The sequence below is a fragment of the Mycolicibacillus koreensis genome, assembly GCF_002104795.1.
GTDB classification, from domain to species: Bacteria; Actinomycetota; Actinomycetes; order Mycobacteriales; family Mycobacteriaceae; genus Mycobacterium; species Mycobacterium koreense.
Genome location: NZ_NCXO01000034.1, coordinates 1 through 48,238, shown reverse-complemented (window position 1 = coordinate 48,238; position 48,238 = coordinate 1). Strand labels below are relative to the sequence as shown.

Sequence of the window (48,238 nt, the reverse complement as noted above, 5' to 3'; positions counted from 1 at the left end):
CGGCGCACTCCGAGGCCCCGCCGCCCCCGCCGCCGACGACCGAGGCGCCGGTGACCACCACCGAGGCGCCGACGACCACGACGACCACTGAAGCGCCGACCACCACCACGACGACCACCACGACCACCGAAGCGCCGACCACCACCACGACCACACCGGCACCGACGACGACTACCCACGCGCCGACCACGACGACCCCGGCGACCACGCCGATGACCACCGAGTGGCTCACGGTGCCGTTCGTGCCGGTGCCGATCCCGGTGCAGGTGCCCGAGGGGCAGAACGCCCCACGGAACCCGTTCCTCAACCCCGGGGAGCCGGGCAGCCCCGGTCTGCCCGGCAACTCCGGCGGCGGTTTCGGCGTGCCCTGACCGGCCGCGGGCCGGGTGCCGGGATCGCGGTCCCGGCCAGCGGCCCCGGACACCGTCGACCAGCGACGTCGACAGCGACACGGATTGTTTATGAAATTGTGACTATTTGCCCAAATGCTCGTATGGTGTGTCCGTGGCTCGGCAAGCATTAGCCAGCGGACGGCTGAGGTCGTTCGTGTCGGTGGTGGCGGTCAGTGCAGCGACCGCTGCCTGCTTCACCGTCGGCGGCAACGCGCAGCCGATGACCACCGCCGAGGCCGCGGCACCGGTTGAGGACTCGCTGTGCTGTCCGCAGGTGATCTCCGCGGACCCGTCGGCTCCGACCGCGGCGTCCTTCGTCGGCCAGTCCGGACCGATCGCCCGGCCTGAGCAGGTGGCCTCCCGGTGGCGGGTGGTCGACCAAGCCGCGATCCCGCAGCAGTTGGGCCCCAGCATCGCTTCCGAGGCCGGCCTGCAGGTCAAAACGATCCTGGTCGCGCGCAACATCAGCGTGGTGTTCCCCGAGATCCACGAGATCGGCGGAGTGCGCGCCGACGCGCTGCGGTGGCACCCCAACGGGTTGGCCCTCGACGTCATGATCCCCAACCCCAGCAGCGCCGAGGGCATCGAACTGGGCAATGAGGTCGCCGCCTACGCGCTGCAGAACGCCGAGCGGTTCGGGCTCCAAGACGTGATCTGGCGGGGGATCTACTACACCCCGGAGGGGCCGCAGAGCTCGGGCTACGGGCACTTCGACCACGTGCACATCACGACCACCGGCGGGGGCTACCCGACCGGCGGCGAGGTCTACTTCCGCTGACCGCCCGTGCGCCGGGGCGCGGGTCCCGGAGCACCGGTTCAGCTTTGGCGGCTCCAGCCCTCGAACGGATTCCAGGATCGGCTGTCGGCGCGGACGTGCAGGTAATAGGCGTAATTAGCGGTCATCATCGCCAACACCCCCAACGCCGTCCCGATCCCGGTGGCCATCGAGTCGGGCAGGTCCAGCGCCGTACCTGCCACCCCGACCGCCACGGTGATGCCTAGCAGGGCCAACCCCTTGCGCCACATGCCCTTGACGAAGAAGTAGATCGGTCCGAACAGAAACGCCAAGAAGTTGCTGCTGATCCGCAGCCGGCGGGTGATCGGTAGGGCTTTGTAGGCTTCGCGGGCCGCCAGGGTCGTGGTCTGCAGCCCGTAGGCGTCGAAGAACTCGAACCGGGACCGCCAGGCATCGGGGACGTCGGTGGGAGTGGTCACCGCTGAAGGCTAGCGTGTAGCGGTTGCGGGTTTGTGCGGAGATTGGCACGCTGGCGGATCCGCTGTATAAGAACTGCGCCGAGGCACGTGCCGACGGTGCCGCGAACATGACCCGCGATCACCCAGGCTACCGGGACAAACTCGACCGGGACGGCGCCGGCATTGCTTGCGAGGCCTGAGGAGCCAATCGGGGCAGCGACGTTAGCGGTTCAGCCAGATGTGCGTGTCCGGGGAGGTGAGCTAGCTGTGCCCATACTCCCGGCACTGACTGAAATCGACACCGGAGCGGACACGCCCCCCGAAATGAGGGGCGGCGTGTCCATATGGACGTCGATCTCAGTCGGCACTGCCGCGTCAGGCGGCCAGGTCGGCCCTGGCGGGTCGCCATCCCAGCGACCGGGCGGGCTTACCGGGCCAAATCCGCAGGTAAACAATGGAGCCGATGACGGGAATCGAACCCGCGTATTCAGCTTGGGAAGCTGATGTTCTACCATTGAACTACATCGGCGCTGGTGCCCTCGAAGGCTAGCATCCGCCGAGATTGCGCTCCCACCGCAGGTCATCACCGTAGAAAATCCCTGGTCGACGCCGCGTGCCGCGGTGGTTACTCCGCTGCCGCTGGTCCCAAGAGGTCCCGAGAAGGCCAGCGGCTACGCTCATCGGGTGCTGCTCTCCGATCGTGATCTGCGCGCCGAAATCGCTGCCGGACGGTTGGGCATCGACCCGTTCGACGACACCTTGGTGCAGCCCTCCAGCATCGACGTGCGCCTCGACAGCCTGTTCCGGGTGTTCAACAACACCCGCTACACCCACATCGACCCCGCCCGCCAGCAAGACGATCTGACCAGCCTGGTCGAGACCGTCGAGGGGGAGCCGTTCGTCCTGCACCCGGGAGAGTTCGTCCTCGGTGCCACCCTGGAGTTGTTCACCCTGCCCGACGACCTCGCCGGGCGCCTCGAGGGCAAATCCTCCCTGGGGCGTCTGGGCCTGTTGACCCACTCCACCGCGGGGTTCATCGACCCCGGGTTCAGCGGGCACATCACCTTGGAGCTCTCCAACGTCGCCAACCTGCCGATCACGCTGTGGCCCGGGATGAAGATCGGCCAGCTGTGCCTGCTGCGGCTCACCAGCCCGGCCGAGCATCCCTACGGCAGCAGCCGGGTCGGCTCGAAATATCAGGGCCAGCGCGGCCCCACTCCGTCGCGCTCCTACCAGAACTTCGCCACCTGACGGGCACGACCGCGGACGGTCCGCCCGCCGCGTCGGACGTGAGATTCCTCCCAGCGCGCCACGCCGCGCCGGAAAAATCACATCCGCTGTTTGGCCAGTTCACAACGGTGCTTTGCCGACCTACATAGTTTCGGCTACGGATGCCGCGTAGGGTCGGTTTATCGGTTGCGGTGCTGTATTCAGAGCCGGGTGGCCTTCAGACGCCGTGGGCGCCGCGGTAGCGCGCGACCGGTCCATTGCGCGGAAAACATCATCGAGCTCGTTGCCGACGTTAGGGAGGGGTCGTGGACATCGCTTTAGGGGTGTCACTGGCCACTGCATCGACACCGGCCGTGCGAATGGTCGTGATCGAGGGGGAAACCGCCGACGGGGTGACCGTCGATCGTGACGAGTTCGACGTCGCCGCCGGTGAATCGGTGGCCGAGTGGGTGGTCGAGGCGATCGACGGCGCCCGCGTGGGAGCGGTGAACGCCGGCCACCGGCTGACATCGATCGGGGTGTCGTTCAACGATCCGATCGAGGCCGATCTGCTGCGCGACGCGTTGGCCCGCCACCAGGTCGACGACGTCATGGTCGTCTCGGCGTTCCTGGCGGCGGTCGCGCTGACCCAGAGCGTCGGCAGCGAGACCGGCCACGCCCGCACCGCCCTGCTGTTCGTGCAATCCGGAACCGCCACGTTGGCGACGGTCGAGTCCTCCGATGGCGCCATCGCCGATGTGCGACGCCACCGACTGGTCCATGAGGACTCCGAGGAGGACCTCGCCGAGGAGTTGGCGAACCTGGTCGCCAGCGTCGCCGAGGTGCCCGACCCGCCCGCCGGGGTGTTCGTCGTCGGTGCGGGTGTGATGACCCCGGCGGTCAAATCCCGATTGGAGTCGGCCACCAGCCTGCCGGTCAACGTTCCCGGCGAGCCGGCGCTGGCGCTGGGCCGCGGAGCCGCTCTGGCCAGCGCGCACGCCCCCCTGTTCGCGTCGTCGACACGGGCGATGGCCTGGGCTCAGGACTTCGGCACCGGCTCGCTGGACTCCGGGGCGATGCGGGCCTGGTTGGCCGCGCTGCCCAGCACGGTCGACTACGACGGAAACAGCGATAACCCGGCGCTGGCCTACAGCGCCGTGCCCGGCGCGGTCGAAGGCAAGGATCCCGAACACGTCGACACCGCCGCGGCCGCCGACGTGGGCTCCGGAGAATCCGAACGCATCGACTCGGCGATGCTCGACTTCCGCGCCATCGAGGAGGATCCGCGCGGGCGACTGCGGCTGTTGGTCGGCGGCGCCGGGGCCGTCGTTGCCGTGGCGATCACCGCACTGGTGATCTCGGTGGTGGTCGGCCTCGACACGCCGCGCTCGCCGGACACCCATCCCGGTGCGCGGGTGGTGCCCAGTGAGAAGGCGGCGCCACCGAAACCGCAGCAGCCTCCGCCGCCGAAAGCTCCGGCACCACCACCACCGGAGGCCCCGGCGCCGCAGGCACCGGCTCCGGCGCCGGAGAACATTCCCGCACCACAGACCCACGTGCCGCAGGCACCGGTGGTGCAGGCACCTGCGCCCGCCAATCCCGCGCCGGCCCCGCCGCCACCGGCAGCACCGCCACCGCCACCGCCGCCGCCGGTGATCGTGCCGCTGCCGATCCCGGGCCTGCCGGACATCGGCGGACCGCCCCGCAACCGCGGCGGTCGCGACCACGACGGCCCGCGGCGCGGCGGCGGCCACGACCACGACGACGACGGTTGGCGTCCACCCAAGATCCCGATCATCGGCGGTGGCGGTGGCGGTCATGGCCACGGCCACGGTCGCGGCGGCGGCAAGTGGGACATTCCCGGGATCCCGGGGCTGTGACCGCGGCCCCGGCCCACGCAACTGCCTGAAGTCGGCGGCCTGAATCCACTAGCCTGACCGGTGTGGATTTCACTGCGGCTTTTGTGGACCAGAACCGGGCCTTCGGCGAGGTCGTCCGCGGCGGTGACCCCGATGCCCCGGTGCCCACCTGCCCGGAGTGGACACTGACCCAACTGTTCCGCCACGTCGGGCGGGGCAACCTGTGGGCGGCCGCGATCGTCGCCGACCCCGCTGACACCCCGGTCGATCCCCGCTCGGTCGCCGGCGGCAAGCCGCCCTCTGACCCGGACGCAGCGATCGACTGGCTCCACGATGGGGCGCAGAAACTCATCGACGCGGTAGCGGCGACCGGACCCGACACCCCGGTGTGGACGTTTGTGGGCCCGCGGCCCGCCCGGTGGTGGATCCGCCGGCGCCTGCACGAAGTGATCGTGCACCGCGCCGACGCCGCCCTGGCGGTGACCGGGAAGCCCGGGATCGACGATGTTGCACCGGAGTTGAGCGCCGACGCCGTCACCGAATGGCTGGAATTGGCGGCCGGCCTGGCCGGCCGTGCGAAGGGCCCCGCCCCGCTTGACGACGGTCAGAGCGTGCATCTGCACGTCACCGACGCCGACCTCGGTTCGGCGGGGGAGTGGACGATCCGCGGCGGACCCGACGGGCTGAGCTGGTCGCATGAACACGGCAAGGGCAGCGTGGCACTGCGCGGCAGCGCCACCGACCTGCTGCTGGTGACACTGCGGCGCATCCCGGTCGCTGACAGCGGCATCGAGATGTTCGGTGACGCCGCGGTGTGGCAGCAGTGGCTGGACCGCACACCATTCTGAGGGCGCCACAGGGTAGTTTGCAGGACATGACGACATCGGAAATGGCCACCGTTCTGGCCTGGCACGACGCGCTGGCCGCCCAGGAGCTGACCACGCTGGAGTCGTTGTCCAGCGAAGGCATCGAGGTGGCCCAACCGCACGCTGCCGGGCAGGGGCATCGCGCCCTGCGGGAATGGGCGAAGTCGGTGGAGATCATCACCCAACTGGGGCGGATGTACATCCACGACGGGGTGGTGGTCACCGAACTGATCCCCGACGACCCCGATGCGCCGGTGCAGGCCGCAGCCTTCCAAGTGGTCGATGACCAGGTCACCTCGGTGTTCCGCCACCCCGACCTCGCATCGGCGTTGGAAGCGACCGGCCTCACCGAGGCTGACCGCACCGACTGATCCCCTAGGCTCACACCACATGCGCGGGATCATCCTGGCCGGCGGTTCGGGCACTCGCCTGTACCCCATCACCAACGGCGTCAGCAAGCAGCTACTGCCGGTGTATGACAAACCGCTGATCTACTATCCGCTGTCCACGTTGATCATGGCGGGTCTGCGCGACATCCAGGTGATCACCACCGGCCATGACGCTCCCGGTTTCCAACGGCTCCTCGGCGACGGCTCCGCGTTCGGTATCAATCTCAGCTACGCGGTCCAGGACGAACCCGACGGTCTGGCACAGGCTTTCGTCATCGGCGCCGACCACATCGGCACGGGTTCGGTGGCACTGGTTCTGGGCGACAACATTTTCTACGGTCCCGAATTGGGAACAAGCCTGAGTCGGTTCCAAAGCGTCTCGGGGGGAGCGATTTTCGCCTACCGGGTCGCCAATCCCTCCGCGTACGGCGTGGTGGAGTTCGATGCCGACCATCAACCGGTCTCGATCGAGGAGAAGCCACGGGTCCCCAAATCCCACTACGCGGTGCCTGGACTGTACTTCTACGACAACGATGTCATCGAGATCGCCCGTGGGTTGCGACCGTCGCCGCGCGGCGAGTACGAGATCACCGAGATCAACCAGACCTACCTCGACCAGGGCCGGCTGGCCGTCGAGGTGCTGGCACGCGGCACCGCATGGCTGGACACCGGAACCTTCGACTCCCTGCTCGACGCCAGCGACTACGTGCGCACCCTCGAACGGCGGCAGGGACTGAAAATCAGTGTGCCCGAGGAGGTGGCGTGGCGACAGGGCTTCATCGACGACGAGCAGCTCGCCGCCCGCGCCCACACCCTGCTGAAATCCGGTTACGGCAGTTACCTTCTGGACCTGCTCGAGCAGGGCCCGGACTTCGGGGCGATGCGCTGAAGTTGCCAGCCCGACGATTCGAGCTCAATCGTCGATGACGGCCTCGCCGCGCCGCCGCAGCTCCGCCAAGACTGCGCGCATGCCGTCGAGTTGGTCGACGGAATGCCCGACCCAGTCGGTGATCTCACCGATCACCTCCACGGGCTGGCGGGTGCGATAGGACAATGTCGGATTTCCCGGGTACTTCGCGTCGGTCACGTTGGGGTCATCTTCCAGAATGCCCTGAGGCTCGACGATGTAGATGCGTCCGCGCCCGGCGCCGAGTGCCATCTCCGCCGCCCACGTCGCCGCATCGAGTGTGCGGGTCACGTACACATGGTTCGAGATCCGCCCTTCCTCGAAGTTCGACCGGTGGCCCGCAACCAACAACTCACCGACCCTCAGGTCGGCCTTGGTGCCGTGCAGCAGTGCCCCGGATTCATGGGCCACAAAAGGTTTCGGCGCTTTCGCCATGATCGTTCCCCCCGTTCGTGTCAATGACCACCGCAGTGTGCCGCATAACGGGGGTCTTGCCGCAAGCCCCCGGTGTCGCCTTAGAATGAGAACGGGACGAACGCCAACAGTGGTCTCAACCGGGTACGAGCCGGGCGCGGGCGCCGTCCAGGGAGTGTTGCAGACGGTTGCGGTCGGCTCCCATGCCGACCAGTAGATCGACGGTCATCGGGCCCAGGATGTGGGTGAGCGCGTAATCGGTTGCCGCCGCGGTGTGCTGGGCGAAGGCGCCCACGATCTCCAGCAGCACGATCCCGTGCACCAGGCTCCACACCCGACCCGCCACGTCGACCGGGTCGTCGGCGCGTAGCTGTCCGGTCTCCAGCAGCCGGCTCACGGCGGTGACCAACTGCTCGAAGGTCGCGGCGGCGACCGGGGTGTCGGTGGTCACGGCGGTGGAGAGCTGGGGCGCGGCCAGTCCGAACATCAACCGGTAGCGCTGCGGACTGCGCAGCGCGAACTGTCGGTAGGCGTAGCCCATCACGAAGAAATCCGCGACCGGATCCTCGGTCGTCGGCGCAGCGGCCAGGGCGGCACCGAACTGTCGGAACGACTCGGCCACCAGGGCGTCGAGCAAACCGGTCATGCCACCGAAATGGGTGTAGACCGCCATCGTCGAGGCGCCGATCTCCGCGGAGAGCTTGCGCGCCTGCAGGGCCTCGGGGCCCTCGCGCTGTAGCAGGTCCATCCCGGCGTCGATGAGCCGCGCACGGGTGTCGGCGCCGGCGGAGGGGGAACGAGGCGAAGTGCGGGGCGAACTCACCCTTGCCATCCTGCCATAACGGTGTTATACCTGAAACATAACAACGTTATGCAACGGAGGGATCGATCATGAACAACCCTTATCTGGAGGGCGGCTTCGCCCCGATCGCCGAGGAGCACACGCTCACCGATCTGCCGGTCACCGGCGCCATCCCCGACTATCTCGACGGGCGTTACCTGCGCAATGGGCCCAACCCGATCGGCGAGGTCGATCCGGCCTTCTATCACTGGTTCATGGGTGACGGCATGGTGCACGGTGTGCGCCTGCGCGACGGCAAGGCCGAGTGGTATCGCAACCGGTATGTGCGCGGGCCCCTGGCCACCTCGGCCCTCGGGGAGCCGGCGCCGCGGGGTCGCCACGTCGGTCCGTCGGGGGTCGGTGCGAACACCAACGTCATCGGGCATGCCGGGCGCACCCTGGCCCTGATCGAGGGCGGCATCTCCTGCTACGAGCTCACCGACGAGTTGGAGACCGTCGGGCCGTGCGACTTCGACGGGACGCTCGCCGGCGGCTACACCGCCCACCCCAAGCGCGACCCGGACACCGGGGAGTTGCATGCGGTGTCGTATGCGTTCAACCGCGGCAACACCGTGCAGTACTCGGTGATCGGCACCGACGGGCGGGCGCGGCGCACGGTGGACATCGAGGTCACCGGTGCGCCGATGATGCACGATTTCTCGCTCACCGAAAACTATGTCGTCTTCTATGACCTGCCGGTCACCTTCAACGCCCAGCAGGTCGTCGAGGCGACGGTGCCGCGGGCGCTGCGCTGGCCGGCCCGGCTGGTGATGTCGGCGCTGATCGGGCGGGTGCGAATCCCCGACCCGATCACCGCCCGGTTGCCGATGCCCGGTCCGCAGGCCCTCGGCCTGCCGTACCGGTGGAACCCGGCGTATCCGGCGCGGGTCGGGGTGATGCCGCGCACCGGGGACAACACCGATGTCCGCTGGTTCGACGTCGAACCCTGCTACGTGTTCCATCCGATGAACGCCCACGACGACGGCGACACCATCGTGCTCGACGTGGTGCGCCACCCCAAGATGTTCGACACCAACCTGCAGGGACCCGCCGAGGGGCCGCCCACCCTGGAGCGGTGGACGATCGACCTCGCCGACGGCAAACTGCGGGAGTCGCGCATCGATGACCGGGCGCAAGAGTTCCCCCGGGTCGACGAGCGTCGCGTCGGCCGCCGGCACCGGTTCGGCTACGCCGTCGCCGTCGGTGACGGTGAACCGGAGGGGTTGCTGATCAAACACGACCTGATCGGCGACACCACAGCGAAACGGTCCTTCGGCGCCGCCAAGCAGCTGGGAGAGTTCGTGTTTCACCCCTCGGCGCCGGACGCCCCCGAGGACGACGGGGTGTTGATGGGGTTCGTCTACGACGCCGAGTCCGACCGCAGCGAGCTGGCGGTCCTCGACGCGCAGACCCTCGACACGGTGGCGTCGGTGCAGTTGCCGCACCGGGTGCCGGCGGGCTTCCACGGCAACTGGGTGCCGACGGGCCAGTAATCCAGCCCGCCGCCCGGCCGCCAGCCAGCCCAGCCCCGCCGACCCCGACCTTGTGTGGTTTCGTCCGGGACACGCCGCGAAAGGCGTACCAAAGCGCACAAGCCAATACGCACAAGGTAATACGCACAAGGTCGACCGGTGGCGAGCCGGCGGGCACTACCCGCCCGCCTGCCGAATGCCCTGGCGGGCTACTGGCGGTAGCTGGCCAGGAAGTTGCCGAGCCGCTCGATCGCGCGGTTGAGGTCGCGGCTCCACGGCAGCGTCACGATCCGCAGGTGATCCGGTGCCGGCCAGTTGAACCCGGTGCCCTGGGTGACCAGGATCTTCTCCGACATCAACAGGTCGAGCACCAGTTGCTCGTCGTCGGCGATGTCGTGGACTTCGGGGTCCAGCCGGGGAAACGCGTACAGCGCCCCGGCGGGTTTCACGCAGGACACCCCCGGGATCTTGTTCAGTGCGGACCACGCGGTGTCGCGCTGCTCCAGCAGTCGCCCGCCGGGCAGCACCAGGTCGTCGATGCTCTGGTAGCCGCCGAGGGCCACCTGGATGGCGTGCTGGGCCGGCACATTCGGGCACAGCCGCATGTTGGCCAGCAGATGGATACCCTCGATGAAGCTGGCGGCGTGCTCCTTGGGGCCGGTGATCGTCAGCCACCCTGCTCGGTACCCGGCCACCCGATACGCCTTCGACAGCCCGTTGAACGTCAAGCACAGCATGTCCGGGGCGAGAGCGGCGACGTTGATGTGCTCGGCGTCGTCGTAGAGGATCTTGTCGTAGATCTCGTCGGCGAGCAGCAGCAGTTGGTGTTTGCGCGCCAATGCCACCATCTGGGTGAGGATCTCGCGTGAGTACACCGCGCCGGTCGGGTTGTTGGGGTTGATGATCACCAGCGCCTTGGTGCGTTCGGTGATCCGCGACTCCAGGTCGGCGATGTCGGGCTGCCAGCCCTGCGTCTCGTCGCAGAGATAGTGCACCGGGGTGCCCCCGGCCAGTGACGTCGACGCGGTCCACAGCGGGTAGTCCGGGGCGGGGATCAACACCTGATCGCCGTTGTCCAGCAGCGCCTGCAGGGTCATCGTGATGAGTTCGGAGACCCCGTTGCCCAGGTAGACGTCGTCGACGTCCAACGGCGGGAAGCCGTCGACCAGTTCGTAGCGGGTGACCACGGCCCGCCGTGCCGACAGGATGCCCTGGGAGTCGGAGTAGCCCTGCGAGTACGGCAGGGCCTGGATCATGTCGCGCATGATCACGTCCGGCGCCTCGAACCCGAACGGCGCCGGGTTGCCGATGTTGAGCTTGAGGATGCGGTGGCCCTCGGCCTCCAGGCGGGCGGCGTGGTCATGCACCGGACCACGGATTTCGTAGAGGACATCCTGCAGCTTGCTCGACTGCGCGAACACGCGTTGTCGCTGCGGGAGCCCGGTCTGGCCAGGCCACTGGTGCGTTGTCACGTCCACTATCGTCCCACGGTTGTCCAGTGAAAATTTGCCCGGAGAGCAGTGGGGGCCGTGAATGCTCGGCAATCACGGCCCCCACTGGCGTCTCAGCGTTTGCCCGGCGGTTTCGCTCCGCGGGCGATGCCCAACCCCTTCACCGGCGGCTGGGGCTTCTCTTCTGCCTTGTCCGGGGCCTTGTCCGGGGCCTTGCCAGGGGCCTTGTCGGCGTCCTTGGCGGCCTCGGGGGTCGTCGCGGCGCCGCCGTCGTCGGCCTTGGGCGCCTCCGGTGCCTTCTCGGCCTTCTCCGCGGGTTTGGCCGCGGTCTTCTTCGCCCCCGGGCGCTTGGCGCCCCCGGCGATCCCGAGGCCCTTGACCGGCGCGGCCTTGGCGGTCTCACCGGATTCCGCCGGTGCGGACTCCGCCGCCTTGGCCGGTGCGGCCTTCTTGGCCCCCGGGCGCTTGGCGCCACCGGCGATGCCCAGGCCCTTGACCGGCGCGGCCGCCTTGGACTCCTCGGCGGGCTTGGCCTCCGCCGGGGCGGTCTCGGCGGTCGGCTTCTCCATCGTGGCGGTCGCGGTGGCGGCCGGAGCGGGCGCTTTCGGTGCCGCCTTGGCGGCGGCCTCGGCGGCCGCGCCCTTCGGCGGCAGCGTCAGCTTCTCCTTGTCCAGCGACCCCAGCAGCAGCTGGGCGATGTCGCGGATCTGCACCCCTTCACGCCCGGCGAGCTCCTGCCGGTCGTCGACACCGTCGCTGATCATCACCCGGCAGAACGGGCAGGCGGTCGCGATGGTCTCGGCGCCGGTGGCCAGCGCCTCGTCGACCCGCTCGTGGTTGACGCGCTTACCGATGTGCTCTTCCATCCACATCCGCGCACCACCGGCGCCGCAGCACAGCGCCCGGTCACGTGAGCGGGGCATCTCGATCAGATCCGCGCCGGAGGAGGTGACCACCTCACGCGGCGGGTCGTAGACCTTGTTGTGCCGGCCCAAAAAGCACGGGTCGTGGTAGGTGATCTTCTGGTTGATCGGCTTGACCGGGGTCAGCTTCTTGTCGCGCACCAACCGGTTGAGCACCTGGCTGTGGTGCAGCACTGTGTAGTTGGTGCCCAGCTGCGGGTACTCGCGGCCGATCGTGTTGAAGCAGTGCGGGCAGCTCGCGATGATCTTGCGGTCCACCGTCTCGACACCCTCGAACAGCTCGTTGAGGGTCTCGACGTTCTGCTGGGCGAGCTGCTGGAACAGGAACTCGTTGCCGGAGCGCCGCGCCGGGTCCCCGGTGCAGGTCTCTCCGGTGCCCAGCACCAGGAACTTCACCCCGGCCGCGGCGAGGAGTTCGGCGACGGCCTTGGTGGTCTTCTTGGCGCGGTCCTCATACGCCCCGGCGCAGCCGACCCAGAACAGGTACTCGAAGCCCTCGAAGCTCTCCACGTCCTGGCCGTAGACCGGGATGTCGAAGTCGAGTTCGTCGATCCAGCTGGTGCGTTCACTGGCGTTCTGGCCCCACGGGTTGCCCTTGGTCTCCAGGTTCTTGAACAGCACCCCGAGCTCGGAGGGGAACTCCGACTCCATCAGCACCTGGTAGCGGCGCATGTCGAGGATGTGGTCGACGTGCTCGATGTCCACCGGGCACTGTTCGACGCACGCCCCGCAGTTGGTGCAGCTCCACAGCACGTCGGGGTCGATGACCCCGCCCTGCTCCTCGGTGCCGACCAGCGGTCGGGTGGCCTGCTCGGGGCCCTGCCCGCCGATGCGCTCGAAGCCCTTCTCCGGCACGTGGTGACCCGGCACCGGTTGCGCGCCGGACAGGTCGACGTCCCCGGTGGGCATCTCCTTGTCGCCGAGCAGGTAGGGGGCCTTGGCCATCCAGTGGTCGCGCAGGTCCATGATCAGCAGCTTCGGGCTCAACGGCTTGCCGGTGTTCCACGCCGGGCACTGGGACTGGCAGCGGCCACACTCGGTGCAGGTGGCGAAGTCGAGCATGCCCTTCCAGGTGAAGTCCTCGATGGTGCCGCGGCCGAACGACGCGTCCTCCGGCGGGTCCTCGAAGTCGACCGGCTTGCCGTCGACCTCGATCGGCAGCAGCGGCCCCAGACCGTCGGGCAGACGCTTGAACGTGACGTTGATCGGCGCCAGGAAGATGTGCAGGTGCTTCGAGTGCAGCACGATCAGGAGGAACGCCAGCATCACCGCGATGTGGGCCAGCAGCGAGCCGGTCTCGATCCACTCGTAGGCGGTGTCACTCAGCCCCGACATTAGCTTGCCCATCAGCTGCGACAGGAACGCCCCGTTGCCGTAGGGCAGCGTGTCGTTGTGGACCGCCGCGCCGCGCAGGGGCAGGAAGGTCAGCACCACCAGGCCGATCATGATCAGGATCAGCCACGCGCCGCCGTTGTGCGAGCCGTAGAACCGCGACGACCGCCCCATCTCGCGGGGGTTGCGGATGGTGCGGATGATCATGAACACGACGATCGAGATCGTCACCGCGGTGATGAAGAAGTCCTGCAAAAAGCCCAGTGCGTCCCAATGCCCGATGATCGGGATCGCGAAATTCTCACTGAACAGCAGCCCGTAGGCCTCGATGTACACGGTGAGCAGCACGAAGAACGCCCACATGGTGAAGAAGTGCGCCAGGCCGGGGATCGACCACTTCAGCAGCTTGGACTGCCCGGCGACCTCGCGGATCTGGGTCCACACCCGGGTGGCGACCTCGGTGGTCCGCTCGTCGCCGGTTTTCTGGCCGGACATGACCAGCCGGTACAGCCACAGGATCCGGGAGGCGGCGAAGAAGCCCACCACCGCCGTTCCGCCCAGGCCCACCACCAGCCTGATCAGCATCTGCGTGTTCTCCACGGGGAGTCCTTCCCACAAGATAAGTTACTCGAGAGTAACTTAGCCGTAGTTACCGGTCAGTAACATTAGTTTTGTGCCAGCTCAATAGTGACATCATTGTGCTACGCGTCGCTGACGCAGGTTGCCCTAACTCCGGTTTTCACCCGCGGCGCCCCGCGTGTCGGGGGCCGGATCCGGCACCGGCAGCCGGTGACGGCATGCGCCGTTCATGAGCCGTTAGGACTGTCCGCCGGATTCGTCGCCGCCGCTGTCGGGCGGTGCCTCGCTGGTCGCCGGAGGCTCCGCACTGGTGGTCGGCGCCTTCGTCGTCGTCGGCTGCGCCGAGGTGGTGCGCTCGGTGGTCGTCGGCGCGTCGGTGGTCGTGGTGGTCGGCGCGGTCGTGGTCGTCTGCTCGCTGGTGGTGGTCTGCTCGGTGGTCGTCGTCGTGGGGGTTTCGCTCGACGTCGACTCCGTCGGGGCGGGTTCCTCGCTCGGCGGTGGCGGCGGGATCGTCGAGACGGTCGGCAGCCCGTCGTCACCGGTCACCGTCACCGTGACCGGGGCGGGCGGCTCCACCGGGGTGCTGACCCCGGGTTTGGGATCGGTAGATCCGCTGTCGGAGCTGACCAGGCTGTAGAGCAGACCGCCGCCGGCGAGCACCGCGAGCACGACCGCGCCGCCGAACAACACCGGTGGACGGCGATACCACGGCAACCCCGGTGCCGGGGCGTAGCCGGGGTCGGCCGGGGGCGGTGGCGGTGGCGGCGGGCTCTCGGTGTAACCGGAGGCGTCGAAGCGGTAGTCGTCGCCGGTGTACGGGGTGGGTTCGCTGGGGCCGACGGCGTCTTGGGACCAGGCCAGCTCGGGGCCGACCGACTCCGACGGCGGGCCGGGCACATACGAGGTGGCCGCGGAGGTCGCCTCGGTGCCGCCGGTGAACTCGCTGGCCGCCGGTGCCATCGCGGTGGCTCCGGCCGCGCCGAATGCCGCGGCCGCCCCGGTGGCCGCCGGTGGCTCGGTCCACAGACCGGTCGGGGCGTCGGGGCTGGTGGTGGCCGCCGGCGCAGCGGCCGTTCCGCCCTGGTCGGCGAGGATGCGGGCGCCGGCGGCGGCGCTCAACGCCGGCTGGGCCGGGGTGATGACCGGAACCCGCAGCCGCTGGGAGAGCTGGTCGGCGATGCCGGGCAGCTGCGCGCCGCCGCCGACCGCGGCGATGGCCGCCAGCCGCTGGGGCGGGATGCCGCTCTGCTGCACCGTGGTGGCGACCGCCTCGATGAACCCGGCCAGCGGGCCGTCGATGAGCGCGGTCAACTCCGCGCGGCTCAGCGGAACCGGGGCCGCCGGTGCCATCGGGGTGGTGATGGTGGTGGCGGTGGCCCGCGACAGCTGTTCCTTGGCGACCCGGCACTGTTCGCGCAGCCGGGCCATCGAGGTGACCGCGGCGGTGTCGCCGGCGTCGGGCACCAGGCTGAGCACGTGGTTGAGCACCGCGTTGTCGACCAGGTCGCCGGCGAAATCGGTGTAGCGGAACGTCTGGCCGACCGGGGTCAGGTTCCTGGCGGCATCGGCGACGGTGATGCTGGTGCCGCTGCCACCGAAGTCGCAGAGCAACACGATGCCCTCGCTGGGCATACCCGGTTCGGTGCGCAGCGCGGTCAGCGCGGCGATCGAATCCGGCACCAGCGGCGGAGTCGCCCCGTCGGGGGAGAGCCGCTGCTTGGCGGCCAGCGCCGCCGACAGCGACGAGAACGCCCCCGGATCCCAGTGGGCGGGGATCGCCACGGTCACCGGTGCTCCGTGGTCGACGCTGGCGGCGATCGCGTCGAGCGCCTCGGCGGTCAGCCCCTCCCCGCTGTAGGCCGCGCCGTCGGCGGCCACCAGCGGCACCGGGTCGCCGATCCGCTCGACGAACCCACGAAGCACGACCCCGGGGTCGCCGGGGTCGGTGGCCAGGTTCGGGTTTTCGCCGGGGATCCCGACTTCGGGTGGGCGGCGGTCGAACAGCGTCAACACACACCGCCGGATCACCGGGGGGCGGCCGCTACGGGCGGCGGCCAGGTTGGTCATGCCGATCGACAAACCCAGCGAGTCGCTCATTGTGCGCGTACCTCGTGTCTCGACTGGTTGGCTGGCGGGTGGTGCGCCTCAACGATAACCGGTGGGCGCGCGATCCCCGGGCCGCCCGCGCGGGCGTGGTTACGGCAGTGACGGAACGGTGATCTCGGTCGGCAGGTAGGGATTCGACGGGATCGTGATCGTCTCCGGCAGATGCGGCCGGTGATGCTCCTTGCTGGTCTCGGTCGCCGACGACGCGGGGGACTCGGCGGTGGACCCCGGCTCCTCTTCGGGTGCCTGGGTCCCGGGGGACTCCGAGGCCTCCGACGACGACGTGGTGGTCGTCGTGGTGGTCGCCGTGGTGGTTGTGGTGGTCGACGAGGAGGTGGTCGACGACGTCGGGGTGGCCGGCATGTCGGTGTCGGGCTGGGAGCTGAACAACACCACCAGACCCCACACGATCAGGCCGAGCAGGACCAGTACCAGCACCAGCCAGGCCATCAGAGGGCCGCGCTTGCGGTACCACGGAACGGGTTGATCGGCGTCGATACCGGTGTTGATGTACGCGGTCGGCTCGTCATAGCGGGACACGGCGACAGATTTTACCGGTCGATGCTGAGAACCCGGGGACGTTCTTACCCGCCCGGCGCCGCGGCGGGTTCCTGGGCGGGGCCCGGCGGCGGTCCGGTCGGGGATTCGGTGGACTCGGTGCCGGGTTCCTCCGCGGGACTCTCGGGCGGCTCGGTCCCCTCGGTCGGCGAGGTCGTAGCGGTCCCCTCGGACGGCGAGGTCGGCGAGGTCGTAGCGGTCGTCGAGGTCGAGGCTTCCGGTGTGGTGGTCTCGGTCGTGGTCGGTGCCGTGGTCCCGGTCGTCGTCGTGGTCGTCGTCGGTGTGGTGGTCTCGGTGGTCTCGGTGGTCGTGACCGGCGGCGGTGGAACCGGCACGATCGCCGGTGCGCTGGTCGTGGTGGTGGGGGTGGTCGGGCCCGACACCCCGGAGCGGCCGGTGACCAGCACGATCACCCCGTAGACGATGATCCCGATCAGCAGCGCGACCAGCAGACCCCAGATGACCAGCGCGGCCGGTTTGAGGTACCACGGCGCAGGCGATTCCGCGGTGTCGGTCTCGCCGTAGTGGATGTACTCGGTCGGTTCGTCACCCGCATCGTGCGGTGTTCCATGGCGCCCCACGACCCCCGATAGTAGGAGCCGTCGTGCCCCGGCCGGTCGGCGACGCGCCGCCCACTCAGAACTGGCGCATCACCTGGGTGGCGAACAGGTCGAGGTGGTCGAGGTCGGACATGTCGAGAACCTGCAGATAGATGCGCTGCACCCCGATCTCGACGGCCGCGCCGAGCTGGTCGACGATCTGGGCGGGGGTGCCGATCAGCGGCGTGTTGGAGCGCAGCTCATCGAGGTCGCGCCCGATCGCGTCGGCGCGGCGGGCCACCTCGGCGTCGTTGCGGCCGGCGCAGACGACGAACGCCGCCGAATACACCATCGAGTCGGGACTGCGCCCGACGGAGGCCACCGCGTCGGCCACCCGGCCGAACTGTGTCTCGATCGTTTCGATCGAGGCGAACGGCACGTTGAACTCGGCGGCGAAGGTGGCGGCCAGCATCGGGGTGCGCCGGGCGCCGAGCCCGCCGATGATGATCGGCGGGTGGGGGCGCTGCGCGGGTTTGGGCAGCGCCGGGGATTCCGACAAGGCGTAGTGGGTGCCGGCGTAGTCGAACAGGTCCCCGTCGGGGGCGGTCCACAGGCCGATGATCACCTCCAGCTGCTCGGTGAGCCGGGCGAAGCGCTCCGCGAGCGGCGGGAAGGGGATGGCGTAGGCGCGGTGCTCGGCCTCGAACCACCCGGCGCCGATACCGAAGTCCACCCGGCCGCCGCTCATCGCGTCGACCTGGGCCACCGTGACCGCCAGCGGGCCGGGGTGGCGGAACGTCGAAGAGGTCACCAGGGTGCCGAGCCGGATCGCGGTGGTCTCGCGGGCCAACGCCCCCAGCGTGACCCACGAGTCGGTCGGCCCGGGCAGTCCGTCACCGGCCATCGCCACGTAGTGGTCGGACCGGAAGAAACCGGAGAACCCGACTTGCTCGGCGGTCTGGGCCACCGCCAGTTGGTCGGTGTAGCTGGCGCCTTGCTGCGGCTCGACGAATACCCGGAAGTCCATGCGCGTCACACTATGCGGTACCGAGCGGGCGGGCACTCAAAAGGTGTCGACGCGCTCGATGCTGACGAACATCCCGTGGGCGGTGCTGATATTGGTGAACCGGGTGCCTTCGAAGCGGGCGTCGATGGTCCAGCCCTGCGCGACGTAGCGGCGGTAGTCGAGGGTGACCGTCGGGATGGCCCCCAGGTTGCCCAGCACCCACTCCACGTCGCCGCCGGAGGTGACGCGTACCCCGTTGGCGTGCTCGCCGTCGCGCATCGGGGAGTCGGTGAACGCCGCCTCGCAACTGACGCTGTCGGTCGAGATCTGGCAGCGGGTCTTGCCCGATTTCGTCGCGATGAACACCAGTCCGGAGTCGTCGGCGGGAAGCTCGGTGGACCCCGGTGGCGTGCCCGGCCCGCTCGGCCCCGGTGCGCTAGGAGTGGTGGAGGACGGCGGTGCCGGGGTGCCCGGTGTGGGGGAGTGCGCCGGCGGGCGTGTGGTGGAGGGACGCGCGGTGGAGGGAAAGGTCGGCTCCGGCGGTCCGGCGCCGGGCCCGGCCACCGGGCGGCCCTCGATGGTGTTGGTGCACCCGGCGATCAGCGCAACGCCGAGCAGGGCGAACAGTCTGCTCGTGTTCACGTGCCGTCGACCTCCGCTCCCGTTGCCCGGCACAGCATAGGGCACCGCAGTGTCGGTGAGGTCAGGAGAAATCACGAAACGCCAGGGTGAACCCGGCGACTGCGACCACCGCCGCCGCGGCGTAACCGATCAGCGACCACCATCCGAGGTGGGCGTATTTGGTGATCGCCACCATCGCGAGCGCGGCGAAAACCAGCAGCATCCCGTACAGGGGTGGGCGGGAGGCATACCGGTTGCGAGTAGGGCCGGTCATTCGCAATGCTCCGATTCCAGTGGCGCGGGCAGTGGTTCGTTGGCTGCGATCATCACCCGCTTGCGCACCAAAAACCAGCCCCCCGTCATCGCGGGGATGCCGACGAGCGCTGCGGTACGGATCCAGACGCCGTATTCGGGGTCGAACATCATCAGCACCACGACCCCGATCAAAAACACCAGCGTCACATACCCACTGTAGGGGGCAAAGGGCATTCGGAACGACGGTCGTTGCAGTACACCGGTTTTCGTTAGTTGGTGGAACTTGATCTGGCAGGCCACGATCGTCGTCCACGCCGCGATCACCCCGAGGGCGGCGATGTTGAGCACGATCTCAAAGGCGTGCTCGGGAACCACCGCGTTCAACCCCACCCCGAACAGGCCGATCCCGGCGGTGAGCAGGATCCCCCCGTAGGGCACACCGTTTTTCGACATCACCGCAGTGAAACGGGGCCCGCTGCCGTTGACCGCCATCGAACGCAGGATCCGGCCGGTGGAGTACAGCCCGGCGTTCAGGCTCGACAGTGCGGCGGTGAGAACCACCAGGTTCATCAGGCCGCCGGCACCGTCGAAACCCACTTTGGCGAAGAACGTGACGAACGGGCTCTCGTGCGGACGGTAGGCGGTGTAGGGCAGCAGAAGCGCCAGCAGTGACACCGATCCGACGTAGAAGATCGCGATTCGGGCGATCACCGAGTTGATCGCCCGGGGCATGACCTTCTCCGGTTCGGCGGTCTCCCCGGCCGCGGTGCCCACCAACTCCACCGCCGCGTAGGCGAACACCACCCCGGAGGTGACCAGCACCAGCGGCAACAGTCCGGTGGGGAACAGTCCCCCGTTGGCGTGCCACAGACTCAACCCGGTCTCATGGCCGTCGACCTCGTAGCGGCCGGCCAAGAACACGGTGCCCACAACCAGGAACGTCAGCAGGGCGATGACCTTGATCAGTGCCGCCCAGAACTCCAGTTCACCGAAGAGCTTCACCGAGATCAGGTTCATCCCGACCACCGCCACCAGCGCGAGCAACGCCAGCAGCCACTGGGGCACCACATGGAAAAGCCGCCAGTAGTGGAAGTAGGTGGCGATCGCGGTGATGTCGACGATGCCGGTCATCGCCCAGTTCACGAAGTACATCCAGCCGGCGACGAAGGCGACCTTCTCGCCGAAGAACTCCCGGGCGTAGGACACGAACGATCCCGACGACGGCCGGTGCAGCACCAGTTCGCCGAGCGCGCGCAGGATCAAGAACACGAAGACACCGCAGATGCCGTAGATCAGAAACAGGCTCGGGCCCGCCGAGGCCAGGCGCCCGCCGGCGCCGAGGAACAGCCCGGTGCCGATCGCCCCGCCGATGGCGATCATCTGCAACTGCCGGGGACGCAGCCCCTTGTGGTAGCCGGCGTCTTCGCGGCGGAGCCGGTCTTCGGCCGAGGGGCTGGCTGACGGCTGAGACAAAACGGCGTCCTTGCGGTGGTTGCGGGTGGGGCGGATGCGGGGCGCGGATCGGGCGTAGCTGCTCGCTAGATACTAAGGCGACGGCCCCGCTGCGGAGCCCGCGGAGTCGCTCGGGTGTCACTCGGGTGTCGAAAGCGTGCAGTCGCCGTCCTGATGGCGGGCCAAGGCGGCGGCCACGTCGTCGCAGGCGTCGCGAATCAGTGCCAGCCGCTCCGGTCCGAGGGCCTCGACGAACAGGGTGCGGACCCGCTCCGCGTTGGCCGGCGCGGCGGCGGTGATCGCGGCCCGGCCGGTGTCGGTCAAGACAATGTCCGGATAGCGCCGGTCGCCGGAGTCCCGGCGGACCAGGCCCCGGCGCTCCATCCTGCTCAGGTGATGGGAGAGCCGGCTTTTCTCCCACTGGGTGGCCTCACCCAACGCGAACATCCGCATCCGGTCCCCGGGGGCCTCGGAGAGGTTGACCAGAACCTCGAAGTCCGCCGCCGACAGCCCGAACTCGCGCTGCAGGTGTTGAGACAGGTGGCGCTCGAGGCGGTGTTCGGTCTCGATGAAGCTGCGCCACGCTTGTTGCTGCTCGACGCTGAGTCGTTTGCGGTCCGGCATGGCCACCATCCTTACGGTTGACACGTCAACTCAGTATGGCATAGCGTTGCAGTATCAGGTTGATACATCAACTCAATTTGGAGGAGCCGTGATGACCCATCAGAAGCTGATCACCGTCGTCGGAGCCACCGGGTCGCAGGGCGGTGGGCTGGCGCGCGCGATCCTCGCCGACCCCGAGCGGACCTTCGCCCTGCGGGCGATGACCCGCACCGTCGACTCGCCCGCAGCACAGGAACTCGCCCGGTCCGGGGCCACCGTCGTGCCGGCCGACCTCGATGACGAGGACAGCGTGCGCCGCGCCTTCGACGGCGCCCACGGCGTCTTCGTCATGACCAACTACTGGGCGCCGATCACCGCGGAACGCGAGGCGCAGCAGAACCGCGCCGAGCGGGAACTCGCCCAGGCGGAGACTGCGGCGCGGGCCGCCCGTGCGGCGGGTGTCGCCCACGTGGTCTGGTCGACGCTGGAGGACACCCGCGAGTTCTTCGGCGACGACGATCGCGTGCCGACCGTCGACGGGCGATACAAAGTGCCCCACTTCGACGCCAAGGCCGAAGCCGACGACGCTTTCCGCCGGCACGGGGTGCCGACGACCTTCCTGCGGACCGCGTTCTTCTTCGACAACATCGCCGCCGGGACGGGATTGGCCCGCGACGAGAACGGCGCGCTGCTGCTGACCCTGCCGCTGGACGACAAGCCGCTCTCGGGTATCGCTGTGGAGGACATCGGCAAGACCGCGCTGGGCATCTTCAAGCGCGGCCCGGAGCTCATCGGTGCCACGGTGAGCATCGCCGGTGAACACCTCACCGGCGACCAGTACGCGGCGGCGTTGGCCGACGTGCTCGGTGAACCGGTCCGCTACCGTCCGTTGAGCCCCGACGCCTTCCGGGCGCAGGGCTTTCCCGGTGCGGTGGAGATGGGCAACATGTTCCAGTACTACGCGCAGAACGCCGACCGTTTCGTCGGCGACCGGGATCTCGGTCGCGTCCGCACGCTCAACCCGGAGCTGCTGTCGTTCCGGGCGTTTTTGGACACCGTGGCCCCGGCTGTTCCCGCCTGATCGTCGAACGGTCAAAACCCCCGCCGACCGCGGGATTCTCACTATCCTGGACGAATGCCGATCAACCGACGGAAGGTGCCCGGCGGTACCGGCCCGGCCCCGCAGAACCGACCCGAGGAGCAGTCCATGCAGTCCATGGTCGATGACGCCGCCCGCTTCGGTGACTCACGGAACCTGTGACCATCACCCGGCGTTCACCCGGGTGAGCCGGTCGGCAACAGAAAGGCGGTGGTGTGCGGTGCGCTACGACAAACCTGGCCCGGTGGCGCGGGCCGGCAGCGCGGTGATCCGGTGGCTTGCCGAAGCGGGCATCAGTATCGTCGGCACCCAGGTGCTGCAGGTGACCGGACGCAAGACCGGCCGGCCGCGGGCGGTGGTGGTCAACGTGCTGACCGTCGACGGCGCCGACTACCTGGTGTCCCCGCGCGGCAACACCCAGTGGGCCCGCAATGTTCGGGCCGCGGGGCAGGTTCAGATCGGCCCGCGCTACCGGCGTCGGACCCGCCGGGTCACGGAGGTGGCCGACGACGCCAAACCCCCACTGCTGCACCGCTACCTGCAGCGGTGGTACTGGGAGGTCAAAGGCTACGTGGCCGGGTTGACCCCCGAATCCTCCGAGGCGGAATTGGCGCGGGCAGCTCCGTCGATCCCGGTGTTCACCCTGGTGGACGACTGAGATCTCGCCGGCCGGCGATCACCGGGGCTTGTGGGCGTGCAACAGCCATCCGGCCATCATTCCGCGTCCCGAGGAGTCGGTACCGGCCTGATGGCCGGGGGTGGTGCTGTACAGCGTGGCCGGGCGGAGGTCGTCGACCACCCAGAGCGGGGCCACCGTGGTGCGCAGCTCGTCGTCGGTGAACCCGTGTGGGCCGCCGCGGTCCGGATCGCGCTCCGCGCCGAACGTCTCCGCGGCGAACGCCAGGATGTAGAGCACGGCGCCGGTCGCGGCGGCCCGGTGGATCGACGCCAGATAGCCCTGGCGTTTGCCGGCCGGCAGCGAGTGCAGTAGGCCGCTGTCGACGATCGTGTCGAACCGGCCGTCATAGCCGGCGAAGTCGGTGAGGTCGGCTTGCGCGAAGTGTGCCGTGGTGAGCCCGCGATCAGCCGCGGCCGCGGTCGCGGCGGCGATTGCCGTGGCGCTGATGTCGAGCCCCACCACCGAGTGGCCCGCGACCGCTGTCGCCAGGGCGAACTCCGCGTGCCCGCACCCGGCATCGAGGACTGTGCCGCGGATCTTGCCGTCCTCGATCAGCCGTGCCAGCTCCGGTTGCGGTTCGCCGAGATTCCACGGCGGGGGTGTGGCATCGCGGTAGACGCTGTCCCAATCCCTGGCCTGAGGCATCGGTTCATCCTCCCCTCGCGGGGCTCACGTCGTAAAGACCTTCGCCCCACATCTCTGCTTTGCGCGTGGTGGACCCGCCGGGTGCGCTCGCGCGCACGCGGCGGCTGAGGTCTGTGCACTCAGGGAGGTTTGTGCACTGGCGGCGCCCGCAACGCCCTTTTCGCCGCCCTGGTTGCACAAACCTACGCCGTGAGTGCACAAACCCATCGCGCCCTACGTCGAGGACTGCGTGGGGCGTTGAGGTGCGGGGCCTACGGGTCACCGGAGCCGGGCTTGGCTGCCTCGGCGCGTGCGTCGAGCGCGGCGGCCAGCGAGCGTTCTGCGCGGCGGCGGCTGTCACCGAGACCGACCACCAAGTGGACCGCCAACGAGGTCATCACCTGCTGCGCATCGTCGGCGTCGATGAATCCGGTCATCGCCAGCAGAACGAACCCGTGTGTGGCGCTCAAGATTTGGCTGGCCGCAGGCCGGGGCTCCTGTGGTCGTATGCGGCCGGCTGCGATGACCCGCTCGACGGCGTCGACCATCACAGAAAGCGCGTCCTCCCCTTCGGCGAGGTCCCAGGGGGTGGTTGCCCCGGGCGGCAACTGGTATGCGCGGCCCAGGTCGCTGAGCCCGAACAGCACTCGATACAACTGCGGGTTCTGCAGTGCGAACTCCCCGTAGGCCAGGCCTCCGGCGATCAGGTCGGCCATCGGGTCGTCGGTGTGAGCGACTCCGCGGACCCGGTCGGCGAACCGGGTCAGGCCTTCGCGCAGCATGGCGTCGATGAGTCCGGGCATGCCGCCGAAATTGGTGTAGACGGCCATCGTGGAGGCGTCGATCTCGCGGGCCAGGGTGCGCGCCTGGATCGCCGCGGGCCCGTCGCGTTCGAGCACGGTCAACGCGGCGGCCACCAGCCGGTCCCGGGGGCCCGCCGCGGCGTCGGGAGAAGACGTTGAAGGCATCGTTGACATCCTGCCATAACGCCCGTTATTCTGCTGCGAACAGGAATAACGATTGTTATGTCGATGGGCGTGTCGGCTCGTCGCCAGGCTTCGGAAGGGGCAGTCATGGCCATATCAACCCCGACGTACCAACGTCTCATCGTCGGCGTGGGCGGTGCCCTGCTGATCGTGACGCTGTTGTTGCCCTGGGCCGAAGTCGATGGTGTCGGCCACAACGGCTGGCAGTTCAATGCGGTGGTCAGCCTGTATTTCCTGATCGGTGGGGTGTTCGGAATCATCACCGCCGTCACGGGCGGGCAATACGGTCTTTGCCGTCCCGACGTGTCGATGATCGGGGTCACCGATGCCGTCAACACCGTCGGGATGGTGCTGTTCGCGTGGCTGATCGTCGATTACCCCGACGATGCGGTCCGCCGGCCCGGCGTCTTCTGTGCGCTGGCCGCCACGGCGATGACGGCCTTCGCTGTCGCCGACTATGGTCCGTTGCGCGGTGCGCCGTGGTTTCCGCCGCTCAACGCCACCGATCGATCCCGCTGATTGCCGCCACACCGCCGGGTGGTGCCTGGGGTTTGTGCACTCACGGCGCCCGAAACGCCCGTGTCGCCGCCCTGCCTGCACAAACCTACGCCGTGAGTGCACAAACCTGGGCTGGCTATGGCTGGGCCGGCGATGGCTGGGCCGGCGATGGCGGCCGGCGAGCCGCGATCCTCACGACCGCGATCCTCACGACCGCGATCCTCACGACCGCGATCCTCACGACAAGGCGCGCCGCTCGAGAAGCGGGAGGAACACCGTGTCGACGATTTCCTCGATGGTGTCGTCGGGTACCGGTTGGAGCGTCACGAGCAGCTCATAGCGGAACAGATCGCCGGGCAGCCGGGCGATCCGGTCGGTGACCTGCTCGCGGTGGATCTCCCCGCGGTCGATCGCCCGCTGGATCACCTCGTCCAACACAGGGTTGCGCCCACCGGGCGCAAACGCGCTCAGGTCGGCCAGGCTGATGCCGGTCTGGCGGTAAAAACCGCCGAGCTGGGTGAAGAGTTGCACCGCCAGCCCGGTGCGGACCTTGTTGGCTTGCCGCAGCACCGCGATGACATCGTCGCGCAGACTGCCGGTATCGGGAGCGACGACGGGATCCTTGCCGATCTCGTGTTTCAGCGCCGCGAGGACCAGCTCCTGCTTTCCCGGCCAGCGCCGGTAGATGACCGCGCGGCTGGTGGTGGCCCGCGCGGCGACGGCGTCGATGGTGAACTCGTCGTAACCGTGTTCGGCCAGCTCCGACCACGCGGCGTCCAGGAGGGCCTCCTCCAGGACGCGGCCGCGCCGCCGCGTCGACCCGCCCGCCGCGTTAAGAGACATTGTGTTTCCTATAATCCCGAGGTAGCGTTAGATACACATCGTATCTTACTGCTGGAAGGGGCTGCTCCATGCGCATTCTCATCTCTGGCGCCGGGGTGGCGGGCTTGAGCACCGCGATCACGCTGCGCGACACCGGCCACGACGTCACCATCGTCGAACGGGCCCACCATCTGCGCGCCAACGGTTCGCCGATCGATGTCCGGGGTGAGGCGATCGGTGTCGCCGACCGGATGGGTGTGCTCGGGTCGATTCGTGAGCGCCGCATCGACATGTCCGAACGTGTCCAGTTCATCGACAGCGACGGGGTCGTTGTCGCCGAACCCTCGTGGGACGCCATCAACGATTCCCCCGACGACATCGAGATCCCCCGCGAAGATCTCACCAACATCCTCTACGGCCACCTCGGCCCCGCCGTGGACCTCCGGTTCGGCGAGTCGGTCGCCGACCTGCGCGACGACAACGCCGGGGTCGACGTCCGCTTCGCCTCCGGGGCGACCGGCCGCTACGACCTGGTCGTCGGCGCCGACGGTATGCACTCGGCGATCCGGCGGCTCACCTTCGGCGAAGAACGGCAATTCCTGCATTTCCTGGGCCTGTACGTCGCGCTGGCCCGTTTCCCCGGCTACATCCCGACCGATCGCGTCAACCCGATCTACAACTTTCCCGGCCACATGTGTGGCATCGCCGCCTATAACGATCAGGCGTTGGCGGTCTTCACGTTTCGATCGCCCTGGATCGACTACGACTACCACGATCTAGGGGTCCAGAAGCGGATCCTTGCCGACGCTTACGCCGGTCATGACGAATGGCGCATCCCCGAACTGGTGCGTGCGGCGATCGAGGACCCGGAGCTCTACTTCGACTCGGTCAGCCAGATCCGGATGGACAGCTGGCACCGCGGGCGGGTGGTCCTCGTCGGAGACGCCGCGCACTGCACCTCCAACCTGACGGGCCGCGGCACCAGCTTGGCCCTCACGGGGGCCTGGATTCTCGCCGAGGCGCTGCGCGCCCACGGCGACATCGATGAGGCGTTCACGCAGTACGAGCGCGATCAGCGACCGCGCGCCGTTGATACCCAGGCGATGGCCGCACCGGGAGCCGAGATTTTCGCGCCGGCCACCCAGGACCAGATCGACAGCCGCAACGAACTTCTCGTCGCGGCCGCGAGGCAGCGGCAAAGCAGCGGACATGCCACGGGCTGAGCCCGGCTCGCCCGACCGGTTCTGCAGCCCATCCCAGAAGAGTGTGCCCCGTGCCCGCCCTCACCGTCACGGATCTGCGCGGTGGTGATGCGTTGTGCGTTGTACTCGATCACCGGTACGCGATGCGGGGCTGCTCGATGAAACGGGAATCGAACCCGTCGCACTGCCCTTCGTGCGCCAGTGGTGACCGGACTTTGCCCGCCGGTCGGGGCTTGCGCACGCCTCCGTGATGGCTACCTACAGACTCTTCACAAGTGGGCTACTCCAAAAGATCGACCTCCCAGTTGGCCCGTTGGATCCGCACGTCGAGCTCGCGATACTCCTGGGCGACCGCGTCGGCGCGGGCACGCAGTTCGGCGACCGGCAGCGCCGCCAGCATCTTCAACTCCGAACGCAGTTGTCGGGCGTAGCCGGGCTGGCCGGTGCCGGCAGCCGCATCGGCGGCGCTGATGAGCACGTGGTGGCGCAGACGCAGCGCATCTCGCCGGGCCAACGCGTCGGTGAGCGTGCCGGCGGCGTCGATCACGGTGGCGGCGTTGGTGCGGTTGATGCGTCGGATCAGATCCTCGTACTCGCGCAGCGCGTTGTCGGCGTCGACGAGCAGGGCCGAGGCGTCCTCAGCGGGATCTTCGCCCTCCTGGTAGCGGGCGTTGCTGACGATGCGGGTCCGCAGCGATTCGATGCGGCGGGTCGCGTTCGCCCGCAACGAGAGTGCCTCCGCCAGTTTCATGATCGTTCCTCTCCGCAGTGCGGCCGGCGCGGGGGCAAGACGCTAGGCGTGATCACGCCCCGCCGTCGACGATCATCGGACGATACCAGCGTCGACCGCGGCCCACAGGCGCCGCTTCACACCGGCGGACTACCGGTGCACAGTGCGGTGTGGCGGGGTGTCCATGCTCATCGGGCCGGACCCCGCGTTGACGTTCCAGCTCCACGAAACCTCCGGTGTGATCCGCAGAAACGGCTGTTCCGCGCCCTCGACCACGGTCGCGGTGCCGTAGACCCGCAGATACCGCGGTATCCACGGCTCGGTGGAGACCAGATCATCGATCACCACCGCGACCTTGGTGTGCCCGGCCAACACGTTGCGGTGCCGGCGGGTGGCGGCGGGCCGGTAGCCGCCGATGTTGATGTGCGTTCCGTCGTAGTCGAACCCGACCGGCACGACGTCGGGCTGATCGTCATCGCCGACGGTGGCGATCCGCGCCAACGGCTGTGAACGCAGGTAGGCGATCTCGTCTTCGGTGAAACTCAAGGGAATTCCTTTCTCGCGACGGGCGACGATCAATCCCGGCCGAACACTGGTGGCCGATCCAGCACCCGGACACCGAACTTGGCGATCTCCTCGGCGGTGTTGGTCACCACGGAGTCGGCGGTGGTGCCGATCGCCACCATGTGGTCCTCGAAGTAGCCGGGGGTGGTGATGATGAGCACCTCCGCGGTCGGCGTGTGTGTCTGGAAGGTGTGCGGAACCAACCGCGGGCCGTAGGCGACCCCGCCGGCGCCCAGTATCGCGGTGTCGCAGGCGCCCAAGGTGTCCCCGCCGGTCCAGAACTTGACCTCACCGGAGACGACGACCCACGTCTCGTCCTCCCGTTCGTGGACGTGCAACGGTGGGGAGCCGTCCGGGGTGAGTTCCAGGCGCAGAACATTCAGGGCGTCGTAGGTCTCCGACCGCGCGATCACCCGCTCGAGTTCGGCGCCGAAATAGGGGAACATGTCGCCGCTGCCGCGGTTGCGGACCAGCGGGGACAGAACCGGTGGGCGCCGTCCTGGGGTGTAGGACTTCGGGGTCATGGAGTGTCTTTCGTCGGCGCGGGTTCAGGGCAGAGTGAAGCGGTCGGCGTTCGCCTGCAGCCACTGGTCGAAGGACTTCAGTTCCGGGTTGAGCGCGCGGGAGAACGCCGGATCGTGGAATGCGCAGTAGTCGGCTTCGGTGTCGGCGTAGAACTGGAACATGTTGCCCAGGTCTTCGGACCCGGGGAACCCCCCGGAGCGGAAATCCTCCGGAGAGACTGCGATGTAGGCGATCTCGCGTCCCAGAACGCGGCTCATGGCCGCGGCGATCTGTGTGAGCGTCAACTGCTCGCCGGCGATCCCGATCGCTTCGCCGACGAACTCGTCGCCGCGCTGGAACACCCCGAAGGCGCATCGGCCGATGTCGTCGGCGGCGATCCCGGCGAGCTTCTTGGTCCCCATCGGCAGCCTGATCGCCAGCGTGCCGTCCTCGCCGGTGGTCGGGGGGAAGCTGGACGCCAGGTTGTCCCAGTAGAACGGTGGGTGCAGGAAGGTGGTGGGTACCCCGAGTTCCCGGAAGTACCGGTTGGCGTCGGCTTTGACGTCGAAGTGCGGCACCTTGTACCTACCGAGCAGGGTGGGCATCCGATCGTCGTCGAGGGGGAACGCTTCGCGGGTGTCCTCCAGCGTCGACCAGATCACGTGACGCAGGCCGGCGTCCTTCGCCGCCCGTGCCAGGTTGCGAGCCTGGGCGTCCTCCACGGACGGATCCATGTGTTCCCAGTAGTTGGTCACGCAGTACGCGCCGTGTGCACCGGTGAACGCCGCGGTCAGCGAATCGGGGTCGGTCAGGTCGGCGACGACGACGTCGGCGCCCGCCGAGGCGAGCGCACGGGCCTTCGCGCCGTTGCGGTTCCGGGTGATGGCGCGCAACGTGAACCCGTCGGGCTCGCCGTGGCGCGGGTCATCGAGAATGGCTCGGGCCAAACCCCCGCCCTGCGAGCCGGTGGCACCGGTGACCGCGATGATCTTGCTCATGAATGTCCTTCGCTCTCGGGGGCTTCGATAGCGTCGTGGCTCAGTCCGTGTCGCGGACCAGTTCGAGAACCGGGATGATCCGGTCGGTTCCCTCCTGGTACTTCGCGAAGCCCGGGTAGCGGCCGGCCTGGATCGCATACAGCCGATCGTGTTCGGGGCCGGTGATCTCGTGGGCGGTCGCGGTGAACGTCTCGGTGCCCACCTCGACCGTTGCGGTCGGATTGGCGCGTAGATTGTGATACCAGCTGGGGTGGTTGTCTTTTCCCTCATTGGAGGCGAACACGATGATGCGTTCGCCTTCCGGCAGGTACATCATCGGGCTGGTGCGCGGCAGCCCTGATTTCGCGCCGGTGGTGGTCAGCAGCAGTACCGGCGCCCCTTCGAACGGCCCGCCGAGGGTGCCGCCGCGCCGGCGGAACTCGGCGATGTTGCGCTCGTTGAACTGCAGCGTTCGCTCTCGGTCCACGGTCGTCAACCCTCTCTCGGTGAATTGTTGTGTTGAGCCCGGAGCACCTCGGTCAGTGTGGTCGGGGTGATCTGTGGGTAGCGGTCGTTCTCCACGGCGGTGAGCCGGCCTTTACCCGACACCATCGGAAGCTGATACATCAACGGCAGGAGGACCATCGGGTCGTCGGTCTGCGATTTGAGGCGCTCCAGTTCCGCATACCCCTGCTCGATGCCGCCCCGGGATTGCAGTCTCAGCGGCTGACCGGTCGCCTCGGTGTAGGACCGGGCGATCTGCTCGACCGAGAGTCGCTGGCCGACAACCTGAACCACGCGGTTGAGGGTGTTCGGGTCGCCGACGATCTCCGCCAGATACGCAGCCGTGTCGTCCATGCTGGTCAGGTCGAACGGCATCGTGCCATCGCCCCAGAACGTCATCGTGCCCGCGGCGGGGTCCACCATCCGCATGAACGGTGCGGCGATCACCTCCATGAAAGCGCCGTTGAGCAGGATCGTGTAGCCCTGGCCGCTGCTGATCAGTTCGTCGTCGAATGTGCGGCGGGCGTCGGAGTTCCAGTTCTCGCCCGGGGCCAGCGCGAACAGGTCCAGCGAGTAGTCGCTGGGCACGAAACGGGCTGCCCCGGCGTCCCGGGCGGCCGACAGCAGGCGCCGCTGGCCGTCGACGATGACGTCGGGACCGCCCTGCACCGCGGAGACCACCACATCCACACCGTCGCAGGCAGCCCGCAGCGACGCCGGGTCGTCGAGGTCGGCGCGCACGACGTCGCCGAGGGCGGCGAGGGTGCCGGTGTCGTTGCCGGGGTTGCGCATCCCGCAGCGCACCCGCCTGCCGCGGGCGTGCATCGCCCGGGCGATCCGGGTGCCGAGGTTGCCGTTGGCGCCGGCGACCAACACGGTCAGATCACTCATGCGACCCGCTCCTCCGGTCGGCGTGGCGCCCGATCCTGGCTCACATCCATCCTCCGGAGGCATCGAGGGTGGCGCCGGTGAGATAAGAGGCGTCCGAAGAGAGCAAAAATGCTGCCACTGCGGCGATCTCCGCGGGTTCGGCCAGGCGGCCCAGAGCGTTCATCGAGGCGAACACCGTCTCCGCAGGGACATCGCGCAGGGCGGGTGGGGTGTAGCGAGCCCCGACCTCGGCGGCCATGTCGGTGGCGGTGCCGCCGGGGGCGATCGCGTTGATGGCGATGCCGCGCTCGGCCAACTCGGGGGCGAGGTTGTGCACCATGGCCGAGACCGCGGCCTTGCTCGCCGCGTACAGGCTGTGCTGGTAGACCCCGATGCGGGCGCTCACCGACGACATCAGCACGATGCGGCCGCCGCGGGACAGCACCGCGGCCCCGGCCTGGGTGACGAAGAGTTGACCGCCGACGTTGGTGTGGAACACCCGGTCGAAGTCTGCCTGGGTGAGCGACTCCAGCGGCCCGAAGTGTTCGATCCCCGCACAGCTGGCGATCAGGTCGAGGCCGCCGAGCTCGGCCACCGCCCGTGCCACCAGATCGTGGGCCTGGGCGGCGTCGCTGACGTCGGCCTGAAACGCGGCGGCCCGGTGCCCGCCGTCGGTCAGTTCGGCGACCAGGGTGTCGGCGGCGGCGGCGTTCGAGACGTAGTTGACGGCGACCGCGGCGCCGTCGGCGGCGAGCCGGCGCGCGACGGCCGCACCGATGCCGCGGCTGCCGCCGGTGACCAGTGCCCGTTGGCCGTCGAACCGGCCCGGCGCCGCCGCGACGACACCTTCGTGCGCCATCGGTGCCATGCGGGGTCCTCCAACGTGCGGGTCGGCGATTCCGGTTCGACACCCATTATGCGCATGAATCTCAACGCATGTCTATATTCGTCGCTCCGGGGTTCCCGCCGAGCGGTGGCCGGGGTTCCCGCCGAGCGGTGACCGGGGTTCCCGCGGGGCGGTGGCCGGGTTCCCGGGGGTGACGGCCCCGGGTCCCCGGGGGTGACGGCTCAGGCGCTGCGGGCGGACGCCAGGCGGGCCAGGGTGGCGGCGCGGTCGCGCATGCGGGCCGACAGGTCCAGGAACGGCCCTTCGGCCCCGCTGGCGGTGGCCGGGGAGTAGCCCAGGGTGTGCACCTCGGCGGCGAATTCGTGCAGGTCGTGGGCGAGTTGGTGCAACCGGTGCTGGTCGGGGTGGTTCATCGAGACCTCCGGGTGTCGGGGAGCGGTGCCACCCACGGTGCCCGCCGAACGTGTCCGCGCGGTGACGCCGGGAACAAACCCGGGCACCGGGCCGTTGAACCCCGTGAAATCTTGAGTGAAGTAGACTCAACCCCGAGTTGACAGACTGCTGTCGGCGAGAGCAAGCTTGAGTCTGGTTCGCTCAGACCACGTCAACGTCCAAAAGAACGTCTATCAGGAGGAACGCTCATGGCTCGTGCGGTCGGAATCGACCTCGGGACCACCAACTCCGTCGTCTCGGTCCTCGAGGGCGGCGACCCCGTCGTCGTCGCTAACGCCGAGGGGTCGCGGACCACACCGTCGGTTGTCGCCTTCGCGCGCAACGGGGAGGTGCTGGTCGGCCAGCCCGCCAAGAACCAGGCGGTGACCAACGTCGACCGCACGATCCGTTCGGTCAAACGCCACATGGGCACCGACTGGACGACCGAGATCGACGACAAGAAATACACGGCGCAGGAGATCAGCGCCCGCACGCTGATGAAGCTGAAGCGCGACGCGGAGTCCTACCTCGGTGAGGACATCACCGACGCGGTGATCACCGTGCCCGCCTACTTCAACGACGCCCAGCGTCAGGCCACCAAGGAGGCCGGCCAGATCGCCGGCATGAACGTGCTGCGGATCGTCAACGAGCCGACCGCCGCCGCGCTGGCCTACGGCCTGGACAAGGGCGACAAGGAACAGACCATCCTGGTCTTCGACCTCGGTGGCGGGACCTTCGACGTCTCGCTGCTGGAGATCGGCGGCGGGGTGGTCGAGGTCCGTGCCACCTCCGGGGACAACCACCTCGGCGGCGACGACTGGGACGACCGGATCGTCGAGTGGCTGGTCGACAAGTTCAAGTCCACCTCGGGCATCGATTTGACCAAGGACAAGATGGCGATGCAGCGGCTGCGTGAGGCCGCCGAGAAGGCCAAGATCGAGCTGAGCTCGAGCCAGAGCACCTCGATCAACCTGCCCTACATCACCGTGGACGCGGAGAAGAACCCGCTGTTCCTCGACGAGCAGCTGACCCGTGCGGAGTTCCAGAAGATCACCCAGGACCTGCTCGACCGGGCGCGCAAACCGTTCCAGCAGGTCATCAAGGACGCCGGAATCGCCGTCGCCGACATCGACCACGTCGTGCTCGTCGGTGGCTCCACCCGGATGCCCGCGGTCACCGAGCTGGTCAAGGAGATGACCGGCGGCAGGGAGCCCAACAAGGGGGTCAACCCCGACGAGGTCGTTGCCGTCGGTGCCGCCCTGCAGGCCGGTGTGCTCAAGGGTGAGGTGAAAGACGTTCTGCTGCTGGACGTCACGCCGCTGTCGCTGGGTATCGAAACCAAGGGCGGGGTGATGACCAAGCTGATCGAGCGCAACACCACTATCCCGACCAAGCGCAGTGAGACCTTCACCACCGCCGACGACAACCAGCCGTCGGTGCAGATCCAGGTCTATCAGGGTGAGCGTGAGATCGCCGCGCACAACAAGCTGCTCGGCTCGTTCGAGTTGACCGGTATCCCGCCGGCCCCGCGCGGTGTCCCGCAGATCGAGGTCACCTTCGACATCGACGCCAACGGCATCGTGCACGTCACCGCCAAGGACAAGGGCACCGGCAAGGAGAACACGATCAAGATCCAGGAGGGCTCCGGCCTGTCCCAGGAGGAGATCGACCGGATGATCAAGGACGCCGAGGCGCACGCCGAGGAGGACCGTCAGCGTCGCGAAGAGGCCGACGTCCGCAACCAGGCCGAGTCGCTGGTCTATCAGACGGAGAAATTCGTCACCGAGCAGCGTCAAGCCGAGGGCGGATCGAGTGTCCCCGAGGAGACCCTGAACAAGGTCGACGCCGCGATCGGGGATGCCAAGAAGGCCTTGGAGGGCACCGACATCTCGGCGATCAAGTCCGCGATGGAGAAGCTCGGCGAAGAGTCGCAGGCCCTCGGGCAGGCGATCTATGAGGCCACTCAGGCCGAGCAGCCCGCCGGCGGTGCCGAGGCCGGCGCGGGTGCCGGAGCCGACGACGTGGTCGACGCCGAGGTGGTCGACGACGAGGAGAACAAGTGAGCGAACAGAACCCGGATGAACCGGTGGTCGTGACCGATAAGCGGCGCATCGACCCCGAGACCGGAGAAGTGCGCGAGGCCGCCTCCGACCCGACCCCCGGTGGGTCGGGCTCGGAGGGCTCCGAGCCCGCCGGCGCCGACGCCGTGAAACTGGCCGAACTCACCGACGACCTCAAAAGGGTGCAGGCCGATTTCGCCAACTACCGCAAGCGGGCGTTGCGCGATCAACAGGCCGCGGCTGAGCGTGCGAAAGGTGCGGTGGTTAGCGAGTTGCTCGGCATCCTCGACGACCTGGACCGCGCGCGCAGCCACGGTGACCTGGAGTCGGGGCCGCTCAAAGCGTTCGCCGGCAAGCTCACCGACGCGTTGACGTCGCTGGGGCTGGTCGAGTTCGGTGCCGAAGGCGACGAATTCGACCCCGCGTTGCATGAAGCCGTCCACCACGAGGGTGACGGCGGCGGACTCACGGTCATCGCCGATGTCCTGCGTAAGGGATACCGACTCGGTGAGGCGGTTTTGCGCCACGCCATGGTCGGGGTGGTGGACACTGTGGAGGACGCTCAGAACAACACCGTCACCGGGGACGCGGGAGCCGCGACCGGCGACAGCACGGAGGCACCCGAGGAGGATGCCCAGCCGGACACGGAATCGTAGTCGGCTGATGGAGGACAACAGCACACGCCGAGCGGAGAAGGGTGAGGAGGTGACGCGGCATGGTTCAACGTGAGTGGGTCGAGAAGGACTTCTACAAAGAACTGGGCGTCTCTCCTGATGCCAGCGAAGAGGAGATCAAGCGGGTCGCCCGAAAGCTGCTGGCGGAGAACCACCCTGACCGCAACCCGGGCAACGCCGCCGCCGACGAGAAGTACAAGTCCGTCGGCGAGGCACGGGATGTCCTGACCGACAAGGAAAAGCGGCGTGAGTACGACGAGACACGCCGGTTGTTCGCCAACGGCGGCCGACGCCGGTTCAGTGGCGGCAACTTCGGCGGGTTCTCCGGCGCCGGCACCGACGGTGTCGAGTTCAACCTCAACGACCTGTTCGATGCCGCCGGCCAGAGCGGTGGGGCCAACATCGGGGATCTGTTCGGCGGGCTGTTCGGCCGGGGCGCGGCCCAGCAGCCGCGGCCCAGCCGGCCGCGCCGAGGCAACGACCTGGAGACCGAGACCGAGCTGAACTTCCGTGAAGCCACCAAGGGCGTGCAGATGCCGCTGCGGCTCACCAGCCCGGCGCCGTGCACCAACTGCCATGGCAGCGGGGCGCGCCCGGGCACCAGCCCGAAGGTCTGTCCGACGTGTAACGGTTCGGGGGCGATCAGCCGCAACCAGGGTGCGTTCGGTTTCTCCGAGCCGTGCACCGACTGCCGCGGCAGCGGATCGATCATCGAAAACCCCTGCGAGGAGTGCAAGGGCACCGGGGTCGCCACCCGCACCCGCACCATCAACGTGCGCATCCCCGCCGGAGTCGAGGACGGCCAGCGGATCCGGCTTGCCGGCCAAGGCGAGGCCGGTCTGCGCGGAGCCCCGTCGGGCGACCTGTACGTCACGGTGCACGTACGACCCGACTCGGTGTTCGGCCGCGACGGAACCGATCTGACCGTGACCATGCCGGTGAGCTTCACCGAGCTGGCACTGGGCACCACGCTCACCGTGCCCACCCTGGAGGGCACCGTCAACGTGCGGGTGCCCGAGGGCACCGCCGACGGGCGCATCCTACGGGTGCGTGGCCGTGGGGTTCCCAAACGGGGTGGCGGACAGGGTGACCTGTTGGTGACCGTGAAGGTCGCGGTTCCCTCCAAGCTGGAGGGCGAAGCCAAAGAGGCGTTGCAGGCCTACGCCGCGGCGGAGAAGGCCAGCGGGTTCGACCCGCGTGCTGGTTGGGCAGGCAGCCGCTGATGAGCAAGGAGAAAGAAGCCCGTACGTTTTTGATCTCGGTGGCCGCCGAGCTAGCCGGCATGCACGCCCAGACGTTGCGTACCTACGACCGGCTGGGTTTGGTCAGTCCGCGGCGCAGTTCCGGTGGCGGACGGCGGTATTCCGAACACGATGTCGACCTGTTGCGCGAGGTGCAGCGACTCTCCCACGATGAGGGTGTCAACCTTGCTGGCATCAAACGGGTCATCGAGTTGACCAACCAGGTCGACGCGCTCAAGGCGCGCATTGCCGAGCTCAACCGGGAGGTGGAGTCGTTGCGCGCCAATCAGCGTCGCGACCTCATGGTGGCGCCCAAGAGCACGGCCGTCGTGGTGTGGCAGCCGCGCCGCTGACCGTCGTCAATCCGGCGAGATCAGCTGGCGCAGCAACGGAGTCACCAACGTCAGGATTTCCTCGGTGTCGGCCTCGGCGAGGTCGGGCATGCGCAGGATGTAGCGCTGACTCGCGATGCCCATCAGGATGGCCCCGACGAGAACCGAACGGAGCCGCGCGTCGGGGGTGTTGATCTGGCCCGCCAGGGAGTCCACCGCCTGCGCGGTGACATTCGTCCGAAGGATCTCGGCGGCGATCTCACTGGTCATCGCGGCCCGCAACAGCACCGTCATCGGGCTGTTGGGCTCGGCGGCCCAGGCGTTGAGCATCCCGCGGGCCATGTTCTCCGCCGTCTGGGCTGGATCCTCGACGGTGATCTGCTCGATCGGGATCACCCAGGACACCGCCTCGCGGAACAGTTGCTCCTTGGTGCCGAAATATTGGATCACCGACGACTTGTCGACCTCGGCGGCCGTGGCGATCGCCCGGATGGTCGCGCGTTCGAATCCCATCGTGGCGAAGACCTCACGCGCCGCGGTCAGGATGCGCCGCCGGGTGCGCTGGCCCTTGCTTACCGCGGGGTCGTCGGGTGGGGAACCCGACCGCTGCGGTGCGGCGTCATCCACGGGCCCCTCCTGACCGGCTGCGTGGCTGCATCCTATCCCACGAAAAGTAGACGACCGGTGAGATTCGTGTCAGGATGATCGGTAATCTCAACGGTTGTACATTTCGGTGAGGAGGGTGGCGGTGGCAGATCCATCGACGGGAACCCGGCGGGCCGCCCATCCGGTCGCCGCTCTGGTGGTCATTGCGACCGCACAGCTGATGGTGGTGCTCGACAGCACCATCACCAATATCGCCCTCCCCAGCATCCAGCAGGATCTGGCGGTCTCGGCGGGAAACCTGTCGTGGGTGGTCAACTCCTACGCGCTGGCGTTCGGCGGTCTGCTGCTGCTCGGCGGCAAGTCCGGTGACGTGTTCGGCCGCCGCCGGATGTTCCGGGTCGGGATCGCGCTGTTCGCGGTGGCGTCGATGGCCGGCGGTCTCGCCGGCGATGAGGCGTGGCTGATCGGGGCGCGGGTGCTGCAGGGGGTCGGCGGTGCGATCGCCGCGCCCACCGCGCTGTCGCTGATCGCGGTGAACTTCGCCGCCGGCGCCCCGCGCAACCGGGCGATGGGCGTGTACGCCGCGATGGCCGGCATGGGCTCGACGGTGGGGCTGCTGCTCGGCGGGGTGCTCACCGATTCCCTGTCGTGGCGGTGGGTGTTCTTCGTCAACGTGCCGATCGCGGTGGCGGTGTTGGCCGGCTCGGCGCTCATCGTCGAGGGGGAACGCAACAGCGGCCGCCTCGATCTGCCCGGCGCCACGCTGGGCACCGGCGGGTTGTTGGCCCTGGTCTACGGGATCACCCGCGGAGGGCAGGACGGTTGGACCGACCCCGCGGTGGTGGCGCTGTTCGTCGCCGCCGCGGTGCTGCTGGTCGGATTCGTCGCCTGGCAGGCGCGCAGTGCGCACCCGATGATGCCGCTGGGGCTGTTCGCCGACCCGTCGCGCTCCGCGGCGTTCGCGACCATGCTGTTCCTCGGGGCCGGAATGTTCGCGATGTTCTACTTCCTCACCCTGTACCTGCAGCAGGTGCAGGGCTACAGTCCGGTGAAGACCGGCCTGGCCTACCTGCCGTTCAGCCTGGGGATGGGAGGGGCCGCGGCGCTCAGTTCCAAGCTGGCCGACCGGTTCCCGCCCCGGATGATCGTCGCCCCCGGGATGCTGGTGGCCGCCGCCGGGATGTTCTGGCTGGGCACCATCGACCCGCAGACGGGATATCTGACCGAGTTGATGCCCGCGATGGTGCTCACCGCGGTGGGGTTGGGGCTCGGGTTCGTGCCGCTGACCCTCGTCGCGGTCAACGGTGTGCCCGAACGCGACACCGGGATCGCCTCCGCGTTGCTGAACACCGCCCAGCAGATCGGGGGTGCCCTGGGGTTGGCGGCGCTGTCGACGGTGGCGGTGTCGGCCGCCAACCGGGAGGTTCCCGACGCCACCGCCAGCCTCTACCGCGGCTACGCCACCGGTGACGTCACACTCATCCGCGCCGCCGCCGAGGCGATCACCCACGGCTACGCGGTCGCGTTCACCGTGACGGTGGCGATCTTCGTGGTGGGAATGCTGGTCGCCGCCGCGATCCGTACCACCGATGCGGGGGCCGCACCGGACCCCGAGGATGCCGGTTCGACGGGCATCGAAGCCCCCGTTGTCGACTGAGCGTCGTTCAGCACACCCGGATGGCGAAGCGGGTGGTGTCGGGGGAGCCGAAGTGGGCCAGCCGGTAGCCGCCGCGCCGCAGTGCATCGGTGGGCGCGGCCATCGGTTCGAAGCAGATCACGTCGTCGTCTCCGGGGGCGAAGACCTGAGCAGCCGGGAAGCCCTGCTCGAAATGCACCTCGATGCGCCGGTCGTCGCCGCTGACCGCGAACACCGCGCCGGTGGGCACGTCGGTGTAGCCGTCGTCGTAGACGCTGTCGCCGAGAGTCACCGTCGTGCCGGGACGGTCGTCGGACGCCCCGGTCGGCAGGCCCCGGGCGTCGGCCGGGCGGTGGGTCATCGCCGGGGTCTGCACCTGCCACTGCGCCCGTGGGGTGGCCGGCAGCTGCAGGTACGGGTGGAACCCGTAACACAGCGGAACCGGTGCGGCGCTGGTGGCCGTGACGGTGGTGGCGATTCGCAACGTCTGCTCGGCCAGGCTGACATCGACGGTGAGCCGGTGCGGATAGGGAAAGCTTGCCAGCAGTGACGGCTGTGCCCCGTAGTCGATCTCGGCGATCAGCTGCGAGTCGGTGGCGGCGCGGACCTGCCAGCCCGGGTAGGCGGCGAGCACCCCGTGCAGGGGAGCGCCGTGCTCGTCGGTGCGTACCCCGCCGGCGCCGGGCGTCAGGGTGACGACCGCGTCGTCGACGCGATAGTGGTTGGCGCTGAGCCGGTTCGCCCACGGATACAGAATCGGGATGCCCATCGTCTTGCCCTGGTCGATGTAGGCGCGCAGGCCGTGGCGTTGGCCGAGGAACTCCGTTGCGCCATCGGTGAGCGAGGTGCCCACCATGCCCGCGCCCGGGGCGAACGTCGCCGTCAGCGACGAGGTCGGATCGCGCAGGGTGACGGTGTCGATCTCCGCTGGGGCCATCGGCGGATTCTGTCAGACTCAGCTGAACAGCGGGTCGTGCTGGACTCGGTCGTCCGGTGCGCCGCGCTCCCGCAGCGCGGCGAGCGTGGCGTGCACCATTGCCGGTCCGCCACAGACCAGGATCTGGCGATCCCCCCAGCCGCCGTAGCTGCTCACCACCTCGGGCAGCCGGCCGGTCTGGCGCACATGCAGGCCGCGCGGTGGTGTCGGGTCGGGGAACTGGGGCGCCCACGGCGGGTCACGTCGGTATTCGCTGACCGGTGAGACCGACAGCCACGGATTGTGTGCGGCGATCTGCCACAACGTGGGCAGGTCGTAGAGCTCGCACGGATAGCGCGCCCCGAAGAACAGGTGTACCCGCGGGTTCTGGCCCCAGCGGGTGAGATCCATGATCAGCGCGCGCAGCGGTGCCAGCCCGGTGCTTCCGGCGACCATCAGCACGTCGGCACCGCTGTCGCGGTCGACGTGCAGCCCGCCGTGTGGGCTGGAGATCCGCCACCGATCACCGGGCCGGGTCTCGCCGACGATCGCGGTGCTCACCAGCCCGCCGGGCACCGCGCGGACGTGGAACTCGATGCCGCCGGAGTTCTCCGGCGGGATCGCCGGGGACAGATACCGCCAGCTGCGCGGACACTGCGGCACCTCGACCTGGACGTATTGGCCGGGGTGATACGGCAGCGGCTGATCCAACTGCAACCGCACCACCGCCAGGTCCCGGGAGGCCCGGTTGGTTTCGACGACGGTGCCGTCCCACCAGGCCGGCCCGGTGTCGGTGTCGGCGGCACTGCTCATCACCCCGGTGATCAACCTCAGCGACTGCACCGCGGTGGCCTCCAGCGTCGGGGTCCACGCGGCGGCGAGCTGGTCGCGCAGCGCGGCGTGCAGCGCCGCGCGCATCGCCGGGTAGTGCCCGGCGGTGACCCCGTATTTGCGGTGATCGCGGCCGAGCTGCGCGAGAAACGCCACCGGCTCTTGCGAGCGTTGCGCGGCGAGCTGGCCGTACACCCAGTGCAGGGCTTGGGCGAACGCGGAACGTAGCGGGTTCAAATGCGCCGGAAACATCGCGCGCACACCGGGTTCCGCGGCGAACCAACGCGTGAGAAAACGCTGCACCGTCAGCTCAGGTCCGTGTGGGGCGGCGAACGCGTCCTGCAGTGTCTGCAGCGCGGTGCGATCGGTCAGCCCCATGTGCGCCGATTCTAAGCGGCGTCGGGAAAAGCTGGGTGCTGTTGAGATGTGCGCACTACCGCGAGGGTGTGGACGACGCGCGCATCGCGGAGATGTCGCAATCCTGCCACGGCCGGAAGTGGTGACCTGCTGGTGCGCCGTCGTCCCAGCCGTGGGCCAGCATCGCCTCTTTGATGCGGGCTACGTAGACCTCGCGTTCGACGCCGGCGGGGGGATCGAAACTGAGGTTGGCCACCCCCTTGTACGGTGGGTCGCCCTGGTCGTTGCAGGAGGCGAAACTGGTGTTTCCGCGGGGGTTGTCCAGCCGCGCGATGGCGGCGATCTGGCGGGCGGCCTGCCGCATCTGGTCGAGGGTCTGCTCGTCGCTCAACGGTGGGGGGCCGGCCGCGGTGGTGGCGCTCTCACGTGCCGGGGACTGGGGCGGGGGAGCCATGATCGAGCATCCTGCCACCGCCAGGGTCACGGCCACCAGGATTGCCGGCAGCCGGCTGTAGGTGCTCACAGCCCGTGCACCCCGTTGTAGACGACCATCGCCCCGATCAATACCAGCACGACCGCCAACATCGCGGCGTGCTGGGCTTCCATCCAGGTCTTTAGTCGGGTGAGCGGCTCCTCCAAGTGTGGCCCGGCCGCGACGAAGCCGCCGATCGGAACCAACACGGTGAAGGTGGCCAGGAGCACGAAAAACAGGGCGGCAAGCCACGATTCGCCGCGAGGTAGTCCGGCGCTGCCGATTGCGAGGCCGGCAGCGGCGCACATCAGCAGCACCTCGGGGCGGGCGAGCGCCACGACGACGCCGACGCCCGCCGCCCGCGACGGCCGCAGCGTGGTCAGTGAGCGCATCCAGCGCGGCATCTGCGTGTGGCGCTCGCGGGTGAGCCAACGGTAGATCCCGAAGCCGATCAGGGCAGCGCCGACGACGATCCGCAGCCACGACGCCCACCCCGGCGGAGTGCGGTGCAGCCCGCCGAGCAGCCCGGAGACGGCGAGGAAGGCCGCGGTCAACCCGCCCACCCCCAGCAGCCAGCCGCCGGCGAAGGCCGTCCCGCTCGCCCGCGGGGTCGGGGTGTGCAGCACCAGCACCGCGGGGATGACCGTGATCGGCGAGAGCGCGACCACCAGCGCCAGCGGCACCAGCGCGGCCAACGCCGAACCCCAGGCCGCGCTCATGGCTGCCCGCCTGCCGGGCGTTGCAGCTGGGCGAGCACCAGCGAGGCCGCGTAATCGACCAGCTGGGCGCGGCTGACGGCCAGCCGACCGTCGGACCAGTCGAGGATCAACGCGGTGAAGGCGCCGGAGAACGCGCTGGCGGTCATCGCGTCGTCCTCGGCGGGCCGGCGCGGGTCGATGCCGCCGGCCTGCACCAGCGCCGCCAGCAGCTCCGGCGCGATCGCGGCGCGCCGCTCGGTGAGCAGATCGTTGGACAACGGTTCGCGCAGCAGGATGCGCACCCGCCGCGGGTCGGCGGCGAAATATCCGGCGCCGGCGTCTATCGCCGCGCGGACCGCCGCGTCCAGATCGTCGCGCAGCGGCACCGCCGCGTCGGTGATCGCGGCCAGCAGTTCGTTGTTGCACTCGTCGTAGACCGCGACGATCAGCGCGTCGGTGTCGGGGAAGTTCTCGTAGAAGTACCGCAGGCTCAACCCGGCGTGTCGACATGCCGCCCGCATCGTGACCCCGGCGGTGCCGTGGTCGCCGAGTAGGGCAAAACCGGCCGCGAGCAGTTGGCCGCGCCGGGCGCGCACCCGGTCGTCATGGGTCTGCCCGCGCCAGCGCCGGGGTGCACCCGCCGTCGTCGCCACCGCCACCCCTCCCGTCAGGATCGCAAGAATCGCTTGATTCTAGTTCTTCGGGGTGCCACGATCTCCATAGGAATCACTTGATTCCCATATGATGAAGGAGCGCCGTGTTCGACGAGGCCAAGTTCCGCGAAGCCATCGCCCAGCCCCGGTTGCGTCAGCCGCTGCCGGAGTACCTCGGCGGCAACCGCGCCGGCGGTCGGGTCAAGGTCCTCACCGAGGAGGAGCTCAACGCCCAGACCGAGCAGTGGTTCACCGACCTCGACGCCAAGATCGCGTTCTACGCCGAGCACGGCCTCGACGTCGCGTTCGCCGCCGAGTGGGCGAAGAAATACTGGTGGAGCTGGCTGATGCGGGACATGTCGCTCAACGACGAGCTCTACACCCCGGACCTGCGCTACAAGGACCCCACCACGTTCGGCCGCATCATCGTCGGACTCGAGGAGTTCGTGCGCTACAACTTCGCGTTCCTCGACGCGATCCCCGACTGGCGCTACGACCCCCTGCCGGGGCAGGTGTACTTCGACGTCGACCCGGACGGCGAGACGCGGGTGATCGTCCGCTACATCGGCAGCGGGCACTTCAGCGGCACCCTGCGGTTCTATCCCTACGACGACTCCGCGCCCGCCGTCCATGGTGTCGGCACGTTCGTGCAGTGCACCGCGGTGGACCGCTACCACTTCGGTAGGGACGGCCGAATGTACTTCGGCGAGACGCTTTTCGACATCCTCGACGCCCTGCAGTCCGCCGGGGTGGTGCCCGGCGACGACAGTCCGGTGTTCAAGCTGCTCATGGGGGCTTCGCGCGTGCCGGGAATGATCAACACCGTGCGGCGCACCCTGCGCCTGGGCTGAACCCGGCTACACCGTCGCGACGATGACGATGACGGCCGCGCCCAGATAGAGCAGCTCCTCGGCGCTGCGCTGCGGCAGTCGCGTGGACATCGCCGCGGGCGGGTTCGGCATCCGGGCGGCGTAGACGTTGGCCGGGAACATCACCACCATCAACACCAGCAGGCAGGCCGCCGCGACCACCCGGGTGGCGGGCACCAGCAGCCCGGCCGCGCCGAGCAACTCCAGCACCCCGGTGATGCTCACCAGCAACGCGGGGGCGGGCAGCGCCGGCGGCACGATCGCGATCAGTTGGCGCCGCAGCGGGGGTGCGAAGTGGGCCACGCCGGTGAGTACGAACATCGCGGCCAGCCCGATCGCGATCGCGCGCGGCCAGGAATCGAGGTAGTTCACGCCGAGTGCACCGAGGGCGCGGGCGCCGGCGCTGCCGAGCAGCAGCGTGATCAACGGAGCCATGACGATCTCCAATCTAGACAGTGTCAAGTTTGCCGCAATCGACCCCACGGATGACATCTAGTCACTGTCAAGATCTTCGGTTATGCTGGTCGCCATGGCCCGTTCCACCTATCACCACGGCGACCTGCGGGCAGCCCTGCTGGCCGAGGCTGCCGCCCTGGTGGCCGAACGGGGCGCCGCCGGCGTCTCGCTGCGCGAACTGGCACGGCGCGCCGGCGTCTCCCACGCCGCGCCTGCGCACCACTTCACCGACCGGCGGGGGCTGTTCACCGCGCTGGCCGCCGAGGGATTCCGCCGACTGGAGGCGGCCTTGACGGCGACCCGCCCGCGGTTTGTCGACGCAGCGCTGGCCTACGTGCGTTTCGCCCTCGACCATCCCGGTCACTACGAGGTCATGTTCGACAAGGCGCTGCTGGACACCGCCGACCCGGCGCTGCTGGCCGCCGAGGCGGGGGCCGGTGCCGAGCTGTCCCGCGGGGTCGCGACGCTCAGCGACCCGCATGCGCGCGCCGACCCTACTGGCGCCGAGTTGGCCGCCTGGTCGCTGGTGCACGGTTTCGCCACGCTGTGGCGCAACGGCGCGCTCGACCCGGCCGTGCGGGCCGACGACCCCATGCGCGCCGTCGAGCGGATCGCCCGCATGCTCTTCGACGGCTGACGGCTGACGGCTGACGGCGCCGGGATGTGGCGGATCCGGGTGTTTTCCCCGCCCGGGCGGGGGACAATGAGCGCCGCGGCCCGATCAGACAAACTTGAGCGGAACAGACTCAACCTCTGCGGCGTTGAAGGACGTAACGAGTGCGTGGACCCCATCCCGACCAGCTCGCGACCTACTAGCCCTCGAAGGAGATTTTGTGGACTCGTTCAACCCCACCACCAAGACGCAGGCCGCGCTCACCGCGGCGCTGCAGGCGGCGACCGCCGCCGGTAACCCCGACATCCGCCCCGCGCACCTGCTGCTGGCGCTGCTGACCCAGAACGACGGCATCGCCGCCCCGCTGCTGGAGGCCGTCGGCGTCGACCCGGCGGGGGTACGCGGTGAGGCGCAGCGTCTCGTCGACCTCGCGCCGCAGGTGACCAGCTCGAACGCCCAGCCGCAGCTGTCGCGCGAGGCCCTCGCGGCGATCACCGCCGCCCAGCACCTGGCCACCGAGATGGACGACGAGTATGTCTCCACCGAACACTTGATGGTGGGGTTGGCCACCGGCGACTCCGACGTCGCCCGGCTGCTCACCGGCCGCGGCGCCACGCCCGAGGCGCTGCGGGAGGCGTTCGTCAAGGTCCGCGGGTCCGCACGGGTCACCAGCCCCGACCCGGAGGGCTCGTATCAGGCGCTGGAGAAATACTCCACCGATCTGACCGCGCGCGCCCGCGAAGGCAAGCTCGACCCGGTCATCGGCCGTGACACCGAGATCCGCCGCGTGGTGCAGGTGCTCTCCCGGCGCACCAAGAACAACCCGGTGCTCATCGGTGAGCCCGGCGTCGGCAAGACCGCGATCGTCGAGGGTCTGGCCCAGCGGGTGGTCGCCGGTGACGTGCCGGAGAGCCTGCGCGACAAGACCGTTGTCGCCCTGGACCTGGGGTCGATGGTGGCTGGCGCGAAATACCGCGGCGAGTTCGAGGAACGCCTCAAGGCCGTCCTCGATGAGATCAAGGACTCCGCCGGGCAGGTCATCACGTTCATCGACGAGTTGCACACGATCGTCGGTGCCGGCGCGACCGGTGAGGGCGCGATGGACGCCGGCAACATGATCAAGCCGATGCTCGCCCGCGGTGAACTGCGGCTGGTCGGGGCGACCACCCTCGAGGAGTACCGCAAATACATCGAGAAGGACGCCGCGCTGGAGCGCCGGTTCCAGCAGGTCTACGTCGGCGAACCGTCGGCGGAGGACACCATCGGCATCCTGCGCGGGCTCAAGGACCGCTACGAGGTGCACCACGGGGTACGCATCACCGACTCCGCGCTGGTCGCCGCCGCCACCCTCTCCGACCGCTACATCACCTCGCGGTTCCTGCCGGACAAGGCCATCGACCTGGTCGACGAGGCCGCGTCGCGGCTGCGGATGGAGATCGACTCCCGGCCGGTGGAGATCGATGAGGTGGAGCGACTGGTGCGGCGCCTCGAGATCGAGGAGATGGCGCTGTCGAAGGAGGAGGACGACGCCTCCAGGGACCGGCTGGAGAAGCTGCGCGCCGAACTGGCCGACTACAAGGAGAAGCTCGCCGAACTCACTACGCGTTGGCAGAACGAAAAAGGCGCCATCGACGTGGTGCGTGAGCTCAAAGAACAGCTGGAGGAGCTGCGCGGGGAGTCCGACCGGGCCGAACGCGACGGCGACCTGGCCAAGGCCGCCGAGCTGCGCTACGGGCGCATCCCGGAGGTCGAGAAGAAGCTGGAGGCCGCGGTGCCGACAGCGGAGGCCCGCGAGAACGTCATGCTCAAAGAGGAAGTCGGCCCCGACGACATCGCCGACGTGGTCAGCGCCTGGACCGGGATCCCGGCCGGGCGGCTGCTGGAAGGTGAGACCGCCAAGCTGCTGCGCATGGAAGACGAGTTGGCCAAACGAGTTGTCGGGCAACGTCAACCGGTTGCCGCGGTCTCCGATGCGGTACGTCGATCCCGTGCCGGGGTGGCCGACCCGAACCGGCCGACCGGGGCGTTCCTGTTCCTCGGTCCGACCGGTGTCGGCAAGACCGAGCTGGCGAAGGCGTTGGCGGACTTCTTGTTCGATGATGAACGCGCGATGGTGCGCATCGACATGAGCGAGTACGGCGAGAAGCACTCGGTGGCCCGGCTGGTGGGTGCGCCCCCCGGCTACGTGGGTTACGACCAGGGTGGGCAGCTCACCGAGGCGGTGCGGCGCCGGCCCTACACGGTGGTGCTCTTCGACGAGGTCGAAAAGGCCCACCCGGACGTGTTCGACGTGTTGCTGCAGGTCCTCGACGAGGGCAGGCTCACCGACGGGCAGGGCCGCACGGTCGACTTCCGTAACACCATCTTGATCCTGACGTCCAACCTCGGCGCCGGCGGCGACGAGGAGCAGGTGATGGCCGCGGTGCGGGCGACGTTCAAACCGGAGTTCATCAACCGGCTCGATGACGTGCTCATCTTCGAGGCACTCGACGAGGGCGAACTGGTCCACATCGTCGACATTCAGCTCGCCCAGCTGGACAAGCGGCTGGCCCAGCGCCGGTTGCAGCTACAGGTGTCACTCGACGCCAAGCAGTGGTTGGCCGAGCGTGGGTTCGACCCGCTGTACGGGGCGCGCCCGCTGCGCCGGCTCATCCAGCACGCCATCGGCGACGAGCTCGCCCGCATGCTGTTGGCCGGCAAGATCCACGACGGGGATGTCGTCCCGGTCAACCTCAACGCCGACGGCGAGGGGCTGGTGCTCGGGTAGGCGAATATCCGCGAGGGCCGTCCCTCGACGCGGTGCGCAGGTGCCCCACAACCACGGTTGTGGGGCACCTGCGCGTCTGCCCGCCCCCGCGGGGTGGGGCTAGCGATGCGGGTGTGGCCGGTGTTGTTGCCGGGGCGCATCGGTGACGTTGTCGCGGATGCTGCGCACCCCTATGGCGACTGAGATCGACAGTCATATGGACATACACCCCCGATTTTCGGGGGTGTATGTCCGCTACGGCGTCGATCTCAGCAGTCACCGCGCCCAGTCACCCGCCCAGTCACCCGCCCAGTCACCCGCCCAGTCGGCCGGCGCCGCCCGGTTATCCGGCCGGTCGCATCGGCTTGTCGTCGACAACGGCCTCGAAGTCGATCTGGTCGCCGTTGACCTTCGTTGCCGTCACCGTCACCCCGTAGCGGGTGCCTTCCGGTGTGGTCAGCACGCAGCGCCGTTTGATCCCGACGGTGGCCGGCAGGTCGCCGTCGCACTCCACCGACTCCGGCTCGGGCCCGGCCGTGTTGGCCAGCTTCTGCTTGGTCAACTCCGCCAACCCGTTCTGCGGGATGGCCGGGTCGCTGTCGGCGTCGGTTCCGCCGCAGGCGCCCAGCAGGGCGACGGCTACGGCCAGGGCTCCGACGAGTCGGTGTCCACGCATGGCGCTGACTCCTTTGTCATTCGGGTGGGCCAACTGTAGCGGTCACCAGGGACAAAATGACGGTTCGCGCCCGATCATCGCCTAGCGCGCTACCCC

General features: G+C 68.8%; 55 protein-coding genes and 1 tRNA gene. 22 read left to right on the top strand and 34 right to left on the bottom strand.

The window, feature by feature from the left end; all coding sequences use genetic code 11:
* On the bottom strand, window positions 1-232 hold a 232-nt coding region (locus tag B8W67_RS21570), incomplete at its 3' end, for a hypothetical protein (RefSeq protein ID WP_272937730.1).
* Window positions 233-242: 10 nt separating this feature from the next.
* On the opposite strand from B8W67_RS21570, the gene B8W67_RS21565 reads away from it, so the two are divergent.
* Complete coding sequence (locus B8W67_RS21565) at window positions 243-371, top strand: hypothetical protein (protein WP_272937729.1); 129 nt, start codon at window positions 243-245, stop codon at window positions 369-371.
* Between the two features lie 133 nt (window positions 372-504).
* Entirely contained in the window at window positions 505-1,170 is a 666-nt protein-coding gene (locus B8W67_RS14655) for a VldE C-terminal domain-containing protein (protein ID WP_085304708.1), read from the top strand.
* Window positions 1,171-1,208: 38 nt separating this feature from the next.
* Here B8W67_RS14655 and B8W67_RS14650 read toward each other — a convergent pair whose 3' ends face one another.
* On the bottom strand, window positions 1,209-1,607 hold the full coding sequence (locus B8W67_RS14650) for a DUF2628 domain-containing protein (RefSeq protein WP_085304706.1): 399 nt from the start codon (window positions 1,605-1,607) through the stop codon (window positions 1,209-1,211).
* A gap of 23 nt (window positions 1,608-1,630) precedes the next feature.
* On the opposite strand from B8W67_RS14650, the gene B8W67_RS21560 reads away from it, so the two are divergent.
* Window positions 1,631-1,786 (top strand): excalibur calcium-binding domain-containing protein, encoded by a 156-nt coding sequence (locus B8W67_RS21560; protein ID WP_109561796.1) that lies wholly within the window; start codon window positions 1,631-1,633, stop codon window positions 1,784-1,786.
* Between the two features lie 255 nt (window positions 1,787-2,041).
* Here the strand turns inward: B8W67_RS21560 and B8W67_RS14640 are convergent.
* Window positions 2,042-2,115, bottom strand: a tRNA-Gly gene (locus B8W67_RS14640).
* A gap of 155 nt (window positions 2,116-2,270) precedes the next feature.
* Between B8W67_RS14640 and dcd the strand changes: the two genes are divergently transcribed.
* The 5 genes from dcd (at window position 2,271) to rfbA (ending at window position 6,798) form a co-directional block, all read left to right on the top strand.
* The gene (gene dcd / locus B8W67_RS14635) at window positions 2,271-2,837 is read left to right on the top strand and encodes a dCTP deaminase (RefSeq protein ID WP_069390691.1); all 567 of its coding nucleotides are present in this window, start codon (window positions 2,271-2,273) and stop codon (window positions 2,835-2,837) included.
* 284 nt (window positions 2,838-3,121) lie between these two features.
* The gene (locus B8W67_RS14630; RefSeq protein ID WP_234806768.1) at window positions 3,122-4,675 is read left to right on the top strand and encodes a DUF7159 family protein; all 1,554 of its coding nucleotides are present in this window, start codon (window positions 3,122-3,124) and stop codon (window positions 4,673-4,675) included.
* 62 nt (window positions 4,676-4,737) lie between these two features.
* Window positions 4,738-5,502, top strand: a complete 765-nt coding sequence (locus B8W67_RS14625) for a maleylpyruvate isomerase N-terminal domain-containing protein (protein WP_069390690.1) — start codon at window positions 4,738-4,740, stop codon at window positions 5,500-5,502.
* Window positions 5,503-5,528: 26 nt separating this feature from the next.
* Window positions 5,529-5,891 carry a hypothetical protein gene (locus tag B8W67_RS14620; RefSeq protein ID WP_069390689.1) on the top strand — a complete coding sequence of 121 codons (363 nt, stop codon included), beginning with the start codon at window positions 5,529-5,531 and terminating at the stop codon, window positions 5,889-5,891.
* Window positions 5,892-5,910: 19 nt separating this feature from the next.
* Window positions 5,911-6,798, top strand: a complete 888-nt coding sequence (gene rfbA / locus B8W67_RS14615; RefSeq protein WP_085304704.1) for a glucose-1-phosphate thymidylyltransferase RfbA — start codon at window positions 5,911-5,913, stop codon at window positions 6,796-6,798.
* 24 nt (window positions 6,799-6,822) lie between these two features.
* Here rfbA and arr read toward each other — a convergent pair whose 3' ends face one another.
* Together arr and B8W67_RS14605 are read right to left on the bottom strand one after the other, a co-directional pair.
* Window positions 6,823-7,251, bottom strand: a complete 429-nt coding sequence (arr, locus tag B8W67_RS14610; RefSeq protein WP_085304702.1) for an NAD(+)--rifampin ADP-ribosyltransferase — start codon at window positions 7,249-7,251, stop codon at window positions 6,823-6,825.
* A gap of 115 nt (window positions 7,252-7,366) precedes the next feature.
* On the bottom strand, window positions 7,367-8,053 hold the full coding sequence (locus tag B8W67_RS14605) for a TetR/AcrR family transcriptional regulator (RefSeq protein WP_234806767.1): 687 nt from the start codon (window positions 8,051-8,053) through the stop codon (window positions 7,367-7,369).
* Window positions 8,054-8,121: 68 nt separating this feature from the next.
* On the opposite strand from B8W67_RS14605, the gene B8W67_RS14600 reads away from it, so the two are divergent.
* Complete coding sequence (locus B8W67_RS14600; protein WP_085304698.1) at window positions 8,122-9,564, top strand: carotenoid oxygenase family protein; 1,443 nt, start codon at window positions 8,122-8,124, stop codon at window positions 9,562-9,564.
* 188 nt (window positions 9,565-9,752) lie between these two features.
* Here the strand turns inward: B8W67_RS14600 and B8W67_RS14595 are convergent, their stop codons facing one another.
* From B8W67_RS14595 to B8W67_RS14550, 10 genes are all read right to left on the bottom strand, one after another.
* Window positions 9,753-11,042 carry a pyridoxal phosphate-dependent aminotransferase gene (locus tag B8W67_RS14595; RefSeq protein ID WP_085304723.1) on the bottom strand — a complete coding sequence of 430 codons (1,290 nt, stop codon included), beginning with the start codon at window positions 11,040-11,042 and terminating at the stop codon, window positions 9,753-9,755.
* Window positions 11,043-11,107: 65 nt separating this feature from the next.
* Window positions 11,108-13,834, bottom strand: a complete 2,727-nt coding sequence (locus B8W67_RS14590) for a heterodisulfide reductase-related iron-sulfur binding cluster (protein WP_085304721.1) — start codon at window positions 13,832-13,834, stop codon at window positions 11,108-11,110.
* Between the two features lie 231 nt (window positions 13,835-14,065).
* Window positions 14,066-15,925: an Hsp70 family protein gene (locus tag B8W67_RS14585; RefSeq protein WP_109561795.1), complete on the bottom strand. Its 1,860-nt coding sequence runs from the start codon at window positions 15,923-15,925 to the stop codon at window positions 14,066-14,068.
* A gap of 99 nt (window positions 15,926-16,024) precedes the next feature.
* Complete coding sequence (locus B8W67_RS14580; protein WP_069390683.1) at window positions 16,025-16,474, bottom strand: hypothetical protein; 450 nt, start codon at window positions 16,472-16,474, stop codon at window positions 16,025-16,027.
* Between the two features lie 44 nt (window positions 16,475-16,518).
* Window positions 16,519-17,073: an oligopeptide transporter substrate-binding protein gene (locus B8W67_RS14575; protein ID WP_197747559.1), complete on the bottom strand. Its 555-nt coding sequence runs from the start codon at window positions 17,071-17,073 to the stop codon at window positions 16,519-16,521.
* A gap of 55 nt (window positions 17,074-17,128) precedes the next feature.
* Entirely contained in the window at window positions 17,129-18,058 is a 930-nt protein-coding gene (locus tag B8W67_RS14570) for an LLM class F420-dependent oxidoreductase (protein ID WP_085304697.1), read from the bottom strand.
* 36 nt (window positions 18,059-18,094) lie between these two features.
* Entirely contained in the window at window positions 18,095-18,679 is a 585-nt protein-coding gene (locus B8W67_RS14565; protein WP_174254744.1) for a hypothetical protein, read from the bottom strand.
* Between the two features lie 61 nt (window positions 18,680-18,740).
* On the bottom strand, window positions 18,741-18,932 hold the full coding sequence (locus tag B8W67_RS14560) for a hypothetical protein (RefSeq protein WP_085304695.1): 192 nt from the start codon (window positions 18,930-18,932) through the stop codon (window positions 18,741-18,743).
* The gene (locus tag B8W67_RS14555) at window positions 18,929-20,386 is read right to left on the bottom strand and encodes an amino acid permease (RefSeq protein WP_069390679.1); all 1,458 of its coding nucleotides are present in this window, start codon (window positions 20,384-20,386) and stop codon (window positions 18,929-18,931) included. The genes B8W67_RS14560 and B8W67_RS14555 overlap by 4 nt, the downstream gene beginning before the upstream one ends.
* 117 nt (window positions 20,387-20,503) lie before the next feature.
* Window positions 20,504-21,013 carry a MarR family winged helix-turn-helix transcriptional regulator gene (locus B8W67_RS14550; RefSeq protein WP_234806766.1) on the bottom strand — a complete coding sequence of 170 codons (510 nt, stop codon included), beginning with the start codon at window positions 21,011-21,013 and terminating at the stop codon, window positions 20,504-20,506.
* Window positions 21,014-21,080: 67 nt separating this feature from the next.
* Between B8W67_RS14550 and B8W67_RS14545 the strand changes: the two genes are divergently transcribed.
* From B8W67_RS14545 to B8W67_RS14540, 3 genes are read left to right on the top strand one after another with little or no spacing between them, the layout of a single operon-like run.
* Window positions 21,081-22,049, top strand: coding sequence for an NmrA/HSCARG family protein (locus B8W67_RS14545; RefSeq protein ID WP_085304693.1), 969 nt, complete (start codon window positions 21,081-21,083; stop codon window positions 22,047-22,049).
* Between the two features lie 54 nt (window positions 22,050-22,103).
* Window positions 22,104-22,229: a hypothetical protein gene (locus B8W67_RS21555; protein WP_264033473.1), complete on the top strand. Its 126-nt coding sequence runs from the start codon at window positions 22,104-22,106 to the stop codon at window positions 22,227-22,229.
* A gap of 58 nt (window positions 22,230-22,287) precedes the next feature.
* Complete coding sequence (locus B8W67_RS14540) at window positions 22,288-22,725, top strand: nitroreductase family deazaflavin-dependent oxidoreductase (RefSeq protein ID WP_308213941.1); 438 nt, start codon at window positions 22,288-22,290, stop codon at window positions 22,723-22,725.
* Window positions 22,726-22,743: 18 nt separating this feature from the next.
* On the opposite strand, the gene B8W67_RS14535 is transcribed toward B8W67_RS14540, so the two are convergent.
* Together B8W67_RS14535 and B8W67_RS14530 are read right to left on the bottom strand one after the other, a co-directional pair.
* A complete protein-coding gene (locus tag B8W67_RS14535) occupies window positions 22,744-23,391 on the bottom strand; it encodes a class I SAM-dependent methyltransferase (RefSeq protein WP_085304689.1) in 648 nt (215 codons plus the stop codon).
* 251 nt (window positions 23,392-23,642) lie between these two features.
* A complete protein-coding gene (locus tag B8W67_RS14530) occupies window positions 23,643-24,338 on the bottom strand; it encodes a TetR/AcrR family transcriptional regulator (RefSeq protein WP_163797206.1) in 696 nt (231 codons plus the stop codon).
* Window positions 24,339-24,395: 57 nt separating this feature from the next.
* Here B8W67_RS14530 and B8W67_RS14525 point away from each other — a divergent pair, with 57 nt between their 5' ends.
* The gene (locus B8W67_RS14525; RefSeq protein ID WP_133056124.1) at window positions 24,396-24,875 is read left to right on the top strand and encodes a hypothetical protein; all 480 of its coding nucleotides are present in this window, start codon (window positions 24,396-24,398) and stop codon (window positions 24,873-24,875) included.
* Window positions 24,876-25,091: 216 nt separating this feature from the next.
* Here B8W67_RS14525 and B8W67_RS14520 read toward each other — a convergent pair whose 3' ends face one another.
* Window positions 25,092-25,697, bottom strand: a complete 606-nt coding sequence (locus B8W67_RS14520) for a TetR/AcrR family transcriptional regulator (protein ID WP_197747558.1) — start codon at window positions 25,695-25,697, stop codon at window positions 25,092-25,094.
* A gap of 68 nt (window positions 25,698-25,765) precedes the next feature.
* Here B8W67_RS14520 and B8W67_RS14515 point away from each other — a divergent pair, with 68 nt between their 5' ends.
* Window positions 25,766-26,899 carry an FAD-dependent monooxygenase gene (locus tag B8W67_RS14515; protein ID WP_069390673.1) on the top strand — a complete coding sequence of 378 codons (1,134 nt, stop codon included), beginning with the start codon at window positions 25,766-25,768 and terminating at the stop codon, window positions 26,897-26,899.
* A gap of 259 nt (window positions 26,900-27,158) precedes the next feature.
* Here the strand turns inward: B8W67_RS14515 and B8W67_RS14510 are convergent, their stop codons facing one another.
* From B8W67_RS14510 to B8W67_RS14475, 8 genes are all read right to left on the bottom strand, one after another.
* Window positions 27,159-27,629, bottom strand: coding sequence for a DIP1984 family protein (locus B8W67_RS14510; RefSeq protein ID WP_069390672.1), 471 nt, complete (start codon window positions 27,627-27,629; stop codon window positions 27,159-27,161).
* A gap of 129 nt (window positions 27,630-27,758) precedes the next feature.
* Window positions 27,759-28,154, bottom strand: a complete 396-nt coding sequence (locus tag B8W67_RS14505) for a PPOX class F420-dependent oxidoreductase (protein ID WP_085304683.1) — start codon at window positions 28,152-28,154, stop codon at window positions 27,759-27,761.
* A gap of 29 nt (window positions 28,155-28,183) precedes the next feature.
* Window positions 28,184-28,696, bottom strand: coding sequence for a cupin domain-containing protein (locus B8W67_RS14500; RefSeq protein WP_069390670.1), 513 nt, complete (start codon window positions 28,694-28,696; stop codon window positions 28,184-28,186).
* A 24-nt stretch (window positions 28,697-28,720) separates the two neighbouring features.
* A complete protein-coding gene (locus B8W67_RS14495) occupies window positions 28,721-29,674 on the bottom strand; it encodes an NmrA/HSCARG family protein (RefSeq protein ID WP_069390669.1) in 954 nt (317 codons plus the stop codon).
* A gap of 40 nt (window positions 29,675-29,714) precedes the next feature.
* Window positions 29,715-30,140 (bottom strand): nitroreductase family deazaflavin-dependent oxidoreductase, encoded by a 426-nt coding sequence (locus B8W67_RS14490; protein WP_084228452.1) that lies wholly within the window; start codon window positions 30,138-30,140, stop codon window positions 29,715-29,717.
* A gap of 5 nt (window positions 30,141-30,145) precedes the next feature.
* Window positions 30,146-31,048, bottom strand: coding sequence for an NmrA family NAD(P)-binding protein (locus tag B8W67_RS14485; RefSeq protein WP_085304681.1), 903 nt, complete (start codon window positions 31,046-31,048; stop codon window positions 30,146-30,148).
* 40 nt (window positions 31,049-31,088) lie between these two features.
* A complete protein-coding gene (locus B8W67_RS14480) occupies window positions 31,089-31,895 on the bottom strand; it encodes an SDR family NAD(P)-dependent oxidoreductase (RefSeq protein WP_234793783.1) in 807 nt (268 codons plus the stop codon).
* 200 nt (window positions 31,896-32,095) lie between these two features.
* Window positions 32,096-32,287, bottom strand: coding sequence for a hypothetical protein (locus tag B8W67_RS14475; protein ID WP_069390667.1), 192 nt, complete (start codon window positions 32,285-32,287; stop codon window positions 32,096-32,098).
* Window positions 32,288-32,515: 228 nt separating this feature from the next.
* Between B8W67_RS14475 and dnaK the strand changes: the two genes are divergently transcribed.
* From dnaK to B8W67_RS14455, 4 genes are read left to right on the top strand one after another with little or no spacing between them, the layout of a single operon-like run.
* The gene (gene dnaK / locus B8W67_RS14470) at window positions 32,516-34,369 is read left to right on the top strand and encodes a molecular chaperone DnaK (protein ID WP_069390666.1); all 1,854 of its coding nucleotides are present in this window, start codon (window positions 32,516-32,518) and stop codon (window positions 34,367-34,369) included.
* Window positions 34,366-35,022: a nucleotide exchange factor GrpE gene (grpE, locus tag B8W67_RS14465; protein ID WP_069390665.1), complete on the top strand. Its 657-nt coding sequence runs from the start codon at window positions 34,366-34,368 to the stop codon at window positions 35,020-35,022. Before dnaK ends, grpE begins: the two co-directional genes overlap by 4 nt.
* Window positions 35,023-35,081: 59 nt before the next feature.
* On the top strand, window positions 35,082-36,263 hold the full coding sequence (gene dnaJ, locus B8W67_RS14460; protein WP_085304679.1) for a molecular chaperone DnaJ: 1,182 nt from the start codon (window positions 35,082-35,084) through the stop codon (window positions 36,261-36,263).
* On the top strand, window positions 36,263-36,634 hold the full coding sequence (locus B8W67_RS14455; RefSeq protein WP_085304677.1) for a heat shock protein transcriptional repressor HspR: 372 nt from the start codon (window positions 36,263-36,265) through the stop codon (window positions 36,632-36,634). The genes dnaJ and B8W67_RS14455 overlap by 1 nt, the downstream gene beginning before the upstream one ends.
* Window positions 36,635-36,640: 6 nt before the next feature.
* Here B8W67_RS14455 and B8W67_RS14450 read toward each other — a convergent pair whose 3' ends face one another.
* Window positions 36,641-37,240 carry a TetR/AcrR family transcriptional regulator gene (locus tag B8W67_RS14450; protein WP_085304675.1) on the bottom strand — a complete coding sequence of 200 codons (600 nt, stop codon included), beginning with the start codon at window positions 37,238-37,240 and terminating at the stop codon, window positions 36,641-36,643.
* Between the two features lie 121 nt (window positions 37,241-37,361).
* On the opposite strand from B8W67_RS14450, the gene B8W67_RS14445 reads away from it, so the two are divergent.
* On the top strand, window positions 37,362-38,876 hold the full coding sequence (locus B8W67_RS14445) for an MFS transporter (protein ID WP_197747557.1): 1,515 nt from the start codon (window positions 37,362-37,364) through the stop codon (window positions 38,874-38,876).
* Between the two features lie 7 nt (window positions 38,877-38,883).
* Here B8W67_RS14445 and B8W67_RS14440 read toward each other — a convergent pair whose 3' ends face one another.
* Genes B8W67_RS14440 through B8W67_RS14420 form a run of 5 tightly spaced genes read right to left on the bottom strand, consistent with a single transcriptional unit; the run spans window position 38,884 to window position 42,782 of the window.
* Window positions 38,884-39,792, bottom strand: a complete 909-nt coding sequence (locus B8W67_RS14440; protein ID WP_085304673.1) for an aldose 1-epimerase — start codon at window positions 39,790-39,792, stop codon at window positions 38,884-38,886.
* Window positions 39,793-39,810: 18 nt separating this feature from the next.
* Window positions 39,811-40,980, bottom strand: coding sequence for an FAD-binding oxidoreductase (locus tag B8W67_RS14435; RefSeq protein ID WP_069390659.1), 1,170 nt, complete (start codon window positions 40,978-40,980; stop codon window positions 39,811-39,813).
* Between the two features lie 55 nt (window positions 40,981-41,035).
* Window positions 41,036-41,482: a lipoprotein LppJ family protein gene (locus tag B8W67_RS14430; protein WP_085304671.1), complete on the bottom strand. Its 447-nt coding sequence runs from the start codon at window positions 41,480-41,482 to the stop codon at window positions 41,036-41,038.
* Window positions 41,479-42,150, bottom strand: coding sequence for a GAP family protein (locus B8W67_RS14425; RefSeq protein ID WP_085304638.1), 672 nt, complete (start codon window positions 42,148-42,150; stop codon window positions 41,479-41,481). The genes B8W67_RS14430 and B8W67_RS14425 overlap by 4 nt, the downstream gene beginning before the upstream one ends.
* On the bottom strand, window positions 42,147-42,782 hold the full coding sequence (locus tag B8W67_RS14420; RefSeq protein ID WP_234806765.1) for a TetR/AcrR family transcriptional regulator: 636 nt from the start codon (window positions 42,780-42,782) through the stop codon (window positions 42,147-42,149). The genes B8W67_RS14425 and B8W67_RS14420 overlap by 4 nt, the downstream gene beginning before the upstream one ends.
* A gap of 104 nt (window positions 42,783-42,886) precedes the next feature.
* Between B8W67_RS14420 and B8W67_RS14415 the strand changes: the two genes are divergently transcribed.
* Window positions 42,887-43,633 carry a nuclear transport factor 2 family protein gene (locus B8W67_RS14415; protein WP_069390656.1) on the top strand — a complete coding sequence of 249 codons (747 nt, stop codon included), beginning with the start codon at window positions 42,887-42,889 and terminating at the stop codon, window positions 43,631-43,633.
* Between the two features lie 6 nt (window positions 43,634-43,639).
* Here B8W67_RS14415 and B8W67_RS14410 read toward each other — a convergent pair whose 3' ends face one another.
* On the bottom strand, window positions 43,640-44,086 hold the full coding sequence (locus B8W67_RS14410) for a DoxX-related protein (RefSeq protein WP_069390789.1): 447 nt from the start codon (window positions 44,084-44,086) through the stop codon (window positions 43,640-43,642).
* Window positions 44,087-44,180: 94 nt separating this feature from the next.
* On the opposite strand from B8W67_RS14410, the gene B8W67_RS14405 reads away from it, so the two are divergent.
* Both B8W67_RS14405 and clpB read left to right on the top strand, forming a co-directional pair.
* The gene (locus B8W67_RS14405) at window positions 44,181-44,744 is read left to right on the top strand and encodes a TetR/AcrR family transcriptional regulator (RefSeq protein WP_085304710.1); all 564 of its coding nucleotides are present in this window, start codon (window positions 44,181-44,183) and stop codon (window positions 44,742-44,744) included.
* 196 nt (window positions 44,745-44,940) lie between these two features.
* The gene (gene clpB / locus B8W67_RS14400) at window positions 44,941-47,487 is read left to right on the top strand and encodes an ATP-dependent chaperone ClpB (RefSeq protein WP_069390655.1); all 2,547 of its coding nucleotides are present in this window, start codon (window positions 44,941-44,943) and stop codon (window positions 47,485-47,487) included.
* Window positions 47,488-47,809: 322 nt separating this feature from the next.
* Here clpB and B8W67_RS14395 read toward each other — a convergent pair whose 3' ends face one another.
* Window positions 47,810-48,142, bottom strand: a complete 333-nt coding sequence (locus tag B8W67_RS14395) for a DUF4333 domain-containing protein (protein ID WP_069390654.1) — start codon at window positions 48,140-48,142, stop codon at window positions 47,810-47,812.
* Window positions 48,143-48,238: the final 96 nt, after the last annotated feature.

Bases quoted from the DNA above. Each gene is read 5' to 3' on its own strand.
- B8W67_RS14620 (WP_069390689.1), top strand. From the start codon at position 5,529: ATGACGACATCGGAAATGGCCACCGTTCTGGCCTGGCACGACGCGCTG.
- rfbA (WP_085304704.1), top strand. From the start codon at position 5,911: ATGCGCGGGATCATCCTGGCCGGCGGTTCGGGCACTCGCCTGTACCCC.
- arr (WP_085304702.1), bottom strand. From the start codon at position 7,251: ATGGCGAAAGCGCCGAAACCTTTTGTGGCCCATGAATCCGGGGCACTG.
- B8W67_RS14600 (WP_085304698.1), top strand. From the start codon at position 8,122: ATGAACAACCCTTATCTGGAGGGCGGCTTCGCCCCGATCGCCGAGGAG.
- B8W67_RS14590 (WP_085304721.1), bottom strand. From the start codon at position 13,834: ATGCTGATCAGGCTGGTGGTGGGCCTGGGCGGAACGGCGGTGGTGGGC.
- B8W67_RS14585 (WP_109561795.1), bottom strand. From the start codon at position 15,925: ATGAGCGACTCGCTGGGTTTGTCGATCGGCATGACCAACCTGGCCGCC.
- B8W67_RS14570 (WP_085304697.1), bottom strand. From the start codon at position 18,058: ATGGACTTCCGGGTATTCGTCGAGCCGCAGCAAGGCGCCAGCTACACC.
- B8W67_RS14560 (WP_085304695.1), bottom strand. From the start codon at position 18,932: ATGACCGGCCCTACTCGCAACCGGTATGCCTCCCGCCCACCCCTGTAC.
- B8W67_RS14545 (WP_085304693.1), top strand. From the start codon at position 21,081: ATGACCCATCAGAAGCTGATCACCGTCGTCGGAGCCACCGGGTCGCAG.
- B8W67_RS21555 (WP_264033473.1), top strand. From the start codon at position 22,104: ATGCCGATCAACCGACGGAAGGTGCCCGGCGGTACCGGCCCGGCCCCG.
- B8W67_RS14535 (WP_085304689.1), bottom strand. From the start codon at position 23,391: ATGCCTCAGGCCAGGGATTGGGACAGCGTCTACCGCGATGCCACACCC.
- B8W67_RS14530 (WP_163797206.1), bottom strand. From the start codon at position 24,338: ATGCCTTCAACGTCTTCTCCCGACGCCGCGGCGGGCCCCCGGGACCGG.
- B8W67_RS14525 (WP_133056124.1), top strand. From the start codon at position 24,396: ATGTCGATGGGCGTGTCGGCTCGTCGCCAGGCTTCGGAAGGGGCAGTC.
- B8W67_RS14520 (WP_197747558.1), bottom strand. From the start codon at position 25,697: ATGTCTCTTAACGCGGCGGGCGGGTCGACGCGGCGGCGCGGCCGCGTC.
- B8W67_RS14515 (WP_069390673.1), top strand. From the start codon at position 25,766: ATGCGCATTCTCATCTCTGGCGCCGGGGTGGCGGGCTTGAGCACCGCG.
- B8W67_RS14510 (WP_069390672.1), bottom strand. From the start codon at position 27,629: ATGAAACTGGCGGAGGCACTCTCGTTGCGGGCGAACGCGACCCGCCGC.
- B8W67_RS14500 (WP_069390670.1), bottom strand. From the start codon at position 28,696: ATGACCCCGAAGTCCTACACCCCAGGACGGCGCCCACCGGTTCTGTCC.
- B8W67_RS14495 (WP_069390669.1), bottom strand. From the start codon at position 29,674: ATGAGCAAGATCATCGCGGTCACCGGTGCCACCGGCTCGCAGGGCGGG.
- B8W67_RS14485 (WP_085304681.1), bottom strand. From the start codon at position 31,048: ATGAGTGATCTGACCGTGTTGGTCGCCGGCGCCAACGGCAACCTCGGC.
- B8W67_RS14480 (WP_234793783.1), bottom strand. From the start codon at position 31,895: ATGGCACCGATGGCGCACGAAGGTGTCGTCGCGGCGGCGCCGGGCCGG.
- B8W67_RS14475 (WP_069390667.1), bottom strand. From the start codon at position 32,287: ATGAACCACCCCGACCAGCACCGGTTGCACCAACTCGCCCACGACCTG.
- dnaK (WP_069390666.1), top strand. From the start codon at position 32,516: ATGGCTCGTGCGGTCGGAATCGACCTCGGGACCACCAACTCCGTCGTC.
- dnaJ (WP_085304679.1), top strand. From the start codon at position 35,082: ATGGTTCAACGTGAGTGGGTCGAGAAGGACTTCTACAAAGAACTGGGC.
- B8W67_RS14455 (WP_085304677.1), top strand. From the start codon at position 36,263: ATGAGCAAGGAGAAAGAAGCCCGTACGTTTTTGATCTCGGTGGCCGCC.
- B8W67_RS14440 (WP_085304673.1), bottom strand. From the start codon at position 39,792: ATGGCCCCAGCGGAGATCGACACCGTCACCCTGCGCGATCCGACCTCG.
- B8W67_RS14435 (WP_069390659.1), bottom strand. From the start codon at position 40,980: ATGGGGCTGACCGATCGCACCGCGCTGCAGACACTGCAGGACGCGTTC.
- B8W67_RS14425 (WP_085304638.1), bottom strand. From the start codon at position 42,150: ATGAGCGCGGCCTGGGGTTCGGCGTTGGCCGCGCTGGTGCCGCTGGCG.
- B8W67_RS14410 (WP_069390789.1), bottom strand. From the start codon at position 44,086: ATGGCTCCGTTGATCACGCTGCTGCTCGGCAGCGCCGGCGCCCGCGCC.
- B8W67_RS14405 (WP_085304710.1), top strand. From the start codon at position 44,181: ATGGCCCGTTCCACCTATCACCACGGCGACCTGCGGGCAGCCCTGCTG.
- B8W67_RS14395 (WP_069390654.1), bottom strand. From the start codon at position 48,142: ATGCGTGGACACCGACTCGTCGGAGCCCTGGCCGTAGCCGTCGCCCTG.